Here is a 57,671-nt window from a genome sequence, read left to right as displayed (position 1 = left end):
TTAACGCAGAAAAAGAGCTAGGTGAACTCACCTTACAAAGGCAGCAGCTCCGCAATAGAATTGTGGTTGCACTCGGAATCATGGTGATGATCAGTGCAATATTGTTGCTGATCAGACTTAAAGCTATCCAAAAGAAAAACAAAGAGTTGTTTAAACAGTCGACACGATGTGAATTGACCGGCTTATTTAATCGACGCTATCTCGCGCAGCGTCTAACACAACCTTTGTCTTCGTCTTTGTCGTCCTTTGGCTACTCGCTTGCTATTTTAGATTTAGACCACTTCAAGCACATCAACGATACATATGGGCACGATGTCGGTGACCAAGTGTTGGTAGAAGTCGCGAAGCGAATACAGCAGCATTTATTCTCAAACGATCTAGTGGCTCGTTGGGGAGGGGAAGAGTTTGTCGTTCTGCTTTCTGGGGCGTTGGCACCGGAGCAGCAGTTGGACATTATTCGCTTGGCGGTTGCTCAAGCCCCAATAGAAACGCCATCGGGGCTTTTAGATATCAGTACTTCGATTGGTGCTTCGGTGTGTATTGCACAGGAGCAACTCAATCGTGATACCTACAAAAAGCACCTTAAAGTTGCCGATGACGCCCTCTATCAAGCCAAAGAATCTGGTCGCAACTGTGTGGTTTGCGTAACCAGCTCGTTGTAAGGGAGGGCGCTACAGATCCTTCTGTCTTGCAATATGAACGAGACTGATACCTAGCAAACGCTCGGTTTGCTTCTCTGCTTGCATCCCTACTTGGTAAGTAATCACTGCACTAAGATTGTTCATCAAACGTTGAGAGAAGTGACACGCTTCAGAACGGATGACTGAGTGATGAAATACTAACCTAAGAATAGCTGTGAACTCTTTGCTTTGAAGTGCTTTCTGCCAAGACAGTTCCAACACATCACTTCCTTCATTCATCGTCAGATGATCAACTAAAAGCTTTAAGAATCGTCCTTCTAATGCCATCAGAAAGTCAGTCTTTTTAGGGAAATGATGGCTGATTCCCGTTCTTGAGATTTTGGTTGCCTGGCTTAACGTGGTGTAAGACATGTTTTCGTAACCAACCGTCAATAACTGATGACAGCTGGTATCGAGGATGAGTTGAATAGTGCGACAGGTATCGACCTTACTACGCTTAGCCATCTTCAAGAGCGCCTATATAAAGAAATCAAAGTAAAAGCATACTCTCATATGAAATGCTATTCCATATAATGAGCTGATTAATGAAGGAAAACTTAGATTTATGTTTTGATTCTGGCTTCTTATTTTATATTTATAGCTGAGTTTGATGTTGGGTTTAGTATAAGCTGTTGGCTTTTACAAAATCATTGCTAGCAAGTCGATGAGCTTAAAGAAAAGCCATTCTGACCTCGTTAGATAGAATGGCTTGAATCGGTTTACTGTCGCTAATATTAAAATGTGTTAGAGAGGTAGGGAGTATTAGCGCGTTTAGCTATGTAATTGGTTTATGTTATTTGCCTATACCTTGCAGCATCTCAACCAACTCACCCTCTGTGGTTGGCTCTTTTGCAAGCTCGATGACTGCAGAGGCGCCGCCTTTAAGCATATAGGCTTGAGTGCCACAGTGGTCATAGTGGAACCATTTACCATCTACACATACGTCGGTATAACATCTTGGGTCTTGTTTGAGTTCCATATCAATTTCCTTATTAACATTTGGCTAACGTTTTTTAGGCTAATTGATCACAAAATGCTGGGAATTGATCTAGATCAATGTGATGCTTGAATGGTTGAGCAATGTTCAAATAAGAGAGCTGTGTCGAGGTGCCAAAATTCACTATCAAGCACTTAGCTAACTGATACCTGCTAAAGCACGTGATTATCCTTAACAACTGATTCTCTTTTTCTTGCCTGTTTGTTGTTTTCTACTTACGCTACAAATTCTCTATCTCCCTGAATCCTGACTGTGTTTTACTCATGACCAATATATTTATCGTTGTAGTGGTACTTGTTGTCTTCTTTTACTTCATTCAGAAGTACGTATTCAAACATGACGACACCAAAGACCACGCTTATCAAAAGAGAGGTGCGTTGCTCAACATGCAACAAGCCGCGTTTTACAATGCACTGACTACGGCGGTGGGTACTCACGGTGTCGTGTTTGCCAAAGTAAACATGTCGAATGTGTTGGCACCAGCGAAAACGAATACCAAGAAGAATTGGTTTATCGCGAATAACAAAATCTCTCGTAGCTATTTTGACTTTGTGGTGTGCGACCCAAGAACGCTGGAGCCACGCGTGATCATCGAACTTGATAATGGTAAAGAGCTAAGTAAAGGCAAAGTTGACCGAGAGAAGCTGCTTATCCATGTATGTAAGTCTGCTGGCTTACCGCTTATTGGCGCTTCAGTAAAACACAGTTACCAAGTGAGCCGTTTGAAGAGATTGCTTGCGACACATATCGATCTGATCGAGCCTGACAAAGAGGTTCGATTCTGTAAGAAATGCGGCAGCCCGATGATCATCAAGCTGGCTAGCCAAGGTGACTACAAAGGACGACGTTTCTTCACGTGTAGCCGTCAACCGAACTGTACTTACACCGAAAACTACAACGTTGTTTTCGATGTAGAAGAAGAGTAACAAAGAGTAGGGCACCGGTTCAGTGTGACTTAACTCAAGTTTATTTCGGTTTCACGTCTAAAAAATCAACGTATTGATGCGAATAAGAGCAAACGGTTGATTCAAGTGCAATTTCCACTTGCGCCACAATAAATCAGTCGTTAATATCTTCCTCGTTCTTAAGGAATGGGTCCGTAGCTCAGTTGGTTAGAGTACTACCTTGACATGGTAGGGGTCGGCGATTCGAGTTCGCCCGGACCCACCATTCCTTCTGTTACTTTTTGTCAAAGTAGCGGCTTTTGATTTAGTCACAATCGTCATAAAGAAGATTAAGAACATTGTGCGTCCGTAGCTCAGTTGGTTAGAGTACCGCCTTGACATGGCGGGGGTCGGTGATTCGAGTTCACTCGGACGCACCATTATTCGTTCTTAGGAACAAGCAAAAAAGCCCACCTAGTGTGGGTTTTTTTGTACCTGTAATTCGCAGATTTTACTTGTTCATCGATGTACAGACACTTCACTCTCCTTAGAACCAGCACCTATAGACAACATCCGATGCCATGTGTGACGTTTCTGCTTACAATCCACGTATGCGTTTCTGTTAGGGATAACGTGGCGTGAGAGCTGTATAGAAGCGAGTATTGTCTGTTTCGGGCTATCTAGTACATCGACATGACTCGAACTTACCTTACCGAAATATAATTCATAGCAAGCTCATTACTTAAATACCAGATGTTATTGGTCTTTTCTGGTATGAGCCCTACACACTTTAACTTCAGATTGGTTACTTGCTAAATGATATGCGCCAAGCTCACACGTTTAAGGTATTTATATGACGCATCAAACACATATAAGAAGGTGATATGTAAGGTAGGGCTATAAGTATTGAGATATATAATAAATAAATGATAATTTAATTAATTATGTTTACTGTCTATGTTTTATTGCGGAACTATATCAAGATGTTTGGTTTTGTTAATACCAATTCCGAAGACGTTGAATGTACTAGAACGTAATTACCCGATACAACAGAGCGTTATTGAGCCAAATCAGCAACAAATGTTTGCTGGTAGTTAGTACTAGATTTCAGTTCTTTTTTTATCCATTGATTAAACAAGCTAAAGTCAGAATGTATTTGCCAAAAAAGGGAAGCTATAACTCGTTTACCAAAAAAGTCAGGGTGGTCTGTAATAACCTTAAGTTTATTATCTTTAACATGAGTATCGATCAAAAAACCTGGTAAGAAAGCGATGCCTTTTTGGGCCTTACATAAATCGATAATGGTTCCTAGATCATCTAATCGCCAGAGGTTATATGCGGCGATACTGGACAAGTTAAGTAGTTCTTCGCACCCATCCATCAATAGAACCCGTTGAGACGGTGCATGTGACTTTATTGGCCCTAAATCTTCATGAGCCACCCACCAGCAGTTAACGTGGAACAGCTCCTCTACGTTGAAGTCGTAATTTGACTTGTGGTAAGGGTTACCTAACGCTAAGTCTATCTTTCCTTCATTTATATAGTTACCAAGAACAAAACTAGGCTTAGTGACCACAAGCAAGTCGACATTCGGGAATGCTTCAGAAAAAGCTAAGAGTGTCTTTTTTACGTCTGAATTATATACCAATGGATCAATGCCTACTCGATAGACAATCTGGTCTGATATATTCATTTGTTGAGCGACGGTGACCAAATCTCGATATTTCGATACGACGGGTAAAGATAATTGGAATAGGCGCTCTCCTTTCTCCGTTAGCCAAACTTTTGAATGTTCCCTATTAAATACATTGAAACCCAAGTCTGATTCTAGATTTTGAACAGCAGTGCTAACTGTTGATTGTGATTTCCCAAGTTTGCGAGCCGCAGAGCTAAATGAACCTTCTTCAACTACTGCAATGAACGAAACAATATTTTCGAAATGTAGTTTCATGATTCGACTAACCTTTGACACAAAAAAATTATAATTTTTATTGTTTGTTGATTCGAAGAACAATAGCGTGATGATCCTCGTATTTCAACAATTTTATAATGGATAATAAACGTTGATAAATTATTAATTGGTATATGCCTAAAGGTTATATATGAGGGAAATAATCAAAAGATTGAGCTAGCTCTTACTTTTCAAAGTTTATAAATCAAATTGAATATCACTATTTCAATGCGATTTTCTCTGTAACCTATTGTTAAATATGGTTTTGTTTTCATATATTGGATTTCCCCCTTCTTTATTTTGATCATTTTTTGCTCTGCCTATTGATTAAGTCGATAGGGGGTATTTTCATTCATTTTGGGGCGCTAATTATAATGGCGACGAATTTTCAACAGCCCTTATAGGAATAAACAATGATTACTAAGCTATACGTGAAAACAACCATGTTTTTATCTCAATTTAAGAACGACGAGCGCGGTGTAACTGCGATTGAATATGGTCTGATTGCTGTGGCAATGGCTGTGCTAGTAACTACTGCAGTAGGTGCTGACGGTTTTATTGGTAAGCTAGAAGCAGCTTTCGCTAAAGTAGCAACCGCTATTGAAACTGCAGGAAGCTAATATAAAGCCTCGTAGGCTAATGTAGGTGATATCGAAAGATATTTGTGCCAGACCTATGTTTACATCGGTCTGGCTTAGTTAATTTATGTTGTGAAATAAGATTTAACCTTACCAAATTTAGGCGGTATCCCAATTTTTAGTCATGAATTGTATTTAGTGACTTTGGCAATATTGACTCTATATGTGTCGGCCACTGATTTTCTCTATCGCAAGATACAAAATTACGCCTTGTACATATTACTCGTTGTGCAGTGTTTTTTGTCTCCACTAGATATTCAAATAATGAGCTCCTTATTGATGTTAGTTATCGGGCTTATTCTTTACAAACTGATTTGGATAGGGGCTGGAGATATTAAATACGTCGTTATTTTGTCGCTTACCATTCCAATTAACGACTTATTATTGGCGTATATTCTGACCGCTTTTGCTGGTGGTATTTTAGCTTTGTCTTATCTAGTGAGTAGGAATTTATTTAAAAGAAACCCACATGCAAAAGATGGTATTCCATATGGGATTGCTATCAGCGTCGGGTTTTACTTAGTCATTTTAACTCTATCTACACCACATATATAAACCTCAAAATATGAGCACATTATGAGATCTCGACTGGTATTACTTGTTGCCATCGCAGCCTTAATCGTTGGCGCACTAGGCGTTATCGATATGTTCAAGAGTGAACCTGAACCAATAACAACTGATGAAGTGGTCGCTGAAAAAAGCGAACAGCATGTGGGAGTTTGGATTGCTACCGAAGCCTTTGAAAAGGGGAGTGCAGTTAACTCGCAGGGTGTAGTGAAACAACAATTGCCTCTGAGTGAGGCGCTAGCACTTGGTGTTAGAGAAGATTCGCAAATCAGTTTCTCACCTTCCACTTTGTTAAACCGAAGCCTTAATGCAGGCGACGTCATATTGCCTGAATATCAAGTGAGCCCTGGCAAACCTGGCTACATTGATTTGCTGGTTACAGAAGGTATGACGTTATACCCGCTAAAGGTCAGCGATAAAAATCTGATTAATGATTACATCCGACCGGGTTCGTTCATTGATGTTCTAACGGTAAGTTCTCCGAATGCCAACTTGGCTGGCAACATCGATAAGCCGACGCGTTTTAGAGGAGTGAAGGCGTCGATGTTTTTGAAACACGTTAAGGTCCTCAATATCGGGAATGATGACAGCAGTGACCGCTCTATTACTGCTCGTTCTCCAAGTAAGGAAGATGGACTGACAACCGTTGTCATTGAAGTTAGCCCGGATGAATTACCAAGACTCGCATTAGCACAACGAACGATGCATATCGAAATTTATCGCAGCCAAACTTATATGCAGCCGGAGTTCGCAGAGGTGCGCAACATCATTGATAACTATACAGGTATCGTTGAGTTACGTGGTAACGAGAACAATCCAAGAGAGGCTTTGTGATGACAATTATCCATCGAATCAAACGAGCACTGTTTGGCCCAATTTTGCTAACGTTGATTAGCCTATTTTCTACAACAAACGCTTTTGCTGCAGATCGCTCTATCACGCTCAATGATGGTCAGCACATTCAGCTTAAAAGTCCAATCGGTCAAGTGTTCGTGAACAACCCTAGCATCGTTGATTACAAAATTATTAACGATAACACCCTTGTTGTGTTTGCCAACAGCATTGGTCAATCGCGACTGATTGTTTACGGTATCGATGATCAAGTCCTGCTATCCGACCGCATTATTGTTGACTTTGATTTAACGGACATTAGGCGCCAAATCAAATTCCATTTTCCAGATGCTCAAGTAAAGGTTCAGTCTGTAGGAGAACAAGTCGCAGTGAGCGGCATTGTAGATTCAGAGGCAACACGTGATGACATTTATCGTTTAGTCGCGACTCTGCTAGGGCGAGATAAAACAGAGAAATGGGATAAAACCGAAAAACTAGAATTTAAGTCAGACAGCTCGGACTATGAAGAGCCTGAAAGCATGGTGTTTGCCCGCAATATGACGTGGGAAGGGATCATAGAACGAATTGAAGTCGCCACAACTCAGCAAGTAAACGTAAAAATATCGGTTGCTCAAGTGACAGAATCGTTTGGTCAAACCGTTGGTGTTGATTGGAGTTCTGTGGGTTCAAGTGTCGGTGAGTTTGTTTTTGACCAATTTGATGCTGCTAATCTGAGTACCTTGATCACAGCCTTAGGTAACGATCAAATGGCTGAGGTTCTTGCTGAACCAAACTTGACTGTGTTGTCAGGAGAATCAGCAAGTTTTCTCGTTGGTGGTGAAGTACCAGTCATCGTCTCTACCAGCAGTAACGTAAACATTTCATTTAAAGAGTTTGGTATCAAGCTCGATCTAACCGCCAAAGTGTTAAGCCAAGACAAAATCCGCATGCAACTCGCGCCAGAAGTGAGTGAGGTAGAGGGTTACGTTGAGGCTGCTGGCATTAAGGTTCCCCAGTTGGCTTCTCGACGTGCTTTGACGACCGTAGAGCTTGCCGATGGCGACAGTTTCGTTCTGGGTGGTTTGATGAGCAGCGCAGACTTGGAAAAAATGCAAAAGATTCCATTTGTTGGCGACATTCCAGTACTTGGAGCTGCGTTTAGGAAAGCGACCACCGAAAGAAAACGCACCGAATTGATCATCGTTGCCACCGTTAACTTAGTGGAGCCTATGAAGCCGAAAGACATTCAATTGCCATACATTAAGAAGACCTCGACATTGGCTCGTTGGTTAAACATTAAGTGGGATGGCAAACAAGTGACCTCGTCCGATGCAACGATTCGCCTGCTATCGCAAGGAGGGTTTATCCAATGAAGAAATTAGTATTGATGGCGTTGTTCGCGACCTCACTATTCGGTTGTGCTTCTGAACAATATTTTGTTGGTCAGGGAGCAGAGGCATTGGCGTACAAAGAACATCACAATTTTGAGTTCGAGATTAAAAACCGCGCTAAAACGGCTCAGCAGCTTGATGCCTTGATTCAGGAGATTGAGTCGACGGACAAGGAAGCGACGTATGTGGTGGATTACAAATCAGCCGCTAGCAAGCAGATGTTAAAGGAGATCTTTAAGCAGTATCCATCTCATCTGAACGCCCCCCAAAGAGTGGTTTATCGTAATGCGCAGTTATTACCTAGTGATCTAAATATTCAGGTGACCTTAACGCACCTAAAGACACAAACGTGTAAACCAGCGCAGATACATGTTCGCTTGAGACAGTCTGATTGCTTCGTTGAGTCGATGCGATTGAAGCAAGTGGCGTACAAGTCGAGATTGGTAGGAGAACAATAATGTTTGATCTGACAAAAGCATTAACCACAAAGGCTAAGCCAGCTCAGACTGCGTCGACAGGTGTTGCTGGATGTACGTTGTTTTACCAATCACCAGAGTGCTTAAACCTGGTTCAAGAAGTGTTTCGCTTTGAAGGGTGGAACGATCCTGCTTGTGTGAAGGCGACAGCCGGTTTGACCAAGCTTACTGAGCAACAAAGTAGCCATATCGTCATTTTAGAGCTAAATGAGTCGAGCAATGTGGTGGAAGATGCAAAAGCTTTTGCTAGTAAACTGCCGACCCATAAAGGCGTGGTGGTCATTGGTAAAGAAGACGCTATTTCGACGCTTCGTTCTCTTAAGGAGATGGGCTTTTACTACGTTTTCTGGCCGGTAAATAAGCAAGAATTTGCAGACTTCTTAACTCATGTGAGTAAGAACCTTAAAACGTTTTCTGGTGTTAGCCAGAAACGTAAAGCAAAACGCGTTGCCATTGTTGGTACTAAAGGCGGTGTAGGAGCGTCATTCCTCGCTACCGAGCTCGGCTCACTCTTGTCGACACAAGGTTCAGATACCATCCTTGTCGATCATCAATACGCTGATACAAACATTGATGTCTTACTTGGATTAAAAGACTTTAAACCACGCACCATCGATGAGTTCACGGCGCCGCTGCACGAAATGGATGAAGAGGGCGCATTAAGTTACCTGTCTAACGCTCGTAAAAATCTGCGTTTGTTAGCTATCAATGGTGACATGAGCCAAAACGATGTACTCAATTACAATCAGACCTTATGTGAGCTGTTAGCACGAAACACTAACTTCATCATTGAAGATTTTTCCGGAGCAGTGGATTTCAAAGTTGAACCACAACTCTTGGCAGAAAACTTTGATGTCGTCGTGTTGGTCTTTGACGCGTCAGTATCATCGGTGAGAAGTGCAAAACGACTGTATGAAAAGATAGCGAGCTTGCAACTGACGTTATCGTCACGCACTCGCATCCTCATGGTCGCTAACTATCATCGACCACAAAATGCCTATGTATTGCAAAAGCCTGATCTAGCCAAGTATTTAGGCGCGAACGTTGATCTCGAGGTCGACTACTGTAAGTCATTGGCTCACATTATCATTGATGGAAAGCGAGGTCACAAACACGACCGTCATATCAATCGCTCTATGGAGCAGTTGGTTAAGCTGATTAATGGCCAACCGATTGACCAGAAAACGATGAACTCGTGGTTAAAAAAGGTGCGTGTTAAATGAGTTCCAATAAAGATTTATACCTCGCTTTTCGTGGCCAGATCTTTGAGGCGTTAGACGCTGAAGCGGTTCAGAAAATGAGCCGTAAAGATTTAGAGTCTCAGATACAAGCAGCGGTCGATTTATTAGCGAACAGCTACCAAAGACCTATCACTTCCATGATGAAGTCCGGTTTGGTGAAAAGCTTAATCGACGAGCTATTTGGGCTTGGTCCTTTACAGCCATTGGTCGAAGACCAGTCTATCTCAGACATCATGGTGAATGGGCCCAACAACATCTTCTTCGAACGCCACGGCAAGGTTAAAAAATCCGAAGTTTCGTTTGTGAATGAAGAGCAGTTATTGGCTATTGCTAAGCGTATTGCCTCACGTGTTGGAAGACGCGTCGATGAGCTTTCTCCTACAGTCGATGCAAGGCTAGAAGATGGTAGCCGTGTGAACATCGTGATCCCACCGATTGCATTAGATGGTACCTCAATCTCCATTCGTAAGTTCAGAGAGCAGAATATCGGCTTTGAAGACCTGATTGGATTTGGATCGATGTCTCCTGATATGGCAAGAGTGTTGATGATCGCGTCTCGCTGCCGCATCAACGTTCTGATCTCGGGCGGCACAGGTTCGGGTAAAACCACGCTACTCAACGCACTGTCGCAATATATCGCTGAAGATGAACGTATTGTCACGATAGAAGATGCCGCTGAATTGCGTCTGCAGCAGCCTAACTTAGTTCGACTTGAAACTAGAACCTCAAGCGTAGAGCAAACAGGAGCGGTCACTCAGCGAGACTTGGTAATTAACGCACTGCGTATGCGCCCCGATCGAATCATCCTCGGTGAGTGTCGTGGCTCTGAGGCGTTTGAAATGTTGCAAGCGATGAACACGGGCCACGATGGTTCTATGTCTACGCTCCACGCGAACACCCCAAGAGATGCGATTGCCCGTGTTGAGTCTATGGTGATGATGGCGAACTTAAATCAGCCGCTGGATGCAATTCGAAGAACGATCGTAAGTGCTGTGCAGATGATAGTTCAAGTTAACAGGCTGCGTGATGGCTCTCGTAAGATTACTAGTATCTCTGAAATCGTTGGCTTAGAGGGCGATAGCGTGGTGATGGAAGAGATCTACCGCTTCCGTTACGACGATGCTCACTATGGCGAAAACGTGAAAGGGGAGTTTGTCACCAACGGTATCATGCAACGATCTGAGCTTGTGAAAAAAGCGCAATTCTTCGGGCTCTATGAAGAGCTTATCGCATCCTTTAAGGGGGCATAGCATGCTGTGGATTTCATTGATTCTATTTTCTTTTGTGCTGCTTTTGATAAGGGATTCAAAGGTAAAAAAGGTCAATCAATTCTTCAATATTGAAGAAGCGGAAGCTGAAAACTTTAACGCCATTAACGTGAAGTCATTAGCTCGAAAACAGAGCTGGCACAGGTTTAAAGAGTCGATTTCACCTACCTTGATGGTACTAGGCCCACGTTCGACTTTATACATCGCCTTATACATAACGATTAGCCTTATTGCTTCTTGGTACATCGTGGTTGACCTGTTATCGATGACCAATTTTTGGTGGGTACCAGTATTGGCATTGGTTTTTACCTTTTTTGGTTACCGCTTCTTGGTGACAAGAAGGCGCCGAGATTTCGAGAACACTTTTCCTGATGCGTTGAATATTCTGATGAGTGCGGTAACTGCGGGCGACAGTTTAATGCAAGCCATCAGCTATGTAGGTGAAGTGATGCACAACCCGATCGGTCGCGAATTCAAGCTAATGGGCGACCGACTAAAGCTAGGTGAATCTCCGGAAGTGGTGCTTAAACGATCCTGTAAAAACTACCCATACCCAGAGTTTCTATTTTTTACTGTAACGATTCGAGCAAACATTGCGCGAGGCGGACAGCTTAAAGGCGTGTTGGCCCGATTGATTCGCGTGTTGGTGGATGCTCGAACGCTAGAAAAAAAGAAGATGGCAATGACGTCGGAGGCGAGGATTTCAGCTAAGATCGTAGCGGCTATTCCTTTGGTATTCATGGTCATCCTTAATTATATCAACCCCGATAACGTCAATTATGTCTTGTATGACGAGTCGGGCCGTGTGGTGTTGTTTTACGTTTTGGGCAGTGAGCTTTTTGGCTTATTCATCGTTTGGCTATTAGTGAGAGGTGTGCGGGCATGATGATATTGGCTGCACTTATTGTGCTGTTTTTTTCGCTGCTCTTTTTGATTGTCGAATCGGTGCGTGCCGACCAAAGACAGAAGAAAGTCGCGATGTATATTGGGGGCGATGCGATTAAACCACCTTCTCGTATGAATCGATTTTTCGTTCGATTTGGCAAGGAGCATCGCCATGAACTTGAGCAGAAACTCATAGAGGCTGGCTATTACAACACCGAATGGGCGAAGTTCTATTTTCCCGCCAAGGTACTGGTGCTCGGCCTCATTTCAGGGCTCGTTTTGCTCGGAGATATGACATCGACCAACAAATTGCTGGTGGTGATTGTCTCTCTGATTGTGGTGATTGTGGTGCCAGATACCTTGCTGCAAATGCGCCGTAAAATGCTGATAAGTAAAACCTCGGCACAACTTCCTTACCTTTTGGACATGATGTCGGTATGTGTACAAACCGGTATGACTATCGAGGCGGCTTTAGCGTATTTGGGTAAAGAGCTTGCGGAGTTTGATTCCGACCTTTGTTATCAGATTAAGCGAACCTCAGATTCTGCCAAGATACATGGCGTTGAAAAGGCTTTGAATGATCTCACTGAGCGTATCCCAACTCCCGCAATTCGAAGTTTTGTGCTGACCATTATTCAGAACTTGCAATACGGCACTTCTGTCGCTCAAACACTCAGTGACCTTGCTGAGGATATGCGAAAAGTCCAAATCCTCACGGTTGAGGAGAAGGTTGGTAAGCTCTCTGCCAAGATGAGTGTGCCGTTGATCCTTTTTATCATGTTTCCGATCGTTATCTTGATTCTCGCACCGAGCATCATGCAAATGACATTGAGCATCTAGAGGGCAAACGAATGAATAGAAAACGTATTTTCTTCGTGATGTTAACGATAAGTCTTTTAGCAGGGTGCCAATCGACACCTTCTGAGCAAGACCAAATGCGTGCAGATGTCACCAATATGGAGAAGGTGAAAAACTATGATGGGTTAATTCACCACTATAAAACCGAGCTAGAACAAGGTTCTCAAGATCCTGCAGTAAAGGAAAAACTGGCCTGGGCGTACTTTCATAAAGGTGACATCGAATCGGCAGATTTCTACGTTCAACACCTTCAACAAGAGGGTATCGAAAATCCAAACTTGTACCAATTAGAAGGCCAAGTGTTCGACGCAAAAAACGATATTGAGAGTGCGATTTCTGCCTATGTCGCTTCTATTGAGGCAGGAAATAAAACGGGTCAAATTCATGTATTACTTGGCGTGTCATACACAAAGCTGGGTCAGTATGAGAAAGCGTATCAAGAGCTGAACCTTGCTCGCTTGCGTGGCTATGATGACATTGTGGTGAAGAACAATATCGCGATGATTCAAATGGCCAATGGTGAGTATCAACAAGCGATTGAAACCTTAGCACCAATACTAAAGGAAGACCCTGCTAATAAGATTGTAAAAGCTAACTTAGCGATAGCATTGATGAAGACTCAGCAGGTCGAGTCGGCTCAAAAACTACTCAAAGGTGAATTTTCTGCGCGAGAAATACAAGACATTGCAGCTGAACTCACTCAACCGGGAGTCACTGATGGCGCGTCTTAGTAGGCAGACAGGAGTGACGGCTATCGAGTTTGTGTTTGGGGCGCTGGTTTTGTTCTTCGCTACCTTTGCGATCTTTGAATCGAGCTACCAAATATACGTCGTCAACATGACGGAGTATTCCCTCAGAGAAACCATCAGGAACACCAAGATCTATGAAGGTAAAGGGGTCAATGAGCAGTATGAGAAGAAGTTTAAAGACTTGATTGAAGACGATGACAATCTATGGAGCTTCTTAATTGATGCCTCAAGGTTTTCTATCGAAGGTAAGTATTTCAAAACCTACGATGATTTCGTGGCGAATAGAGGACATTCAAACCAAGACTTGAACTTCAACTATGATCTTGCCGAGATCACTGTGACATACCGATACACTCCGATCATTAAATTGGCCGGTGCTGCTGATAGAGATATTTCACGCACCATGGTTTTGAACTTAGAGCATGAGGGGTGGAAAGATGATGAGCTGTAAACAATACGCCTGTTCTGCGTCTCGTCAACAGGGCTCATTTACCGTTGAATTGCTGTTTATCTTTGTCGCGCTGTGGGGTGTTTATCTTTTTGCTGCTGATTTGAGTTATCAACTGCTCACGCGAGCAAAGCTCGATAGATCAAGCTTTGCTTTGGTGAACGTTATCAAAGAGCGCACTCGTTATTTTGAAGCGGATGTACTCGCGGGACAAAACTTAGCTGTCACTAATCGCGAGTTGCAAGATATGACAAAGGTAGCCAGTCGAATGCTCAACACACCCGTAGACAATGTGGCAATCAAGATAGAGTCACTGACAAATAAAAGTAGTGTTGCTGAGTTTACTAGCAGCAAGTTCAGAAGCTTAAATTGCGACACCGATTCGATTGTTGACCACGCTGAATTAGCACCGGTTGATAAAGGCGTTGTTTATCCCTTGTATCGGGTAAGCCTTTGCGAAGAAGAAAGTTCTTGGTTTAAGCCTTTCTTTAATAGTGGCACCGGTACTTCCATTAAGATCGCTTCGTCTTCAATCATGCCTGGGAGGTAACGAAATGAAAATGCAGCATGCCAGCCTCCGACGCCAAGAGGGGGTAGCAGCAGTATGGATGGGCCTATTACTTGTACCTATTATGGGCGTGACTTTCTGGGCCGTCGAAGGGACTCGTTATGTGCAAGAAACCAGTCGACTCAGAGATTCCGCAGAGGCAGCAGCGATAGCGGTGACCATCGAAGATCAACCCGACTTAGCTCGTAATCTAGCGACTCAATATGTCGAGAACTACGTGAGGGATATTAAGTCCACCAATCTTACTGCTCAAAGATTTCACCAAGCAGAAGATGAAGGGGCCGGCATTCTTGAATATATCCAGTACACGGTTAATGCAAAGACGACTCACGACTCTTGGTTCGCGAGCAGCTTTATTCCCTCGTTTGATGAGCAACAAGATCTCGCGGGCCGCTCATTAGCGCGGAAGTACCCGGTATATCTTGGCGATAACAACATCGATATCGTCTTCGTGTCGGACTTTTCCGGTTCAATGAATGACCGGTGGGGCTCAAGTCGACACATAAAAATAGACGATTTGAAAACAGCTATCGATCAAATATCAAGCAAGATCCTGTGTACCAGAACTAAACAAGACTATGTCGATGGTGAGTGGAAAGAGGTATGTGATGAACCCGGTGAAGACACGACTGGAGACAAGCTGCTTAACCGAGTTGGTTTTGTACCTTTTAACGTGCGTACAAGAGAAATCGTCTCGGGCGGTAGAGCGAATGCAACCAGCCAGCTGAGTTACAAAGATAACTACAAGCCTAATGTGTCACCGTATTCGTACAATGATGTTAACTGGGATTACTGGCGTACTTACTCCCAAAATGAGGTGCTGAACTGCGCTAGCCGTCAGTCACGTTGTCCAAACCCTAAGTCGGACAATCAAAAGTACGCTAAGCGTATCAAGGATGTGATTTATCAGGATAGCTACCGGGTTGCTGACGTCTACAACTATGTAGATTTACCGACATCAGTATCTACCATGTTTACCGACAAGTCGGGATTACAGCCTGATTTCTATGGTGTGAATGGAACGGATCTATTTAATGCGCATGGATCTTCGAATTCCTCTCAGTTCAAAAACATTCGGTTATCGAACAAGCTTTCTGATTTGAACCCTATCAACTCTATGTGGGCAGATGGGGGCACCGCGGCTTTTCAGGGCATATTAAGAGGGGCACAGATTCTCCATGACGGTGACCCAAACAGCTCTGATGATGAAGAACAGCAAGCGTATAACAAGAAAATTAAGATGTTGCTCATTTTGAGTGATGGGCAGGAAAGCCCTAATAACGGCATTCTAAAAGGGCTAGTCGACAGAGGTATGTGTAACAAAGCAAGAGAGGAAATCCCAGGCTTGTACATAGGAGTCATTGGTATCGATTTTCGGGCCTCTCAGCAAAGTGGTTTCCAAGACTGTGTTGTTGATCCGAATGAAGACATTATCGACGTATCTAACCTAGATGAATTGATTGAAAAAATAGAAGAACTCATCCGTAAAGGCTCGAAAACAAGCGGAATCACTAAGTTGTATTAGAGGAAATTATGAAAAAGTTAATGATAGGTTCCATTGTCCTGTCGGCATTGCAATTTAGCTTTACTGCTAATGCGGAACAAGGTTTCAGCGTTTATTGCGACACGGCATTCAGTGAATACCAACATAGCGTTAGGGTTGATGATGTCGTGGGTATTGCCCAGCACAGACAGGGCGTTCTACAGATCGAGCAGCAATCTGATAGTAGTGAATTGAAGCAAGCCTTAGCCAGTCAGTCCAGCATGGGTATGAATCAATCAGGATGTAAGACTTGGATTAGTAACCAAGAGCGTCGCGGGCTATTGGCACGTCTTCACTTTGGGTTTGATCAACACAACTTAACACCAATGGGTAGCAAAGCCTTAACTCAATTAGCTAGCGAATTGCAGGCCAGTGGCAACTCGGTCACGGTTGATGGGCACACAGATAGCACTGGTGATGAAGGTTACAACCAAGCTTTGGGGTTACAAAGAGCACTCACTACTTCGAATGCCTTGGTTGCTGATGGTGTAGAGAAGAATCGCTTGGTTATTCGTTCTTTTGGTGAAAGTAAGCCTATCGCTTCTAATGAAACGAGTGAAGGGCGAGCAAAGAACAGACGAGCCGAGATCTGGACGTCGATGGATGATGCCACAGAACGAGTGAACTAAGAACATATCTTAGCGTTAAACCCAATATAAATAGTTTATGGAGTCAGTGGCTTGTGATGTGGCTAAGAAGAAGTCTTAGCCATCAGTCTGTCGGAACCCCACTCAATATTATCGTGCATAGAATTTTTGTTATAACGGATGCTAATAAATATTCAATCAAAATTAACTATCTGATACTAAAGAATAATTGATGCTATTTGACAGAGTCTCTTCTGAAGGGATGGAACAAAATATCGACGTAGATACTTGGATATCTATATTGGACAACATATGCGACATTATGGACGCATCGAATGCGGGGATCATCACGATCTCCGATTTTACTCGTTTGGGTTTTGAGAGCGTTTTATGTTCTTCAACCAAACTATGCGAGCAGCACAAAAGTAAGATCAGTTGTTTTTGTGAGTATGTATACAAAGAGAACCGCACGGTTTATTTGAGTGGATGTGCTTGTGGTGAGGCAACCGTTGAGAAGGAACCTGACGACTACAAATCATTCTGTGGTATCCCGATTAGCGGCACGGATGGAGAAGTGTTTGCCATCCTGTTCGTGTTTGACTTGAGTCCAACCGAGTATACGGAAAGCCAAGTGAACCTGATTGAGAACATTTCAACCTTGCTACGGTCTGAAATCCTTTTGAAAGAAGAGAGCCGGATTTTATATAAAAACAGCCACTTCGATATCATGACGATGCTTCTCAATCGAAGGGGGTTTTTTCATGAATTCAACAAAGCAAACATTGATGATGGAGAGATCGTTTGTCTCTATTTTGACTTGGATAATTTAAAGTACATCAATGATACTTACGGGCACTTTAAAGGCGATGATTACATTTCTGGCTTTGCTTCGTGCATCAGAAATAACATCAAATACAACACAATACCGGCGAGAGTGGGTGGTGATGAGTTCATTGTTGTTATTCATTCCGAAGATCGCGGATACGCTTGTGAATTGGTTCGTAAAATTCGTGCAGATTTTCATGAGTTCATTGAAGGATTTCGCGGTGATGATGATGTTTCATTAGGGTTTTCCTACGGGTGTGGAACTTCAGATTCTCAAAGTTTGAACATCATCAATTTGATCAAGTCTTCAGACGAAAACATGTATCGCAACAAGAAAAACAAGTTGTAGGTTATACCGCTTTTATATGCCTATAACAGGTACGAAAAAGCCCACCAGTGTGGGCTTTTGGCTTATTTAACTTGTCTAAGCTCGAATGATCATTTGGTCGCGTTCTGGACCAACCGATACCATGACAATTGGCACGCCCATCAGTTCTTCAATGCGAGTAACATAATCCTGCGCAGCTTGAGGAAGGCTTTCAAAAGTGCGACAACCCGTGATGTCCTCATCCCAGCCCGCCATGTCTTCATAAACTGGCTTTAGCTCAGCCGTTTGTGGCCAAATTGGGTTTTCGCTGTGCTCACCTGCGTATGCAGTACAGATCTTCAACTCTGCCAAACCAGATAAGCAATCAATCTTAGTTAGAGCGATTTCTGTCGCTGCTTGCAGTTCAACACCGTTGCGTGTTGCTACAGCATCGAAGTAACCCATATCACGTGGGCGACCTGTAGTAGCACCGTATTCGTTAGAGCTCTCCCGGAAGCTATCTTGTTCTTCCATTGCAGTAACCAGAGTACCTGTACCGACTGATGAGCTGAATGCCTTAGCAACAGCAATAACACGCTCAGGGCGAAGGGCAGGTAAGCCACTACCAATACCCGCATAAGCTGCCGTTACGTTTGATGATGTTGTCCAAGGGTATTCACCGTAAACCAAGTCGCGCCCTGCACCGAGTTGAGCCTCAAACAGTAGGTTTGCGTCTTGTGCTTGAAGGGCTTTAAGAGGCTCGGTTACGTTACAAATGAACGGACGCCAAGCTTTCGTCACTTCAAGTAGCCATTCAGCCATTTCTGAAGCGGTCTGAGTAAAGTCACATTGAGGATAAAGGGCTTTCAGTTGAGGCATCTTCCAATCAAGCATGAATTGAATGCGCTGCTCTAGAACCTCTGGTTGATTTAGCCAACCCACAAGGATGCCTTTTTTCATCACGCGATCGCCGTATGCTGGCGCAATACCTTGGCGAGTTGAGCCGTAAGCGGCATCACCTAAGCGCTCTTCTTCAAGCGTATCTTCCAGCGCATGCAGTGGTAGGCACAGTGTAGCGCGATCAGAAATAGCAAGTTTAACGTCAACATTTGCTGCTTGAACTTCTGCGATCTCTTCGCTTAATGCAGCAGGGCTAATCACCATGCCAGGGCCAAGTACAGCTGTACAGTCAGGGTTAAAAATACCGCTAGGAAGTTGGTGCAGTTTGAATGTACCGAAGTCGTTAACTACGGTATGGCCTGCATTGTTTCCGCCTTGGAAACGAATGCTTGCAGATGCTTCTGCTGCTAAAAAATCGACGATGCGGCCTTTGCCTTCATCACCCCAGTTTGCACCCACAACAACGATAGATGGCATAAGTTTATCTCCTGACTGATTGAGAAATCATGTTAGTGCTGCATTGTAGATAAGAGAAATTAATTATCTTTATTATCTTGATAAGGATTCCATATAGCTCTAAAGTCTTAATCATAAGCGAGATTCCCTATCACGTTCGTTCCTCACTGTAGGGAATGACGAAGTGGGGCCCTTGTATTCAAGAGTGACGCTAACTCGATTTGTTAGCGTCATTCCAGAACCGAGGGACGAGGTATCAGGAATCTTTAACCACAAGCGAGATTTCCTATCACGTTCGTTCCTTACCGTAGAATGACGGAGCAGTGGGACTGTGAAATAGAGAGTGACGCGTTTTTAGTGCCGAACAATTGGAAGTAACACAAGAGAGAAGACGATGCTTGATATCAATTTGTTGAACACGTTTGTGACATTAGCTGAACACAAACATTTCGGTAAGGCGGCTAACGCCCTTCATATGACGCAGCCAAATGTAAGCTTGCATCTAAAGCAACTTGAACAGCTAACACGTATCAAGCTCATAGAAAGAAGCCCATTTCAGCTAACTCAAGCGGGCGAAAGACTATTAGAAACGAGTAAAAGAACCTTGCTTGAGTTACAGGTATGTCAGGCTGATCTTAATGCGATTAATGACCTCAAAATCGGCACGCTAACCATTGCGGTTAGTGACATTATCTCTCGATTTCTATTGATTCGTCCTTTCCAGAAGTTCAAAGCGCAGTACCCGGGCATCGATCTCACCTTGCTTAATACCACCTCATCTCAAGCATCCAGTTTGGTAAAGAATGCCAAGGCAGACCTAGGTTTTGTGATTGCGAAAGAGCAGCATAACGAGTCCCTTTATTTTACCAAGCTGCAAGAGCTTTCATGGTGTGCTCTGGGAGATGGTTTAGAGTCTCAAGGTTCTGATATTTCGAAGGATAATGACACTCAGAATGATGAAGTCGAGCCTGAACTGACCTTAATTCTACTGGGTCACGATACAAGAACTCGAGACTTTATCGACGAAGGACTTCCTAGTCTGAATCTTCCTAACTACAGAGTGATGGAAGTTGGCAGTGTTGACGCACAAATTGACTGGGCTGAAGCGGGATTTGGCGTTGCCATCATTCCTGAATTCGCTATATCAACTAAGCCACACCTAAAGTCGAAAGTTACACCACTACTTAACTTCTCTAGCACCAGTCTTGGTTACATTGTGAGGCAGAATCAAGTGTTGTCGAAAGCCACAAAGCAGCTATTGGGTTGGGTGAATGATGAGATTACATTACTCCAGAAAAGCGTTGATTAGCTTATCAAGATAGCTCGCATAGCATTCTATAGAAGAATCCAAGCCCACTATATGTGGGCTTTTTTGTCGCTGCCATATACGTCACGGGAAATACCGCATTGACAATGTTTGATTATCAAACTAAATTTAGCGATATTAATTTGATGGTCAAACTACTTGTCTGTCAAAGTAGTTTGAATGATCTGTTACATCGACTTTGAGCATAAGACTAAGGACACCATTTTGAGCTTTACAACCCATCACCAACACAACTTCTCTTCGCATAACAGCCAAGGTGAAAAGCGCACTTTCTATGTCCTGCTACTGACTGTCACTACCATGTTTATCGAAATCATTGCAGGTACTGTTTATGGCTCGATGGCATTGCTTGCAGATGGTTGGCACATGGGGACGCACGCAGCAGCGTTTGGCATCACTTTGTTTGCTTATCGCTATGCAAGAAAACATGCTGATAGTGCTCGTTTCTCTTTTGGTACAGGTAAAGTGAGTGTGCTAGGGGGCTACACCAGCGCTATTGCTTTGGGTATTGTGGCTCTGTTGATGCTGGTGGAATCGATACATCGATTGTTCAACCCTCAAGCCATTCAATTTAATGAAGCGATTATCGTCGCTTGTATTGGTCTTATGGTGAATGTCGTAAGCATGTTTTTGTTGGGAGACCACCATCACGACCACCATCACGACCATGATCATGGACACGCTCACGGGCATTCGCATGGTCATTCACATAGTCATGAAGATACTCATCATCATAGTCACACTGGCGACCATCATGATCACAATCTACGCGCTGCATACATGCACGTTTTGGCGGATACGTTAACGTCGTTACTTGCAATTGTGGCACTGCTGTTTGGTAAGTTTTATGGTTGGAACTGGTTAGATGCAGTGATGGGGATGGTAGGCGCGCTGGTTATTGCTAAGTGGACTATGAACCTTATGAAACAGACGAGCCCAATCTTACTCGATGAAAATATCCACCAGGAATACCGTGATTCGGTGATCGAAATGTTATCGCCTTATGCTTCCGTGACAGATTTTCATATGTGGAAGGTGAGTGGTCATCATTATTCAGCAGCGATTACTCTTGAATCAATCAGTGATAAATCCGTTTCTGAATATAAACAAATGCTCGCCAAGTTTGATAAGATAAATCATCTTACTCTTGAAGTGCACTCAAACGGCCATGCAAAACATAGAACAGCTTAACCAAATATTGACTGAGTTCTACGATAAAATGTCTTCGTGGGAGCAATCCGTTGTTAAAGAAACGGGTTACTCGCTTGCGCAGGTCCATACGATTGAAGTGTTGGGCATGCATGGCGCATTGAGAATGAAAGAGCTTGCCGAAAAGCTTGGTATTACAACAGGCACACTTACTGTTCAAATTGAGAAGTTAGTTAAGGCAGAGTTGATTGAACGCCATGAACACCCAACCGATCGCCGAGCAATTGTGGTTGCTTTGACTGATGAAGGGCAAAAGATCCACGTTCACCATAACCAACTTCACCTAAATCTCGTAAACGAGTTAACCCAAGGCATAGAAGAACAAGACAAAGCGGTGCTATTGAAGTGCTTAAGCCAAATGGTGAAAGCTTTTTAACACGCGGCAGGTTACCAGCTCGTATCCAAGGGTGAGGGGGCAATACTTCCTTTCAGACTATGAATGGTTAACACATAAAACGGACCTACTTAATCAGTAGGTCCTTTTTTTTTGCAAATAAATGCGAATGTTTATTTGTTGTTAAGTTACCCTGATTTGTTAACAAATAATTAAACATTCACTTCGATTATCTATATCTCTTAATTTAAGAAACAATAGATCGTTAAATAGGGTCATTGACCACAAAGTAAAATAGATTCTCGATTTTCACGCCTACAATTGAACAGTATTCATAATTTTCTGTATAAATCTTAAATAATCATCCAATTCTAAGTCATTGAGCAACATAGCTATTCAGTGATAGATAGCGAAATAATAAAGAAGAATATTATTTTCTAATCACTGGTTATCTAGTTTGAACATGATGTTTCTTATTTGAATCTATCAGTCTTACAAATGAGAATGGTTGAATTATGTTCGTATTTATTCTTTACACAAATATGACTTTGTCAGATTATCGTTAGCAATTGAACGGTGTTTTATTGTTGGTGTGCACGACTTGGTATTGCATGCTGGCGGTCGAAGACTTGTCCGAAGGACCTATAAATTCTAAGAAGAAATATAACCATTACTCTCGTCATGGCTCGATTTTTTACGATTAAGGAAAAGTAAATATGAATTTTATGCAAGCGACATCATTACTAGTCATGGGTTTATCTGTAACTGCCTGTGGGGGTGGTGGGGGATCATCTAGCCCAAGTACTGCGGGGTCTTCACCGTCAACAGTTACCGTTACACCAAAGCCGAAAACAGTAGTGACATCGACAGCCAATGGCGCTTCAAAGGCGGCTGTTCCAGCGTTAGTCGGACAAACCGCAGATATTATTCCAATGAATAATAATATGATTCATGTTGTTTACTCGTTGTTACGCGTTCAAGATCTTCAAAGAGGAAATCAAATAGGCGATAATACAAAGGCTTATATCGATAATTCCACAACTCTTGATTTGACAGGATTGGATATTCCACTAGTAAATATAGATATGCCGAGTCCAACCCTAATTGAGCTTCCTGCTTTTCACTGCTATGAAACCAATAACCTAGCCGTAAAAAAAGAAGGTAGAGAATTGTATATCGATGGTGTGATATCAGAATATGAAGCTTTAATAAAAAATGGAGCGGGAAATAACGTCACAGCATCATGTACTAATAACAAATTGAATGAGTACTCTTTCAAAAATACGGTGGTTAACGAAGATTTAATTGTTGAGTCAATCGACTCGGTATCTTATGAAGACTCGGTGACTTCAAATACAGTTTTTCTGCCGACATACCAATTCTCTGCTCTTGTGTATGAACAGCGACTAAAAAGCAATTTTGGTAACGCTTGGGCGTTTATGCAAAACGAGCACATTAATAGCGCAGCCAAAGAATTGGGTAACCATTTATTCGTATCGAGCTTAAGAACGATCGACTTGGATATTAGCGGTCTAACGAGTGAAGCATTAATCGATTTCGAAAGTTTAGATAAAGTGCAGCTACTTAACGGTGCAATTTGGGGCATGCCAGGGCAGGGTGTTGCTGACCAACGCTGGTGTAAGATCGTTAACTTACCAGCTAACTCTAATGCAGATACACTTAAATACCAGGCGGTAATTGCGACCAATTGTGCACGCTCAACAAAACGTTGGTGTAATACATTGAATCCTAGCGACATTGCATTCAATGCCGCACCACCGGTTGCTTGGAGTGATTCAACTGCTGCTGCAGCGCAACTCACGGCTGACGCAGAGAAAATACAGTTCGTAAACTCTGGTTCGAAATATCAATCTTTACTTTCCAATGTATCTAGCGTGGCTTCATACTCTGCTATAACACCTCTATTTGGTTATGGCGATCCTGTAGACACAAACGCATATGGTCAAAGCAACAATGCAGGTTTAAGTTCACAAGCAGGTCGTACTGCATCGTGCCAAGCAATGATGAACCCAAGCCACACCGAGATGGGTTTAGGTTATGCTCATCACTTAATACTGAACTCAAACTATTCGCTACACAGCTTTTGGACTCAAACGTTTAACTAAATGCGCTAGTGGACATTGAGAGGCGCATGAGCCCTTGAATCAGAATACTTAGGGCCAGCAGACCTTAATTACAAAGCCGACAGTTGATGTCGGCTTTTTGCGATTTGGTGAGTGGTTACGACGCTCATTGATTAGTGACTTATTTATTTAAATGAAGCACTTACCACTTGGAACTCATCTAAACAAAAGGGTCGATTAGAAAATCTACAGACCCCTTTATTTTAAAGGTGTCAGGGCTGTTTTTAACGTTTGTATCAAACATGAGAAACCTTTGTATCCCAATTTTATAATCTTGCTAATGTACATCGTACCAATTTGTGTTATTGATAATTTTAACTTTAGTGAGCGCTCTCATTTGCATTTTCAATGAGAGATATAGAGGCAAAACAGCCTCTGTAAAGCGCCCATTATTGGTAAAAAGATAAAAATAACGAAATAGCATGGGCGAGATAACACAGTCAAACGCCCAGCCTTAGATACCTAAATTTAGTAAAGACGAGTCACATCTATGGATATAAAGAAAAAGCTCTATTCATTGGGAATGTTTTCCATTTTCGGCATGATTTCATTGCTGTTTACCACCTCGCAATTCGCAGATACAACTGCTCAAATGAGCGAAGCCAAACAAATCACTAAAGAGCTGGAAGTTCGCCTGCTTAATCTTCGCCGTAATGAGAAAGACTTCTTGTTGCGAAATGATATGAAATATCTTGATAAGTTCGACGTAAACTACAATAAATTTTTGGCTTCCGAATCACAACTCAATGTGGTTCTGAACGATTTGGGTTTAGTTAACAGCACACACTTACGTGAAGACATCGAAGCTTACCACACGAGTTTTGTAGAGTTGGTCAAGGCGACGGAAGTCTATGGACTGGCGAGAGACAAAGGCTTATTAGGGCAGTTTCATGAAGTGTTAGACCGTATGAGTGTAGCCGCAAGTCCAGAGCAAAAAGTTGAGCTTTATCTTTTTAACGACCTGATTGAAAAGGGCACCTTTGATCCGAGCATGCTGTCATCAAGTTCCAGTGCTTTGTTACAAACAGCAAAGCAAGTGGTCGAGCAAAAACGACTGATTGGCTTGAAGCACAATGAAGGCCTGCTTGGTCAAGCGCGTGCGGGTTCTCACGTGATTGAAACTCAGTTTAAAGAGTTTTCAGCCGTACTGGACCAAGAAACTCAAAAGGAGATGGACAAACTATCGCTGATCAACAACATCCTTTGCGTCACATTACTTGTGTCAATTATTTTATTCAGCTGGTTAATTGTTCGCTCTATCATTGGCAAAATTGAATCACTGCTTTCGGTGATCCGTAATATTGTCGATTCCAACGATGTGTCGATTCGTTCGCATCTTGATGGTAAAGACGAGTTGAGCACACTAGGCCAATACTTCAATCAGTTGCTCGACCAACTTGAAGGCCTGATTTCTGCCTCTCAATCTAAGTCTCTACAACTGACTCAAAGTACCTCTAACATGCACGACGAGCTTGAGTCGGTAATCAAACAGTTTGAAGTTCAAGCCAACCACACTTCAACCATGACAACATCCGTTCAAGAGATGGTATTAACGATTGGTGAAATTTCAGAAAGCACTTCGGTTGCTGCAGAAGGCGTTCAACAAGCGAAAGTGAATGCAGACAAAGGGCGTGAAGTGGTGGTCGATACCATCAACAACATTACTCAGTTGTCAGAACGTCTATCAAGCAGCCAAGATTCAATCAGCTCACTGAACCATCATGTTGATCAAATCGGTGACGCGGTCAACATCATCCAAGGTATTGCTGAACAAACCAACCTACTAGCATTGAACGCTGCAATTGAAGCAGCACGTGCCGGTGAGCAAGGGCGTGGCTTCGCCGTTGTTGCGGATGAAGTACGCGCACTAGCAAGCAGAACACATCAGTCGACGACAGAGATAACCTCGGTGGTAAGTGCGATTCAAAGCCAGATGCAAGCATCGATGACTGAAATTGGCGAGTGTAACCAACAAGGCCAGCTCACGCTTAAAGATTCAGAAGAGCTCGATGCTAGCCTACAGCTTATTTTAAGCGACATGCAGAGCATTCAAGGTAACTCTGAACGCATTGCGTCTGCAATAGAAGAGCAGGGTGCTGTGATGGCACAAGTGAGTGATTCCATCACGGAACTCAATGCCATCTCACACGATAACAATGCCTCAGCACAGCATTGTTTAGTTGAAGTAGACAAAGTAGCAGAGCAAGCCCATGAAATGGATAAAGCAGTCGCACAGTTCAAAACGTCCTAATTAAGCACCAAAATAACTAAAACCAAAGGCGCAGATTGTCTGCGCCTTTTTTGTATTTGAAAGGTATGGACAAATGCGAAGATAGAGGGTTAAGAATAAGGCATTCCAAATCGGACTTAAGTATCTATGAAATAAGGTTAAAATAAACATCGTCTATTAAGCTAAGTTATACCTTCACGATACAAGCTATACACATTGCTTTATCGTGGATGGCTGAATCTCACGGGAAGAGGAACAAAATGCATTACGACGTATTCAACGGAGATGCAGATGGCATCATCGCATTGCTTCAACTGCGCCTACATGAGCCTAAAGAGAGCACTTTAATCACGGGGGTGAAACGCGATATCAAGCTGGTCTCGCAGGTTGTTACCCAACTAACGGAACATAATCCCCAAAGTGATGTTACATCGGTGACTGTTTTAGATGTGTCGATGGAGAAAAATCTACCCGCATTACAATCACTGCTTGCTGATGAGATTACTGTCTTTTACTGCGATCATCACCGTACAGGGGACATCCCAAAGTCTGATTACCTTGAGACTCTCATTAATACAGCGCCGGAATGTTGCACAAGTCTTTTGATCAACCAAAAACTCAAGGGAGAATATGTAGCGTGGGCAATAGCAGCTGCGTTTGGTGATAATTTAAAAGCGGTGGCTGCACGATTAGCGCTAACAAATGGGTTTGACCAACCTCAAACTGACTTTTTGGAAGAACTAGGCACGCTAATCAACTATAACGGCTATGGCGCGTCACTGAGTGATCTGCACTTTTCACCAACTGAGCTTTACCAAGCGCTTTATCAATATTCGAACCCATTCGATCTCTTGGATGATAAAGATTCCGTGTTTTATCAACTTCGTGCCGCTTATAAAACGGACAACCAACAATTATCAAACCTTACTCCGATCTATGAGAGCGAAGTCGCGCGCGTGTTCGAATTGCCTGCAGAGACTTGGGCTAGACGAATCAGTGGCGTGTTTAGCAATGAAATAGTGAATCAAGACCCAGCTCGAGCACAAGCGGTGTTAACAAAAAACACTGATGCTCAGTCTTATACTGTGAGCCTAAGAGCGCCTTTATCAAACAGAGTTGGCGCAGATGAAATTTGTTCGAGTTTTGATACTGGGGGCGGAAGGAAAGCCGCTGCAGGAATAAATTCGCTGAAAGAAGTGGATAAGTTGAGCCTTATTGAACGAATAGAGAGCTATTATTCAGGCCATTCAAAATAATTGTGATGTTATATTTTTGTTGATTTATTAGTGTAGAAATTTATATGTGGGGTTTAATTGGGCTTGTACGTCCAATTAAGCCACTTACAGATTTTGGTGACATCACTCGCAAAATAAAAAAGCCTTAAATATCATGATCTTTAGAGCTTTTATTCAGTTCTGTCAACGATGTTTATCCGTATGTAATGCTTAATTTTACTCGTGAATTAACGGTGTTTAATATATTTGCATGGTCAATATAAACTAATAAAAAAGAGCGTATTTCGCATTTTAATTTGAATGAAAAGTCAAAATCATATTGATTCTAATATTCAATCTGTGACTTAAAATCACAAGTTAAATCAAAGGTCGTTATTTCCTATAAATTCCATTACTTCTCTATAAATATTCATGATTAAAATGAATTGGTTCGGTTGTGATTGGCACAGCTGTTAAGTAAGGAAGTGGGACTAATGTTAAAACGTAAAGCTCTACAATTAGCAGTATCAGTCGGCATGGCGGCCATGTCGGGAGCGGTTTATGCAAATGGATCTGACATGACGAATCCAGATTCAGGAGTCGTGGTAGGTTATTGGCACAATTGGTGTGATGGCGGAGGTTATCAAGGTGGTAATGCACCTTGCGTGACATTGGATGAAGTGAACCCGATGTACAACATCGTGAATGTATCATTCATGAAAGTGTACGATGTAGCGGATGGTCGAATCCCAACTTTTAAACTGGACCCAACGGTTGGGCTTTCAGAAGAACAATTTATTGACCAAATCTCAGAACTCAACAAGCAAGGACGCTCTGTACTGTTGGCTTTGGGTGGTGCAGATGCACACGTAGAGTTAGAAACAGGTGATGAAAGAGCCTTTGCTGATGAGATCATTCGTCTCACGGAGCGCTATGGCTTTGATGGTCTAGACATCGACCTTGAACAAGCGGCCGTCACTGCTGCAAACAACCAAACCGTTATTCCAGATGCGCTGAAGCTCGTGAAAGATCACTACCGCGCAGAAGGCAAAAACTTCCTTATTACTATGGCGCCAGAGTTCCCGTACCTAACGACGGGTGGTAAGTATGTTCCTTACATCGATAACTTGGAAGGTTACTACGATTGGATCAACCCGCAGTTTTATAACCAAGGTGGCGACGGCATCTGGGTTGACGGTGTAGGCTGGATTGCTCAAAACAACGATGAGCTAAAAGAAGAGTTCATTTACTACATCTCTGACTCTCTAATCAACGGTACCCGTGGTTTCCACAAGATCCCACACGATAAGCTTGTGTTTGGTATCCCTTCGAGCATTGATGCTGCGGCAACCGGTTTTGTGAAAGAGCCACAAGACCTATATGACGCGTTCGATAGTTTAACTGCTCAAGGTCAGCCTTTACGCGGTGTAATGACATGGTCTATCAACTGGGATATGGGCACCAACAAAGCTGGACAAGCATACAACGAACAATTCATTAAAGACTACGGTCCATTTGTTCACGGCCAAGTGACACCGCCACCGGTTGAAGGTGAGCCTGTGTTGAAAGGTGTTGAGAATACACGTGTTCTTCACGGCTCTGTTTTTGACCCGATGGAAGGCGTGACAGCAACAGATAAAGAAGATGGCGATTTAACCTCATCAATTGATGTTGAAGGTTATGTCGAGACCAGTGTTATTGGAACTTATGTGCTGACTTACCGCGTAAAAGACAGCGACAACAATGAAACAACCAAGGCAAGAACGGTAGAAGTTTACAGCCAAAAACCTGTTTTCGATGGCGTGTCGGATACTACTGTAGTGCTTGGCAATGCATTCGACCCAATGGCGGGTGTAACAGCGAATGATGCTGAAGACGGTGACCTAACAAGTTCAATTACACACACTGGTAGTGTTGATGTGAATGAGATAGGTAACTACACGCTTGTTTACCGAGTAACAGATAGTGCAAATCAAACCGTTACAGCTGAACGTAAAGTGACTGTGACCGACGGTTCAAACTGCGCAGCAGCATGGGATGCGAATACAGTTTATGTCGAAGGTGACCAAGTATCTCATGATGGAGCAACTTGGGTGGCGGGTTGGTACACTCGTGGTGAAGAGCCGGGAACAACAGGTGAGTGGGGCGTTTGGAAGAAAGCTTCAGACAGTTCATGTGGTGGTAACCCAGGTCCAGGTGGTGACGTAGAACTGAGCGTCTCTGGTCTGCAGTCTGAATACATTTTGGATAATGGCGATGTACGTATCCAGTTCACATTGGAGTCGAATGAAGCGCTTGATGTAATCGCAAAGGTGATTAATAGCACGGGCTCTGTGGTTGAACAGACCAACGTCAACCTAACTGATAGCCGCACGGTTACGATGGACCTGTATGATATTACAGAAGGTCAGTACAAGCTTGAAGTGGTTGGAACTGCGACAGATGGCGAAGTGGTGATGGTGGATAACTCGTTCTCAGTAAAAGAAGAGGGTGGAACAACACCTCCTCCGGGTAACTACCCTCCGTATGCAGCTGGTACTAACTACGAAGCAGGCGACATCGTGGTAGGTAGCGACAATGGTTTGTACGAATGTAAACCTTGGCCTTACACGGCGTGGTGTGCAAGTGCTTCGTATGCACCTGGCGATAGCCAATACTGGCAAGATGCGTGGATTAAACTTTAATCCTATAAAGAAAATGGGCTACGAAACGTAGTTTTAAAGTGAATGAAGGGAGAGGCTATATGCCTCTCTTTTTTATTGATGATACAGAACGACTATTCGTTCAAGCTCGATCGATATTACTTACGTAGCTAAAGACGTCAGTTAATTTTGCTTAAGATCAAAATAAGAGTGATTATCAATTGTATTACTTAGCGTGTAATAGCACTATTCGACTTCTGAATTTTCAAATTTGTGAATATTTAAATAATGAATCTTGCGCAAGTCGATCTCAACCTATTAGTTATCCTCAAACACCTTCTCGAAGAAAAGCATGTCTCAAACACAGCCTTAGCGTTGGACATGAGTCAACCTACGGTCAGTCGCTCGCTTCAAAAACTACGAACCGTGTTTAATGATGATCTGTTAGTAAGGGCGGCTTATGGCTACGAGCTAACACCAAAAGCAGAAGCCATTAAGCAAGATCTAAACTCAGTGCTTACTCGTTTAGAGAAGTTAGTTCATGGTGATGTTTTTGAACCACAAACGAGTGATAGCACTGTACGTTTCTTCGGTTTGGTGCCACAGGTTTCGCATTTATTACCTAAAGTAGTCGCAGAGATCCGCAAACAAGCACCAAATATGGTCGTTGATATCGATTCTATTCCTAAGCGTCATTTCGAGCCCTTGCTGTCCGGTGACGCGCACTTTGTGTTATCGACTCATGAGCCGCTAAGTTCAGAGCAAAACCTGTATCGAATGTTCGTGATTAGCCGTGATTATCGTTTGTTAATGAGCAAGGACCATCCGTTGGCTGATAAAGAGATCACGGTCGATGACTTGTTGAATAGCCAGCTCGGGCAGATTTCACTCCAAGGCGATAAGAAGCTTTCGATTGAAAATCGATTCAAAGATCTCGGTTTAATTGATAAGCAGCGTCAGCTATCGATTCCGATTCAATTGTCTAATTTCAATATTGCAGCGGATATAGCAGAGACGACAGACATCATTTTTCACCTACCGACGCCTTTCGCGTCTCAAGCTGCAAAACAGCGTAACTTGGTCTGTAAAAGGGTACCTAAGGCAATAAGAAGTGCGTCTGAAGATGTGTATTTGTATTGGCATAAACGTTTTCATAATGATCCAATGTGTCGTTGGATACGCGAATTGTTCAAAGAGTTGTACACCTAATGCATTGAGGTTGTGAATGTATGTGCGAGCTCCTCGTCAAAATGAATATAGATTTAATCCTTATGTGAATGTTGAATAGCGATAATCAGTTTTTGGTATGAAACTTTCGTTGATTAGAGTGGTGATTGGCTATTTAATGCAAACCATTATCATTACCAATCACATATAAGAATGAATATCATGTCTGAGAGCTCCCTTTTTATTCGTAAGCCTTTATCGATCGCAGTCGCTGTTATTTGTACGTCACTTCCAGCTAGTGTTTTGGCTGAAGAAGAAACGCAGGCAACCGATGAGCAAATGGTTGTTACCGCCACTCGTACAGAGATGGCGCTGAAACAAGCTCCAGCGTCTATGTCTGTTATTACTGCTCAAGATATTGAAGACAGCCCGGGCATCACTTTGGCTGACATAGTTGCCGATTCGACGAGTGTTGAGTCTGACTTTGATAGCACACGAGCAGGGCGCCAAATGATCTCTATTCGTGGTATGGATTCTGACTACACGCTTATCATGGTGAATGGTCGTCGCTTAAGTTCGGCAAGTGCCATCATCCGCGGTAACGACTTCGACCTTTCTACTATCCCTGTTGAGTCAATCGAACGTGTTGAAATCATCCGTGGCCCAATGTCAGCACTTTACGGCTCAGATGGTATGGGCGGCACCATCAACATCATCACCAAGGCTCCAGTCAATGAGTGGAGCTCGACATTGAGCATGGATACCTCATCACCAATGGATGGCAATGGCGGGCAGGAGCAATCTGTAGGTCTAACGACTTCAGGTGCTTTGATTGAAGATGAGTTGTTTGCCCGCTTTTCTATTAACCAAACCAGTCGTGATGCATGGCAGCCATACTCAGGCATTCATTCTTCAGGTCACGACAGAGAGGACGTTACGGCACTAGAAGGTCGTGATACTTTGAGCCTATTAGGCACATTGACTTGGCATGCAACAGATAATCAAACTTTAGATTTAGATTTTGGTTACAGCGACGACCAACGTGATGGTTTGGCTGAATATGCCACAGGTGCAAATCCAATTGATAGTAAGGTTGTGCGTAACAGCCAAGCGATAACACACAGTGGCTTTTGGAGCTGGGGTGATACACAAGTTCGCTACTCGCGTGAAAATGTAACAGACAGTGACGCGGCTGATTTAGGCAATAACTACAGCAGTGATGTCGAAGAGTTGACCCAAATTGTCGAAGCTTCGGCTACGACTTATCTGGGTGAAAATCACACAGTCACGTTTGGTATGGATTACCAGTTAAGTGAGCTCACAAACAAAGAAAACTTAGCTAACGGCACGTCGGAGGCTTACCAAGGTGCATTGTTTATTCAAGATCAATGGCTGATGACGGATCAACTAACAGCGACAATTGGTGGCCGTCTAGATAAACACGAACTATACGGCGAAGAGTTTAGCCCTCGTGTGTACCTAGTTCACCAAACAACGAATGACTTAATCATCAAAGGTGGTGTGGGTAAGGCGTTCAAAGCACCAACATTAACTCAAAATCAGGCCGACTACACAGTTAACAGCTGTAAAGGCGTATGTGATTTACATGGTAATGAAGATCTTAAACCAGAAACCAGTTTGAACTATGAGATCGCTGCAATTTACAGTCAGCCTCGTTGGAATGTTGAAGGTGCCTTGTTCCGTAATGAAATCAATGACCTAATTGAGCGTGATGAAACCTACTGTGAGAACGGTGGAATGTTTGAGTCTGGTAAAGGATGTGCTGATAGTTCAAGCTCAACGGGTTATGTAAATGGTAAGCGTACTTACACAAACGTGTCAGAGGCTGTAGTTCAAGGTGCAGAGCTTACTGGTCAATTCCAGATCACGGACGAGTGGGGCATTTCTGGTAACTACACCTTCCTAGACACAGAAGACAAATCAACGGGTGAAGAGTTGCTAGAGCGCTACAAGCATTCAGGTTTGGTTAAACTTAGCTGGAATCCAACCTACGATCTGAATACCTTTATTAGTGCACGTTACCGTGGTGAACGTAATATCGAAACGGACCTAACACAAGACGCGTACACAACGTTGAACATCGGTACGGTTTACAACGTGAATGATTCGGTGCGACTACGAGCAGGTATCACAAACTTGACTGACGAAGCGGTATCTCAAGAGCTTGAAAATATGGGCTATGTTGAAGAACCACGTACTTACTACGTAGGCATGACGGCTGACTTCTAATCAATCTGATTTGATAAGTAAATCACCATAAAGTAAAGAACCCACATGACGTAACGTTTGTGGGTTCTTTTGATCTAGGCACTTTGTCGTGAGCGCTAACGTTGTACGAGAAGTAAACTAGCTTTTCACACACGCAATGAGTGCATTACCTGAATGTGTATCCCAAGGTAAAAGCTTGTCATAGTCAAGTTCAAAGATATGAACCTCAAAGTAGGTTTTCAATATCTCAATCAACTCTCTAAATGAGAACGCCACCATAGGGTGTTCGTCATTCCAGACCTGAGTCTCACCAGCCGTAGTTTTCTCGATGCTGAGCTTCAATGCCTGCTTGTCGCCTTCACCCGAGTAATACCAGCCTGAACGGAAGGTAAAATCGTCCTGTTCTTGATTGGTAGTATGACGAACAAACAGATCATTACTGATCTTATCTTTGTCGACCACGTTAAAGCAGAACACGCCACCTTGATTTAAGGCTTTGTGAACGCTTGCGATGCACTCTTTTAACTTCTCGATACCATCGTTGTAGTGGATCGAATACAAAAAACAAGTGATGAGGTCGAACGGTTCTGACACTTCGAAATTACTCATGTTTTGTACAGAAAAGTTAGCTTCAGGACAGCGAACTTGAGCAATGTCTAGCATGGGTTGGTTCAGGTCAAGCCCGTTACTTTGATAGCCATAATCGATAAAGTGACGAACGTGTGGACCAGTACCACACCCAAGATCTAGGTGAGTTTTTCCTTCATTTCCAAAAATCTGATGTAGCCTACGAACGCAGTGACTCTGCGCTTTGTAGTCAATATCAACACACATTAAATCATAGTAACCGGATAGGTCGGTATAGAGCGCGTTGGCGGACATGTTTGCCTGCAGCATTTGCTGAAAAAATTGGGGTGGCGCATAGTAAACTAGAACTTGAAAATAACAAGAAAATCTTAATTAAATTTATCTATTTATACTGTCTAGATTCTTCGGGTAAGAGTGGAAGTCTGAAGTGGGGCGTTCTAGATCATTAGCTAGGTTCTACACAAGCGCCTTCAGGGTTTAATGACACTCTGTCTTTACCATTAGCTTTCGCTTTATAAAGCGCTTCATCCGTTACTCTGATGAGCGTGTTGAGGGAGCGAGTGGTACGAACGACACAGCTGTCGGTAATACCAATACTGACGCTTGTTTTGAATTTTTTCCGGTTAAAACCGATAAACTGATGGTTTCGAAATTCTTCACAGATACGTTCACCTACAATTCTTGCTTGAGACTCTGCCGTAGACAGTGCGGTTGCGTGGCATGTAACAGATTTTGGGAAGAACACGATAAACTCTTCACCACCCCAGCGGCCAACAACGCCATTTAGAGCTTTGACATGCTTCTTGATGATGGCTGCGAGTGTTCGAATGACAGTGTCACCGACGCTATGTCCAAATTGGTCGTTCACGTTTTTGAAGTCATCAATATCGAGTAGCAAGCAAGACATATTAGTTTGGGCGTTGGTCGGTTTTTTTAGCCAGTCATAAACCGCCTGACGAGTTAATACCTGCGTAAGGTCATCGTGAAGTGCACGATGAATTAACTCTTTTTCTAGTGCGACTTTACTAGTGACATCTTCGACCACTACTTGAATTGCTTTTTCACCTTCCCAATAGATGATGTTGTCGTAAATATTGAAGTATTTTTTGCTTCCATCAAGGCAACGGTTTTTGACCACTGAACTAAAACTCGGAGTGTGACCGGCCATAATACTCTGGCTACGTTTTAGCGCGCTGACTCGATTGTCGGGCGGGATGATTGAGATAACAGAGTCCATAGCTAGCACTTGCTCTATTGAATCAGCTCCCTGCATTTCGACCCAAGCCTGGTTAACCATTAGTGGTTTGAAGTTCTGATGAATGAGTACACCTTGTTTCGAACTCTTCAGTAGAGTGCGATACATGTGGTCTTTCTCTTGGTGTTTACGTTCAGAGGCAACTACAGATGTGATATCGATGATCATGACTCGAAGAGCAGGGCGGTCATTGAGTTTAATAACGTGCGCTAGGCTAAATAGGGATAGAGTACGCCCATTGATAGGTACGTCCTTATACAGTTTGCCTTTCTGAAGCTGGCCTTTAATGGCTGTGAGGTAACGTTCACGAAGAGCGCCATGGTAACTCTCTGGTACCATGGAATAAACGAAATCGACATTCTTTAATAGCGACTCTCGGTCATCGTAACCAAATAGGGTCGCTATATTATCGTCGACATCAATGACCTGATGATCCTGGAGGGTAATGTAGCCTTGGGCAGAATCGAAGTTCTGGCAAGGTAAGGCTGTCGTTAAGTCTAATTGGATACTCATATCGGTCTGATCAATTAATCTCTACCGTAAAATGGTGCTTTGCATTAATTTGGGTATATCGCTGATAGACACGGTAAATACAGCGAGACTCTATATGCAAAGTATGATATTCATCATTTAACTACACTAGCGTAATTTTACTGAATGGAAAACGGATTAAAATTTTATTAAGGATAATTAAAGCGTTATGAAAATAAAAATTGATGATTTGTCAGGCGGAGAGGTAATTCGGCTATTAGAAGAGCACTTAGCGGACATGTATGCAACGTCGCCACCAGAAAGCGTGCATGCACTCGATCTTGATGCTTTGAGATCACCAGAGATTACGTTTTTCAGTGCATGGAAAGACAGTCAATTATTGGGTTGTGTGGCTATTAAAGAGTTGGATGCCCAAAATGCCGAGCTTAAATCGATGCGAACTTCTCAGTTTGCTCGTAATACCGGAGTGGCGAGCAAACTCTTGCAGCACGTTCTGGATACTGCTTCTAACCGCCAATATCAAAGAATAAGCTTGGAAACAGGTTCTGAGGAATACTTCAAGCCTGCGCGCAATCTATACGAGAAGTTTGGCTTTGGATACTGTGAACCCTTTGCGGATTATGAATTAGATCCTTACAGCCAGTTTATGAGTATCGAATTGCGCTAAATATGGCCTAGTAGAATTACACCGTATAAAGAGATTCCCTATCACGTTCGTCCCTCACTGTAGGGAATGACGAATAAAACATTCACGTTATTTCCTCTCGTTATTCCAGAACCGAGGGGCGAAGTGTCTTGAATCTCTTACCGCAAAGCGAGATTCCCTATCACGTTCGTCCCTCACTGTAGGGAATGACGAATAAAGCATTCGTGTTATTTCCTCGCGTCATGCCAAAATAGAGGAGCGAGGTGTCTGGAATCTTTTATTGCACAGTGAGGTTCCTTATCTCGTTCGTTCCTCACCATAGGGAATGACGAATACAACACTCTTACTATTTCTTGTCGTCATTCCAGAACCGAGGAACGAGGTAACTGGAATCTGTTACCACAAAGCTAGACTCCTTGTTACGTTCGTTCCTCACTGTAGGGAACGACGAATACAACCCCTTACTATTTCTTGTCGTCATTCCAGAGCTGAGGAGCGAGGTATCCGGAATCTTTTATCGCACAGTGAGGCTCCTTATCACGTTTGTTCCTCACTATAGGGAATGACGAATACAAAATTCACGCTATTTCCTCCCGTCATTCCAGAATCGAGGAACGAGGTATCTGGAATCTCTTTTGCTGCACTAAAAAACAAAAAGGTTGCTCTGAGCAACCTTTCTTCTTAATGAATCAATAGATAGGATAGCGTTAGCGTGTTTCTAACTCTGTGAATATCGCTTCAGCGTCAACCACGCTTCCGGAAATCGATAGGGTGGTGAAAGGCACTAAATCTGTCGGGCTAGAAGGCTTTTTAACAAGCAATTCTGGATAGGCTTTTGATTCGTTCATTAATAGCGATTTCAGCTCTTTCACTGTTAGATCAGGGTAACGAGACCATACTAATGCCGCGATACCCGAAACTACAGGTGCTGCCATGCTAGTGCCACTTTTCGAACCGTAAGTGTTACCCGGTGTTGTTGATAATATGCGATATCCAGGAGCAAATACATCGACTGACTCTTGACCGAAGTTACTGAAGCTTGCGACTAAACTTTGATCTGCGTATTTTGCAGATGCACCTACATCTAACCATGTTGAGATAGGCTTTGAACGGTAGTGCTTAGCATAGCGGTTAGGAAAGCTTGGTTTGATGTCGTTGTCGTTACGGCTATTACCCGCAGAGTGAACAATCAGCACACCTTTATGAGCGGCATAGCGGAATGCATGGTCAACGATGTACTTGCGAGGTGAGTAGCTTTTACCAAAACTCATGTTAATGATCTTTGCGCCATTATCGACAGCGTAACGAACAGCGTTGGCAATGTCTTTGTCTCGCTCATCCCCATTTGGCACCATACGCACTGCCATTATCTGAGCATGGTCCGCAACACCATCGATACCAATAAAGTTGCCGCGTTCAGCAGCGATGATACCAGCTACGTGAGTGCCGTGAGAGCCAACAGGCCCCTTAACATCGTTGTTACCGTAGCCTTTTTCCCAAGGGTTATTGATGTCATCTAGAACAATGTCGCGACGAGTATCGAGATCAAGATTTAAATGGAAGTCTAAAGAGTCTTGATAGCGGCTACGGCGAGATTCCAAATATTCAAATGAGTACCAAGATTCAAATAGGTTAAGAAGACCTTGCGCCGCTGCAACAACGCTAGCGTTTTCGTTATCTAATAGCGTTTTTAAACCATTAGTCGAAAAGTCTTTCTGATCAACGTATTGTAGAATCTCTTCTTTGTATTCGTTGGCTTGGTCAATCGCTGTAGTGACACGATTTAACACATCTTGGTCGTCTTTTAAAGAGGAGAGGTAGTCAGACTCTACGCCTTCATAGTACTTACGCTTTTTACGCGGAATCCAATGTCCATTTTCTTTAAGTTTCAGGTATTTCTTGTATTCTCGTGTGACCTCTAATGTATCTTGATCAACGTTAATTCCTAAAGAGTTTCCGAGAAAGTTCCATCCGTGAATATCATCGATGTAACCATTGCCGTCATCATCAATACCGTTATCTGGGATCTCGCCTTTGTTCGTCCAAAGTTTGTTTTTGAGGTCTTCATGTTCCACATCAACGCCCGAATCAAGCACAGCCACGATCACTGGCTCTGGCTTTAGTGGTGGCATAAGGTAGTCATATACCACGTCAGAACCTACGCCTTGAAGCCTTGTGTAGCTCGCAGATAGATTGAACCAATCGCCGCGCTGTGAATCAGCAGAGCTCATCATTCTCATTGAGAACAAAGATGGTTGAATGGTTTGCTTAGAGTAATCTTCAACAATCGTACCTTTTACGTCTTGTATGAAAGGTGAATTGACAATCTGCGGTGTAACGCCGTCTTCTTTAACTGTTGAAGCGGTGGCGTGTGCGGAAGCTATGATAGCTAAAGCGAGAGTAGTAAGTCGGTATCCGTGTTTCATCTGTGTTGCGTCCTTATAGTTATGTGACTAACTGGCTTGTATAAGGCTATGTCTAAGCACATAAAGCCAGTCGATAGAGCGGGAAAAGCCCGTTCAAAAAACTGTCAAAAGGTAATATGCAATTAGATTTCTATCATTCGCTTGGTCAATGAAATGGTATTGAGATCTCACTGTGATCGATTTTTAAGGTTGAAAGTTTGAGCTAAATTCTATTAATAAAAACAATATTTATAAAATGAATTTGGTGGATAAATTTACTTTAAAATCAATTGATTATTTTGTTATTTATTAAGCTAGAGCTTAGATGATGAAGTCAGAAAGGCAGGGGTATGACTCAATGCATCCCCCCTCGGCTATTGGGCTGCTTGTTAACAAGACGCATAAATCAGATAATATTTACACGAACGACTTTAGCTATTAACTAGAAATAACCACTTATCATGACGACTTATTTTGCCGGTTTCTCCCTTGGACTTTCGCTGATACTTGCGATAGGTTCTCAAAATGCTTTTGTACTCAAGCAAGGCTTAAAGAACCAACATGTTTTGGTCATTTGTACTGTGTGTGCTGTCTCTGATGCGTTGCTGATTAGTTTTGGCGTCACAGGCTTCGGAGCTATTGTTCAGCAGTTTCCTCAAATCGAACTGATTGCTCGTTATGGTGGGGCAATGTTTTTGGGCGTGTATTCATTTTTAAGTTTCCGCTCGGCATTCACTGAAAATCATGCGCTAGAGGCGACTGCGCAAGCCAATGATTCACTAATCAAAGCTGCAGCCATGTGCTTAGCTTTTACTTGGTTAAACCCACACGTCTATCTAGACACCGTGGTGCTATTAGGCTCCATCTCCACGCAATATCAACCTAATCAGATGTTATTTGGAGCCGGAGCGGTATCGGCTTCTTTTGTGTTCTTCTTTTCTCTTGGCTTTGGTGCGCGTTTCTTGGCTCCGATGTTTAAGAACCCGCGAGCCTGGAAGGTATTGGAATTTGTTGTGGGTGTAATAATGGCATCTATAGCAATTTCTTTAATCGTTTAAGTGGCTACATTTCTTAATTTTTAGAAAAATAGAATTAGACTTCGTCTTTTGTTGATGACGCTCGTCTTAGGGATGTAAATACAAATTAATGACCTGATACGGAGTCAACAATGATTAAACTGATTAGCTTTAAAAACTGCCCATTCGTTCAACGTGTAATGGGGGCTCTAGTTATGAAAAAAGTGCCGTTTGAAATCGAATACATAGAGCTTAACAACAAGCCACAGTGGTTTTTGGATATTTCTCCAAATGGTCAAGTGCCTGTGCTAGTGACTGAAGATGACACCGTATTATTTGAATCTGATGCGATTGTTGAATACCTTGACGATAAATACGCACCTATTGAAGAGGTAACAGCCGAGCAAAAAGCATTGGACCGAGCATGGTCATATCAAGCGAGCAAACATTACATGCCACAATGCGGAACGATGGGAAGTAAAGACAAAGATACGTTTGATAAGCGTTTGGCAAATCTTCAAAAAGCGTTTCTTAAAGCTGAAAATAAATTAGGCGATACACAGTTCTTTAAAGGTAATTACATTTCAAATGTCGATATCGCTTGGCTACCACTATTACACCGTGCATCGGTGATAAAAGAACGTTCAGGTTTTGATATGTTAGAAGGTTTTCCTAAAGTGCAAGCGTGGCAGAGCGCTTTGATTAAGTCGGGCTTAACGGAGAAAACGGTACCTCAAGATTTTGTGGAAAAGTTTAGTGGCTTCTATTTAACGAATACCTATTTGGCAAGCCTTGCTGAAGCTCATTAATATTACATTCACTATTTTAAATATATTTTAATAGTGTTTCGTTCTGAATAATTTGAAAGGATAAATTAAAGCTCACTCTATTAAAAAATAGCGTGAGCTTTTTTGTTTTCCAGAAAGGGGAGTATTAAGTAATAGCTAGAATATACAAACCACTCTATATGATTGAATTTTCTATAAATAACTGATTTATATTTGTTTTATGATAATTGATACAATGCTAATACTATGAATTTTACTCATCTTTAAGGTTTTGATCTATTTTGTCTCATAAATAAGACTCTATAAAATTTATGAATTATTCGCTTGGTGAATGAAAATTGTCGTGATAATTTCCCAATCACTTCGCAAATGAACAGTGTTTTATTGTTTATTAGAAGTCGCTTGAATAATTTATTTTAAACAGTATCGCAACCGTTGGAATAGTGTCGGAAACCTATTAATAGTTGATGAACGGTGCTGTGGGACAAACTAAAAAGGGTATTTTCATGCTTAAATCAACATTTCTATTAGGCCTAGTTGGCTTGGTTTCACTTCCTACTTTTGCTGCTGGTATTGAGGGCGGTCCATACATTGGTGCTGGCCTTGGTGTATATCAAGATTCAGACACGGACGGTGGCGCTAATTTAGATTCTGACGGCATGGGTTACAACCTTTACGGCGGTTATCAGTTCAACCGTATTGTCGGTATCGAACTAGGCTATACGGACTACGCTGATTATGAGTTATTTGGTCAAAAGAAGCTTTCACCAACGTCTCTCTCAGTAGCTGCGAATGTTGGTTACACTTTCGATAACTCAATCCGTCCATTTGTACTAGCGGGTTTAAGCTACGTAGATTTGAACTCGAGCAACAGTGCTTTCTATGGTGATGACTCCGGCGCAGGCTTCCACTTCGGTGTTGGTGTTGAATACACGCCAGTAGAGAACCTAACACTTCGTCTGATCTCCCAAGCTGACGCCGTGAACGTTGAAAACTTCGCTTATATTAACGGTAATAAAGTACGTCTAAGCAGCCGAGACGTAGCATTTAGCACAGTAACACTGGGTGCTTCTTACAATTTCTAACGCCTGTTGAGATCTGAAATTGTTTATAGTTGATACGAAAGCCGCTCTGATTATGAGCGGCTTTTTTGTAGCTATAACCCATGATGCGTTCATGTGTAAAATTAGTTGCTTTTCACAAGCTTATAAAAGGGAATTGTATGGGCGATTTTGGTAGATTATAGGTATTACCGACTTCCAGTGAGCAGCAATGAAGATTCTTCACACGTCCGATTGGCATCTTGGCCAAAACTTCTACAACAAAAGCCGTAAGAATGAACATGAACGTTTCTTACAATGGTTACTTGAGCAAGTTACTGAACATGACATCGATGCGATCATCGTTGCTGGTGACATTTTCGATACCAGTACGCCACCAAGTTACGCTCGTGAGATGTATAACAAGTTTGTCGTCGATTCGAACAAGATTGGCTGTCAATTGATACTGCTAGGCGGAAACCACGATTCCGTTTCGGTTCTCAAAGAGACACAACAGCTGCTCAAATACATGGGGGCTGACGTCATCCCAAATACCAACGAAGATCATGCGACTCAGGTTGTTGAACTCAAGGGTAAAAAGGGCGATGTAGAAGCGCTGGTGTGTGCCATTCCTTTTATCCGCCCACGTGATGTGTTGACCAGTCAAGCCGGTGTTTCTGGCGTAGAGCGTCAAAAACAGCTTGGCGATGCCATCAAGCAGCACTACCAAAGTGTTTATGAAGCGGCGGTCGCTAAGCGCGCTAACTATGAAAACAATGAACACATGCCGATTATTGCTACGGGACACCTTACTGCGATGGGCGTTCAACAGTCAGATTCTGTACGTGATATTTACGTTGGTAACCTAGATGGCTTTGCTGCGGATGGTTTCCCAGATGCTGACTACATTGCTCTTGGTCATATTCATCGTCCTCAAGTGGTGGCTAAGCGTGAATACATTCGTTATTCCGGTTCTCCAATCCCACTGAGCTTTGATGAGCTTAAATCTCAGAAGCAGGTGTGCGTGGTTGAGTTTTCTGAAGGCAAACGAACGATTTCTCAATTAGCCGTTCCAACTTTCCAACCGTTGGCGGAAATTAAAGGCGACTTGAGCGAGATAGAATCTCAACTGAATCAATATATTGGTTTGGTTGACGAACAAAGCGTGTGGTTGTCGATAGAGGTTCAGGCTCAAGATTACCTATCTGATCTACAAGAACGTATGCGTGCATTGACTGAAGGCTTGAATGTGGAAGTACTTCAACTGCGCCGTGCAAGAGAGCGTCGCAACCAAGCGTTGGAGCAAGAATCAGCAGAAACTCTGTCTGAACTTAGCCCAATGGACGTGTTTACCAAGCGTATTGCCTTAGAAGAGTTCGAAACTGAATCTGAAAAAGCGCGTTTAGAGCGAATGACGGTGAAGTTTAAGCAAGTCATGGTCGAAGTGTCTGAAAGCGCTCAAGCAACAAACAAAGTAGAAGAGTAACGAGTATGAAGATTTTAAGCCTAGAATTTGAAAACCTGAACTCTTTGAAAGGGCGTTGGAAGCTCGATTTCACCCAATCACCGTTTGCAGAAAACGGCCTATTTGCAATAACGGGCCCAACGGGTGCGGGTAAAACGACTATTCTGGATGCAATTTGTTTAGCGCTATTCCACCGCACGCCTCGTTTGAAAAGCATAGCTAAAGGCAATAACGAGCTGATGACTCGCGGTACAGGTGAGTGCTTCGCAGAACTTGAATTTGAAGTACAGGGAAAAACTTATCGTTCTAACTTCCACCAAAAGCGAGCTCGCGGCAAGCACGATGGTGCACTGCAAACGCCAACATGTGAATTTGCAGATGCAGACACTGATAAAGTCTTAGAAACCATGCTAACCAAGAAGACCAAGTTGGTTGAGCAGGTGACAGGTCTCGACTTCTCTCGCTTTACTAAGTCGATCATGCTTTCTCAAGGCGAATTTGCTGCCTTCTTAAATGCTAACGCGAATGATCGTGCCGAATTGTTGGAAGAACTTACTGGTACTGAAGTCTATAGCCTGATTTCAGAACGTATTTACGATCACTTTAAATCGAGTGAAGAGTCGCTTAATCACCTGAAAGCAAAAGCTGAGGGTGTGAGTTTACTTTCTGATGAGCAAATTCAAGAGCTGATAACAGAGCGTGAGACGTTAGAAGCTGAACAGAAACGTTTAGCAGAACAACTAAAAGAGTGGCAAGCTCACCTTAGCTGGTGGAAAGACGTGACCAAAGCGCAGCATACTGTTGCGACCAGTGAACAAGACCTAAAAACAGCGCAAAGCGATTTAGAGCAAAACCAACCATCTTTGTTACGTTTGGCAAACAGCGAGCCGGCTGAGAAATTGCGACCTCTGCACAAAGACTTAAAACGCTGTGAACATGAGCTCAACCTTACGCAAATTAACCTAGGTAACAGTTCTAAGTTGCTCGCGGTGCGCGAGACCGAGAAGTTAGACGCCCAAGCCAAGCTGACTAAAAGTAGCGAATCGGTTGAAAAAGTTAAAGCCGAGCAACAGGATCAAGAAAAGATCATTGAGCAAGTCCGCCCACTCGACAACCAAATATCGGTACTCAAAGACAAGCAAACCTCGGCGGTTAACGCCGCAAATACGTTGAATGAACAACACGCACAGCAACGTAATCAACAGCTTATGTTGGTGCAACAGATTGACGAGTTGAAACAGCAAGAAAAGCTAAGTGCTGACTATCTAGAGGCGCATCAGGCGGACCAACACCTCGAAAAGCACTTAGGTCAGTGGCAAGCCAAAGTTGAGCAAGTGCGTACGTTAGAGTCGCAGCATTCGCAACAACTCAATCTAGCGAAGCAAACCTATACAGCGCTAGAAGCTCAACAAGCTGTGATTAAAAACGCACAACAAACCAAAGCATCGCAAGATCAAGCTCTGGCTGAATTGGTGCTGGCCGAGAACAATACCAAGCAGCAATGGGAAGCGCTACACGCGAACACCGGTGAAACAGCATTACTTGCTCAAAAAGAGTTGTTGGAGTTTTGGAATCGCAACACCCACTCGTTGTTTGAAATCAATCGTGGCTTTTTAAACGCACAGCAACAGCTCGGTGTTAAGACACAAGCACACCAAACTAACGTTCAGCAGGCTGACAAGCTATCGAAAGAGCGTGAAGTACTGGTAGAGAGATACAAAGAGAAAGAGACATCACTTGAGCGCTTAACCTTGTTAATCGCGCAAGAGGGGGAGTTAGCTAAGTACCGTGCGAAGTTGGAGTCTGGCTCTGAATGTCCGCTGTGTGGTTCTACTGAACATACGGTTGAGCAGTCGCAAGATATTGCGAACTTGATTGCTCAGCAAGAGCGAGAAAAACATGAGTTAGCGGTCATTAAGAAAGATGGTCAAGAGCATCGTCAACAGTTGGATTCACTTGCTCCTATGATCACAGCACTAAGCGATGATATTCAACGTGCACAAGCGGATATTCAGCAAGCGCAACTTCACTGGCAATCTGTAATAGGTAAGCTTCAACAGAGTTTGTCTGACTTTCCAGCTGTGACGCTGGAGTTAACACCGCTTTCTGTGACTGACCTTGTGAATGAAACGACGGTGACGGCATTTGTTGAACAATGCGAGCTTCACTTAAATCAAACCCAGCAGCAGCTAAAAGTCTTAGTAGATGCAAAAAACAGCTACGCCGAGGCGGAGAAACAACGTTTATCTGTGAGTGTCATGGCTGATAAAGCGCAAGCTAATCTTGTGTTAGCGGAGGAGCGTCTCAACGACCTCAATAAGCAAAACCAAGCTGCGAATGAACAAGCAGGCCAAACCGCGCAAGCCAAAGAGCAACAATGGCACTCACTCAAAGAGAGTATTGTTGAAACCTCTATCGAAGCTCCTGAACTTGAGCACATTGACGCTTGGTTCGCTGAAAAACTTCAAGCCTCAAATACATGGTTGCAAACCAAACAGCAACAGGCTGAGCTAGAGAAGCGTTTGATTACCCAATGTGCTGAACAAAAAACACTGGATGACAAACTCAGCAGTGCACAAAAAGAGCTGGATGCGTTAAGCAAAGAAAGCGAATTGTTAACAGCGGAGTTGGCTCGTATTGGTGGTGAAAGAGCGCAGTTGTTTGGTGAGCAAGACATTCAAGTAGCAAGCCAAGCAATGAAGCAAAAGGTAACAGATGCAGTTGCAGCGTTTGACGCGGCTCAGTTGGTACTTAATCGCTGTGAATTGGAACATCGAACCGAACAAACGAAACATACCGGTTTTTCTGATGAATTAACCACGAAGCAAACAAGCCAGACGCAAGCGACCAATGTTTGGGTTGAAGCTTTGCAAGCGAGCCCATTTGAAGGGGACGCTGATTTTGAAGCGGCACTGCTCGATGAAGAGGTGCGCACTCAATTACAAAATCTTAAGAAGTCTCTGGATGAAGCGATAGTCAGTGCTCAAGCAAGGCTGAATACGGTAAAAGCAGCGCAAGTGGAGCTACAAAACCACGAAAATGCGCAAACATGGCAAGAACAAGATCAACAGCAAGTGGAGCGGGCGACAGCTGATTGCCAAGAAGCTCAACAAAGCCATGCAAGCAAGATTGGCGCAATTTCTGCCAACCTTGAAACGGATCGTCAGAACCGAAGTAACCAGCAAGATTTATTTAAGCAGATCTCTGAACAACAAGTTGAGTTCGATGATATCTCGCGCTTGAACTCGCTGATTGGCTCTAAGAATGGAGACAAGTTCCGTAAGTTTGCACAAGGGCTAACACTGGAAAACTTGGTGTACTTGGCAAACAAGCAATTACAGCGTTTGCATGGTCGCTATGAATTAAAACGCAAAGCCGACGATGGCTTAGAGCTACAGGTACTCGACACCTGGCAGGGCGACGTAATGCGCGATACCAAAACTCTGTCTGGTGGTGAAAGCTTCCTGGTGAGTTTGGCGTTGGCACTCGCGTTATCTGATCTTGTTAGCTACAAAACCAGTATTGATTCTCTGTTCTTAGATGAAGGCTTTGGCACGCTTGATAGTGACACGCTAGACATCGCATTGAACGCACTCGATAACTTGAATGCATCAGGCAAAATGATTGGTGTCATTAGCCACGTTGAAGCTTTGAAAGAGCGTGTGCCTGTCCAATTGAAGGTGACGAAACACGCAGGCCTTGGCGTCAGTGAGATGGAAAAACAGTACAAAGTGGTTGCTTAATATCTCGAGATTGGTCGTCTGACATCAAAAGCCCAGCGTGTTGTGTTGAAATGGTTTCAGCTTCAACAAAAGCAGATCCCCAACTAAGTCGTTCCTCCTTCTTGGGGATGACGGAGTGGGGCTTTCAGTTGTATACCAATGTCTGGAAGAGGCGGTCAGACGATAGAGAGTTCCGGGCATTATTTGAAGTGAGGTAAGCGAGTCAGGGTATGACAATTACCGTCACTACCTAAAGCAAGAAAGAATGCAATAGGGAATCTCTCTGTTAGAACTTCAATGAATAGACCAAGATACAAGGAACATTCATGCACAAAAAGCCACACTTACCTACAAAGACATGCCCTGTGTGTCAAAAGCCATTCGCATGGCGCAAGAAGTGGGAGCGCTGTTGGGATGAAGTCGTTTATTGTTCTGAGCGTTGTCGCCGGAACAAACCTAAGTAAAGCTAGACTGTAGCAACGCTAGATTTTTCTGGCGAAGACTTCGTCATTCCATACAGCGAGGAGCGAGCGTGACTGGGAATCTTACTAACGTTTTGCGAATGTCTTAATGAGATTCCCGACTCAGTCGTTCCTCCCTCTCGGGAATGACGGTGAGGGTTATGAGTTACTCGTTGAATGAATACTGATTCCCCCCAGTAGGTTGCGAGTGAGGCTCATATTCTGAATAAAGGTAATGGTAACTTTGTTGGCGTAACCTTTGTCATTTCCTAAAGCGAGGTACGAGCGTGATAGGGAGTCTCACTAACGTTTAGCGCATGTCTTAATGAGATTAGCAACTCAGTCGTTCTTCCTTCTCGGGAATGACGGTGAGGGTTATGAGTTACTCATTGAGTGGATACTGATTCCCCACAGTAGGTTGCGAGTGAGGCTCATATTCTGAATAAAGGTAATGGTAACTTTGTTTGCGTAACCTTTGTCATTCCTTAAAGCGATGTACGAGCGTTATAGGGAGTGTCACTAACGTTTAGCGAATGTCTTAATGAGATTCCCGACTCAGTCGTTCCTCCTTTTCGGGAATGACGAGGAAGTTTATGGATTGGACTATTGCGTACACTTCCTACTTGTACAGTACTTACTAATCGTTAAGTTTATGTATTCGGATGTTCCGCGTGAGTGTAACTGACTTTAGATGCTCAACTGCCTTTTGGTTATTTATGAAAGGCATCCATATAGTTATAGCTTCGTCATTCCCTACAGCGAGGGACGAGCGTGATAGGGAATCTCAGTGAGGTTCCGATAATTCCCTATCTTTAACGTCTACTTTACCAAGGTAACTGTTCGCCGTTATATGCGTAGAAATGTCCACTTTGCTCTGGTGTGGCAGTGCGAATAATGTCGACTAGTTGATGTGCCACGTAAGCTGAATCAAATAGTTTGCCTTCCGGTACATTTGCTTGAAAGGGTTTCGACAACGCAGTATCCGTCGTACCTGGGTGCAGTGCCAATATGGTGCCTTTCTTGATGGTGCGGCCCCATTCTATCGACATGGTTTTAATGAACATGTTTAGTGCCGCTTTTGATGATCGATAGCTATACCAGCCACCTAATCTGTTATCTGAAATACTGCCAACCTTGGCAGACACCACCGCAAACTTGGGGTTGTCACTCCCTTTAAGAAGTGGAGTGAAGTGCTTAGCGAGCAACAAGCTTGGTAGGGTATTCACAGACATGTTTTTGAGGAAGAATTCCGGGTCGATGGACGACAGATTCTTTTCAGGCCCCAGTTCTGGCGTATGTAACATCCCAACGCAGTTAATCAGCCAATCGAGTTGATCAAATTGAGATCGTAATTCGGCGATATCGGATTCTTGAGTCACGTCAACTTGGTGCCAAGTAAGGCGTTTATCATCAATCTCAGGCTTTCGGGAATGGTAAGTCGCTGCAACATGAATATCGAGAAAATCAAAGCGAGACAGCTCAGACAGCAGGTGCTTAACCATGGCGAGACCAATGCCGCCACTACCACCGATAACCAATATGTGTAATCTGAGTTGCTCCACCATTATAAGTTCTCCAAATTCATCAGTCGTTGTTCAGCGGTATCGAGTATCGCTTGTTGTTCTTGTTCATCCATGTTGTCCCAAGAACGATAAAGCATACCCATGCGAGGGTTTCGGTTTAGGGCCTCGCGGTGTTCATTCATAAAGCGCCAGTACAAACTGTTAAAGGGGCATGAGGACTCACCACTGCGCTCCTTAATTTTATAATGACAGCCTTTGCAGTAGTCACTCATGCGATTTATGTAAGAACCGCTGGCAGAGTATGGTTTGGTTCCTACGATCCCGCCATCCGAAAACAGTGCCATACCTCGCGTATTTGGCATTTCAACCCATTCAATTGCATCAACATAAATGCCGAGGTACCAACTGTCGACTTGGTCTGGTGCAATGCCTGTGATTAAGCAAAAGTTGCCCGTTACCATGAGCCTTTGAATATGGTGGGCATAAGCATACTCTAGTGATTGATCAATCGCGTGCTTCATGCAATTCATCTTAGTTTGGCCATCCCAAAAGTAGTGTGGCAATGCTCGATCTGCTGAGTAGTGGTTCTTGGTAGCGTAAGCTGGCATGTTCGCCCAATACACTGCGCGTATATACTCACGCCAACCCAATATCTGACGAATGAACCCTTCGACCTGCGCAATATCGATAGTGGGTGCATTTTGCTTAGAAGAAGCGAGGTAAGCAGAAAGAGCTGCATCAATAACTTCGCTAGGGCTAAGAAGCTTGCTGTTTAACGAGAACGAGAGTCGGCTGTGATACAAGCTCCACTTTGAGTCGTGTTCCACTGTCATTGCATCTTGAAAATGACCAAACAGCGGCAGACAAACTTGGCAGAAGTGGGCGAGCAAAGACAAACTTTGCGCTCGATTCACAGGCCAAAGCAGTTGGTCACCAACTTGTCCTATGGTTACTACTTGATGTCGTTCAATGCGCTCTAGGATGGATGAGATATCGTTGGCAAACATCAAGGGTTGTGGCAGGTTTTCGATGTCCTGTTTCTTGAGTTTTTTACGGTTGTTCGCATCATAATTCCATTTACCGCCGACTGGCTTGCCGTCGTCTAAGAGAATGTCGAAACGCTTCCTCATTCGACGATAGAAGTGCTCCATCATGATGTGTTTATCCTTCGGGAACTGTTCTTCGATTTCGGAAAAAGGAAACATGAAGTGCTCGGAGTCGCAGCTCCCTTTAACAGTGTTAGGTAATTTGAGCCTGTTAAGTTGTTCTAATAGACGATATTCGTCTGGTCTCTGGTATTCAAATTTCTCGGCGTTAAACTCGTTTGTGTAGTGCTGAAGAACGGCATCGAGATCTTTAAACTGTGCCGTATCATCCAAGGTCAAATGCAACACTTGGTGTCCACGTTGTGTGAGCTCTTCAGCGAAATAACCCATAGCAGAGAAGAATGCCGCCACTTTTTGGATGTGCGAGGCAACATAGTCGGTTTCCTGCTTGAGTTCGGCGATGATGTAGATCACTTCATCACTGACGTGATCGAACCAAGAGTGCTCAATATTGAGCTGGTCACCTAAAATTAGGCGTACAGTTTTGTATTTCATATTACGTCCTGATATCGAGTTGACGCTGAAGCTTTATCGTCCTGGTGCCATTTGTTGATAAAGGCGTGCTCTGGGTCATACATTTCTGTTTGCTTAACAAGATCGAAATGACGGGATTTAGATTGTGATTGATTGGCAGCATTTTGTTTGTTGGTGTTTTGCGTAGCCTGTGGATTTAAAGCTCCGGCGATATAAGCCCAATTACACCAATTCGACGAGACATCGTAATCAATGAGTTGGCTTTCGAAGTAGGCGGCACCGTGGCGCCAATCAATACCAAGCTCGTGAATCAAGCAGCTCGCGACTAGCTGTCTGCCTCTGTTAGACATATAACCCGTTGCGTTAAGCTGGCGCATGCAGGCATCAACGATGGAATAGTTTGTGTTACCGCTTTTCCATTTAGCAAAGCTCGCTCCCGCAGTGGTATCAAGCAATTGTTCATTGGGCAGATCACTAGATTTTCGACCAAACAGTGACGTCCCGAGCGTTAGACACTTCCAGTAGAAATACTCACGCCACAACAACTCAAAATAAATCCAGTAGGTAGAATCGTTCGCGCCACGATGCGCTTCGAATTGCTTTAAGTGGCGGTAAATGGTTTTTGGCGATACACACCCTAATGCTAGCCATGGCGAAAACTTGGTTGAGTTCTCGATGCTATCTAATGCGTTTCGCGTCTGTTTGTAGGTACCAGCATAGTCATTTGAAAAGTAGTTTTCTAAGTGGGTTAACCCTGCCGTTTCGCCGCCTGCGTAGCCGCCTGTATCTGAGGCTTCCGATTCAAGTAGCGGTTCTCTGTAAGGGTCAGTAGCGGTTTGAGGTACTGGTGGCAGGTAAGCTATTACACTCTCTTCAGTCTTAATCTCTAAATGTTCAACTTGAAGACGGAACTTGGTGAACGAGCGAGGCAGCTTGGTAAGTTCAAAGGGAAACGTATCACTCTCGAACAGAGTAGTGTGATGCTGTTGAGATATGAGCAAATCAGGGCACTGCGTTAGCGTATCAATTACTAACTGTCGTTCGTCATGGGCACAATGCGAACTGGCAAAAAAGTGTGTCACTTGCTGAGATTTGACGAGTTGAACTAAGCCCTCACTCGTATTTCGCTCTAACACAAAAAGGCGTTGTCCAAGACGCGCCAAACTCAAGGCTAAATCGTCTAAAGCTTGCTTAATGAAGAGGTGACGATGTGCTCCATTATGTGGTTCTTGTGAGAGCCAAACTGAATAGGAAGAAAGCCTAGGTTCGATCGCGACACATAGTAGCTCGTCGACGCTCTGCGACGCTTGATAAAGTAGTGTGTTGTCGTTGATTCTTAAGTCATTTGTAAAAAGATAGAGACCAATCTTTTTCATGCTTACACTCGTGAATTGTTAATTATTAGACGCTTACGAGTTGATACGCTGACAAGATCACAAATGATGTTGGGAAATCGGTAGTACTTAGCCAGAGGAAAGGGACGAGCAGAGAAGGGTATTCAGCCAACCGAAGTATGCCAACCAATAATACCGATAGAGGTTGGCAATGCTGAACGTTTTAACCGTTTAACAGAAAGCTGCTATTCCATCGGAACGACCAAGATATCAATCGGAGATGTATCGATTATCTGTTTCGAGTGGGAAATAAGCTTATGCCAAAAATCATGGTGATGGCCGCACATCAATAGGTCAACGTTATTTGCTGAGATCGTGTTCTTGAGCTTATCGTTCAAATCGCCCGTACCTACAAAAATATGCTTAATAGGGTGCTTTGCGTAAGCCTCGAATTCCTTCAAGTGGTTAACGGCATCTTGATTGATGGGTAAATCACCGTCATTTGCTTGAATATCAACTAGCTCAGGGTAGATTTCTCCATGCGTACCATCGATGTAGACAAACGAAATATCCGCATCGAGTTTATCTGCGAAGAAAGTCGCTCTATCAATCAGTACTTTGGTGTCGTCAGACAATTCAACGGCGACTAGAATATGTCGGTATTCCATAATTTAAGCCTTTTGTTGTGGGTTATGTAACAAGCATAGTTTTTGTTGGCGCAAATGATATCGAAGAGGTCTCATATTAAGGAAAATCATCATTCAAAGATCTTATAAAGGCTATCTTGTATATAGCGCTTTGATTGATAAGAAATTTACAAAAGGTTGATATAGTGGATGAAGCGCTAGCTTATGCTGTTATATAGGCTTGAAAGATCAATGCGCCACCAATTAAGAGGCATCAATGACAGCATTACTCACCATTCCCACCCGAACACTTGGCTTTGATTACGATATCGAGATTCGTGATTGGTCACAAAAATTGGTTGGCTTCCATGTGTTTGAAGACGGACGACGTCCACTCGATGGTGGTATTGGGTTAAGCCTTAACCTGATAGAGCAATTTGATGTTAACGGGCGATGGTTAGAAACTCTGCCAGCACGTTACCGTGAAATCACAGACAACTTTCCAGAGTATCAGTACCAAATGCTATGGTTGGCGGCGAACACCTATGAAGCGGCACAACGGTTGGAATTACGGCCAGTGATTTTGGCGCTGATTTGCATGAAATACAGTGTTGATAACCAGAAGGCTCTGGAACTAAGCCGTTTAGGGCAAAAGAAGATCCTGGCTAAGCTTGGTTTAGACAGTAGCAAAGCGACGTTAAAATTTATCGATAAGCTTGAGTTGCACTATAACGTTGGTGATGAACTCGATCATATCGTGCGAATTTTAGAGCCGCTGCAAAGACGTGTTCTTAAGTTTAAGCACTACTCGAAGGTTGGCTACACGGCACTGCGTTTGGATCAGGTACACCCATTTTTAACCGGAAGTCGATTGGGCATTGCAATGGTTGAAGAAGGTAGACTCAATTCTCCGTCAAAGATGGCGATGTTCCAAGATGCGATATTGTTGGGGCAGGATTTAGAAATTGATGATCCTTTACGTTCAATAACCAGTCAGAACTCGTTCGCAATGTTCGAACAACTCCACGACCGTTGGACTGAGCAGCGTCAATTGCGACGTTTAGAAGGCAGTCGCCCAATGGACATGGATATCCCGTATCCGGTCCCTTTGCTGGGGAATGAAAACATTCACCCAATTACGGATTACTTTGATCTTGAGAAAGAGGGCATTGAACAAAAGCACTGTATCGGCGTGTATCATAATCGCATTATGAGTGATCGCTATGTGGTGTTTCGAATGATGAAACCACAGCGCTTAACCATAGGTTTACGTCGTGTTCCAAGTAAAACGTTTCCTTTCGAGATTGACCAAATCTGCGGAAAAAGAAACGCGCCACCGACTGAGGCAGCTCGTCAAGTGATCCACGATTGGTTGGAAGAGAGCAAGCAAACATACCCTAACCAACATTGGTTAAAGTAGACTGGGTAAAGTAGAAGGGAAGCTATATGTATCAACAAGGCGATTTGTGCCCACATTGTGGTTTGATTATTGCGATGCCCACGGACTTACAAGCGGAATGCTTAGGTTGTGGAGAAGAGATCAATCAAGACGCAGACTATGATCATTATGAGGAAGAAGAGTAGCGTAACACTGCTTTATGTGAGTTGTTTAATTCACTGGTTCTCATTTCTATCGTTCGTATTTAAAAAGGAAGTTTAAATGCAAAAAGTCGTTTTTAGACAATGTGTCCAGCACTCTCGACATTGGCAAGAGCTTGAACGCCTTTTTCAAAGTGAATGGGCGGACTTTGAGTTTAGATCAGCCTATCCAGAACAATCGGACCCAACCAATACTCGTCTACCGCCAGTGATCGTGGTCATTCGCGACAATGTTGTCATTGGTGGCTTAGCGTATTCCCACTTTCAAGAACCTCATCAAGTAAGGGATGTTGTTTGGATTAATGCTGTTTATGTTGATGAGAAATGGCGAGGCCAAGGCATTGCGAGTGATTTGATTAAGCGAGCGGTTGAACAGATGCCAGCCTTCTACCAATCGAAAGCCGAGGAAGTTTCTGCATCTCAGCTTTACGCCTATACCAATATACCGTCCTTGTACCTATCTCTCGGTTGGTCGAGCGTCAATATTGATACCGACCCAGACCATCATGTGATGTGCGTTTCTTTTTGAGTGAAGGTATCGGCTTACGATGTTAAAAGTGTTTAGTTTTTTGTAAGAAACAGGGCAAATATCGCCAATAAATCAAACAACTAGGCGCTGATTAAAGCTATCAATACGATTTATTACGGCAGTTGTTGAGCACAAAGCCTATATTGACTAGAATGACGCACTTTTTTTATTTACGTACATACAGGTAATGAACATGAGCGATACTAATTCAAGACCAGCTTTACCAGATCATCTTGCAGGCAACCCACGCAGCCCACACCACGTGGCTGAGTGTTTCGAATACCCAATCGGTATCCGTCTAAATGGTAAAGAGCGTACTGATGTTGAAGAATACTGCATCAGCGAAGGTTGGGTGAAGATTCCTTCTCCTAAAGCACTTGATCGTTTCGGTCAGCCAATGCTTATTACTCTTAAAGGCACTGTAGAAGCTTACTACATCGAAGAATAATAGATTGTTGTAGCTGACTCAGCTGCGGAATACTGTTTATAGAAGGGTCTAGAGAAATCTAGGCCCTTTTTGTATGGATCGTTTGGATTGGCAATGTTTACCAAGCAATACCTGCACCGATGGAAAATTCTAAATCTTCTCCTTCGGCCTTATCAAAACCTGCGGTCACAACGAAGCCGGTGTCCGTAATATAGGTTGCATCTAAGCCACCCACTTGTTTTGTTGCGCTATCAGAAAGCTCGTGTCCTTCAAAAGTAATATCCGTGTGTGTTCGTTTTATTCCGTAGCCGGGAGTGATATACAAGTTGTCGGTAATACCGATCGGTGCATGGAACTGATATTCGTTGTCGCGTTGTTTGTACTCGTAAGCTCCGTCATCCTCGTTATATGCCGAGCGTGTAAACTCAACACCATAACCAACTGTTCCCGGACCACGATATTTCACATAAGAAGCAGACCAATCTCTCCAGCCTCTTTCAGCTGATAGGCCAAACGTAACGGCTGTTTCTTCTTGAGTCTGTTCGAAAGCGTTAACATGAGATGTAGAGAACAAAAGAAGAGAAGCTAAAACTGTAAGGGGAAGGGCTTTGATAGTCATTGGATCGCTCGCTTATGTGTACTTAATAGAGGCGCATATCGGTGATATGGAACGCCAGTAAATGAGTAACCTAGTCGGGATCGTCCTTGAGTTGTTTTTGTTATCTGTTTCCGTTGTTCTTGTTCTGAGCAGGCACTCTCCAGTTGAAAGAATGCCTGCACAATGGGGTGTCATTATTGTGAGGAGTTGAAGTGGACTATTTTAAAGTGCGTAGTTTGTTTACCTGCATCTTGGTACGTACTTTTGTCACTTCAGCATGAGTAGGCAGTTTGTCTTTAACTTTGTTCTTGATATCGGCAACTGGGATAAAGTTCCACTTACCATCATGATATTTAACAACAAATGTTTGACGTTCTATTTCTTCACGGAAAATCCAAACACCATCGTCTACACGTTTAAAGTCTCCAATCACGTTACCGTTGGTGTCTCTAACTGTCCAAAATGTGTATTCAGTGTCTTGGTAATTTTTCTTACTCGCGTTAATTTCTTTATCGCCTGCGGTTACTTTAACATGACCATCGTGAACTAATATTTCACCGACACGTCGCTCGCCAACGTAGATGCTGTATAACGTTTCGCCATCATGGTCTCGTTCCTTCACCGCACTGATGTTTGCTTCATCGTTACCTTTATTGAAGAAAGGGATATCGCCTAGCTCTGGGATGTGTATAAAACCAAGGTCGGCTTGAGCGATTTTATCTTTTAAGGTCGGGGCTTCGGCACCGTAACCTGGATCTGATTCAGGATTCTCGTATCCGCCATCAACATCTTTGTCCCCAAAGCCTGGGTCGATATTTTCATAGCCATGATCCCCATCGAATTGCGGTTGAGCCGGGTCTGAGGTTCCGCCAGATGAGCAACCCGCAAGAACGGCAGTAAGGACAAGCGCGATAAGTGATTTGTTCATGATGTTTCCTATCGTTGGGTTTGTTCTAAACAGTTGATGCACAGAAAGTGTTTCTCGAACGCCAATAACTTTGACTTACTTGATCTGCTACATCGCTTGAAGTGAACGATACGCAAACATGAATGCTCAATAAATAAACTGGATCATAGTTGTCACATCACGATTGGTTATGTTTTGGGTGTGCAAAAGAACGTTGGTGGGGATGAGTTGTACGTGGAGGGTAGGAAGCTGCGATCGGTTGTTCGCGGTAATAACTCATAAACGCAGTATTTAATATGCAGCTAGGACAATAATACGACGTAGTGTGCTTGCTTAGTGCTCGATTGCTCACTGCTGGCTAGTGCTTGCTCGATTTACAATTGGTTGAATAATCAACGAATGGTCAAAAATATGAAGCATGATCTAATTAAATGAAACTAATTTGCTGTATTTAAACAAATTTATTGTTAATAGCTATATGCATCACAGAAATTATTCCTGAAGCACATACAATCCCTCCTGTTTTCGAATGAGCGTTAATTTTTTCGTTCGAGCATTTTATTCTTCCTTCGCCCAATAACATGAGGTTCCTATGTTTGGAATATTCAAACCTATGGCGCATATCGATCGTTTGTCATCAGATAAGATCGATAGCACTTACACACGATTACGATGGCAACTGTTCATCGGTATTTTTGTTGGCTACGCGGGTTACTACCTAGTCCGTAAAAACTTCAGTTTGGCAATGCCTTACTTGATTGAACAGGGTTTCAGCCGTGGTGAGCTGGGTGTGGCATTAGCAGCCGTATCTATTGCTTACGGTTTATCTAAATTCTTAATGGGTAGCGTTTCTGACCGTTCTAACCCTCGTTATTTCCTCAGTGGTGGCTTGTTAATGTCGGCACTGGTTATGTTCTGCTTTGGTTTCATGCCTTGGGCAACCGGCAGCATCACCGCAATGTTTATTCTTCTATTCCTGAACGGTTGGTTCCAAGGTATGGGCTGGCCAGCGTGTGGACGAACCATGGTGCACTGGTGGTCACGTAAAGAGCGTGGCGAGATCGTGTCAGTATGGAACGTTGCCCACAACGTGGGTGGTGGATTGATTGGTCCAATGTTCTTAT

The 57,671-nt window shown here is 43.3% G+C and carries 51 protein-coding genes and 2 tRNA genes (2 of these 53 cut by a window edge); 40 read left to right on the top strand and 13 right to left on the bottom strand.

Annotated elements, in window-relative coordinates:
- Nucleotides 1-662: the final stretch of a diguanylate cyclase gene (locus L0991_06445; GenBank protein XGB63704.1), read on the top strand. The gene continues 1,309 nt to the left of window position 1, outside the view; only the last 662 of its 1,971 coding nucleotides appear in the window; its start codon lies beyond the left edge, outside the window; it ends in the stop codon at nt 660-662.
- A gap of 9 nt (nt 663-671) precedes the next feature.
- Here L0991_06445 and L0991_06440 read toward each other — a convergent pair whose 3' ends face one another.
- Together L0991_06440 and L0991_06435 are read right to left on the bottom strand one after the other, a co-directional pair.
- Nucleotides 672-1,145 (bottom strand): TetR family transcriptional regulator, encoded by a 474-nt coding sequence (locus L0991_06440; protein ID XGB63703.1) that lies wholly within the window; start codon nt 1,143-1,145, stop codon nt 672-674.
- A gap of 328 nt (nt 1,146-1,473) precedes the next feature.
- Entirely contained in the window at nt 1,474-1,659 is a 186-nt protein-coding gene (locus L0991_06435) for a hypothetical protein (GenBank protein XGB63702.1), read from the bottom strand.
- Nucleotides 1,660-1,940: 281 nt separating this feature from the next.
- On the opposite strand from L0991_06435, the gene L0991_06430 reads away from it, so the two are divergent.
- The 3 genes from L0991_06430 to L0991_06420 all read left to right on the top strand — a co-directional run bounded on the left by L0991_06430 (nt 1,941) and on the right by L0991_06420 (nt 3,001).
- Nucleotides 1,941-2,603: a DUF2726 domain-containing protein gene (locus L0991_06430; GenBank protein ID XGB63701.1), complete on the top strand. Its 663-nt coding sequence runs from the start codon at nt 1,941-1,943 to the stop codon at nt 2,601-2,603.
- A gap of 167 nt (nt 2,604-2,770) precedes the next feature.
- Nucleotides 2,771-2,847: transfer RNA gene (locus L0991_06425), tRNA-Val, on the top strand.
- Between the two features lie 77 nt (nt 2,848-2,924).
- Nucleotides 2,925-3,001: transfer RNA gene (locus L0991_06420), tRNA-Val, on the top strand.
- A gap of 617 nt (nt 3,002-3,618) precedes the next feature.
- On the opposite strand, the gene L0991_06415 is transcribed toward L0991_06420, so the two are convergent.
- Nucleotides 3,619-4,512, bottom strand: a complete 894-nt coding sequence (locus L0991_06415) for a LysR family transcriptional regulator (GenBank protein ID XGB63700.1) — start codon at nt 4,510-4,512, stop codon at nt 3,619-3,621.
- 413 nt (nt 4,513-4,925) lie between these two features.
- On the opposite strand from L0991_06415, the gene L0991_06410 reads away from it, so the two are divergent.
- The 15 genes from L0991_06410 to L0991_06340 all read left to right on the top strand — a co-directional run bounded on the left by L0991_06410 (nt 4,926) and on the right by L0991_06340 (nt 17,736).
- A complete protein-coding gene (locus L0991_06410) occupies nt 4,926-5,132 on the top strand; it encodes a Flp family type IVb pilin (GenBank protein XGB63699.1) in 207 nt (68 codons plus the stop codon).
- Between the two features lie 147 nt (nt 5,133-5,279).
- Nucleotides 5,280-5,705 carry a prepilin peptidase gene (locus tag L0991_06405; protein XGB63698.1) on the top strand — a complete coding sequence of 142 codons (426 nt, stop codon included), beginning with the start codon at nt 5,280-5,282 and terminating at the stop codon, nt 5,703-5,705.
- Between the two features lie 21 nt (nt 5,706-5,726).
- The gene (gene cpaB, locus L0991_06400) at nt 5,727-6,551 is read left to right on the top strand and encodes a Flp pilus assembly protein CpaB (GenBank protein XGB63697.1); all 825 of its coding nucleotides are present in this window, start codon (nt 5,727-5,729) and stop codon (nt 6,549-6,551) included.
- Nucleotides 6,551-7,921 (top strand): pilus assembly protein N-terminal domain-containing protein, encoded by a 1,371-nt coding sequence (locus L0991_06395; GenBank protein ID XGB63861.1) that lies wholly within the window; start codon nt 6,551-6,553, stop codon nt 7,919-7,921. Before cpaB ends, L0991_06395 begins: the two co-directional genes overlap by 1 nt.
- Nucleotides 7,918-8,397, top strand: a complete 480-nt coding sequence (locus L0991_06390) for a hypothetical protein (GenBank protein XGB63696.1) — start codon at nt 7,918-7,920, stop codon at nt 8,395-8,397. Before L0991_06395 ends, L0991_06390 begins: the two co-directional genes overlap by 4 nt.
- Nucleotides 8,397-9,638 (top strand): ParA family protein, encoded by a 1,242-nt coding sequence (locus L0991_06385; GenBank protein XGB63695.1) that lies wholly within the window; start codon nt 8,397-8,399, stop codon nt 9,636-9,638. Before L0991_06390 ends, L0991_06385 begins: the two co-directional genes overlap by 1 nt.
- Complete coding sequence (locus tag L0991_06380; protein XGB63694.1) at nt 9,635-10,906, top strand: CpaF family protein; 1,272 nt, start codon at nt 9,635-9,637, stop codon at nt 10,904-10,906. Before L0991_06385 ends, L0991_06380 begins: the two co-directional genes overlap by 4 nt.
- Before the next feature lies 1 nt (nt 10,907).
- On the top strand, nt 10,908-11,810 hold the full coding sequence (locus L0991_06375) for a type II secretion system F family protein (GenBank protein ID XGB63693.1): 903 nt from the start codon (nt 10,908-10,910) through the stop codon (nt 11,808-11,810).
- Nucleotides 11,807-12,649, top strand: a complete 843-nt coding sequence (locus L0991_06370) for a type II secretion system F family protein (protein XGB63692.1) — start codon at nt 11,807-11,809, stop codon at nt 12,647-12,649. Before L0991_06375 ends, L0991_06370 begins: the two co-directional genes overlap by 4 nt.
- Before the next feature lie 11 nt (nt 12,650-12,660).
- Nucleotides 12,661-13,398: a tetratricopeptide repeat protein gene (locus tag L0991_06365; protein ID XGB63691.1), complete on the top strand. Its 738-nt coding sequence runs from the start codon at nt 12,661-12,663 to the stop codon at nt 13,396-13,398.
- The gene (locus L0991_06360; GenBank protein ID XGB63690.1) at nt 13,385-13,867 is read left to right on the top strand and encodes a pilus assembly protein; all 483 of its coding nucleotides are present in this window, start codon (nt 13,385-13,387) and stop codon (nt 13,865-13,867) included. Before L0991_06365 ends, L0991_06360 begins: the two co-directional genes overlap by 14 nt.
- Complete coding sequence (locus L0991_06355) at nt 13,857-14,414, top strand: membrane associated secretion system protein (protein XGB63860.1); 558 nt, start codon at nt 13,857-13,859, stop codon at nt 14,412-14,414. The genes L0991_06360 and L0991_06355 overlap by 11 nt, the downstream gene beginning before the upstream one ends.
- Before the next feature lie 4 nt (nt 14,415-14,418).
- Nucleotides 14,419-15,957, top strand: coding sequence for a pilus assembly protein (locus L0991_06350; protein ID XGB63689.1), 1,539 nt, complete (start codon nt 14,419-14,421; stop codon nt 15,955-15,957).
- 8 nt (nt 15,958-15,965) lie between these two features.
- Nucleotides 15,966-16,604: an OmpA family protein gene (locus tag L0991_06345; protein XGB63688.1), complete on the top strand. Its 639-nt coding sequence runs from the start codon at nt 15,966-15,968 to the stop codon at nt 16,602-16,604.
- 280 nt (nt 16,605-16,884) lie between these two features.
- The gene (locus L0991_06340; GenBank protein XGB63687.1) at nt 16,885-17,736 is read left to right on the top strand and encodes a sensor domain-containing diguanylate cyclase; all 852 of its coding nucleotides are present in this window, start codon (nt 16,885-16,887) and stop codon (nt 17,734-17,736) included.
- A gap of 75 nt (nt 17,737-17,811) precedes the next feature.
- Here the strand turns inward: L0991_06340 and L0991_06335 are convergent, their stop codons facing one another.
- Complete coding sequence (locus L0991_06335) at nt 17,812-19,071, bottom strand: adenylosuccinate synthase (GenBank protein XGB63686.1); 1,260 nt, start codon at nt 19,069-19,071, stop codon at nt 17,812-17,814.
- Between the two features lie 373 nt (nt 19,072-19,444).
- Here L0991_06335 and L0991_06330 point away from each other — a divergent pair, with 373 nt between their 5' ends.
- The 9 genes from L0991_06330 to L0991_06290 all read left to right on the top strand — a co-directional run bounded on the left by L0991_06330 (nt 19,445) and on the right by L0991_06290 (nt 33,567).
- A complete protein-coding gene (locus L0991_06330; protein ID XGB63685.1) occupies nt 19,445-20,359 on the top strand; it encodes a LysR family transcriptional regulator in 915 nt (304 codons plus the stop codon).
- Nucleotides 20,360-20,581: 222 nt separating this feature from the next.
- Nucleotides 20,582-21,568, top strand: a complete 987-nt coding sequence (gene dmeF, locus L0991_06325; protein XGB63684.1) for a CDF family Co(II)/Ni(II) efflux transporter DmeF — start codon at nt 20,582-20,584, stop codon at nt 21,566-21,568.
- Entirely contained in the window at nt 21,546-21,962 is a 417-nt protein-coding gene (locus tag L0991_06320; protein ID XGB63683.1) for a MarR family transcriptional regulator, read from the top strand. Before dmeF ends, L0991_06320 begins: the two co-directional genes overlap by 23 nt.
- 674 nt (nt 21,963-22,636) lie before the next feature.
- Nucleotides 22,637-24,046, top strand: coding sequence for a hypothetical protein (locus L0991_06315; protein ID XGB63682.1), 1,410 nt, complete (start codon nt 22,637-22,639; stop codon nt 24,044-24,046).
- A gap of 559 nt (nt 24,047-24,605) precedes the next feature.
- Nucleotides 24,606-26,315 (top strand): methyl-accepting chemotaxis protein, encoded by a 1,710-nt coding sequence (locus L0991_06310; protein XGB63859.1) that lies wholly within the window; start codon nt 24,606-24,608, stop codon nt 26,313-26,315.
- 239 nt (nt 26,316-26,554) lie between these two features.
- The gene (locus L0991_06305) at nt 26,555-27,550 is read left to right on the top strand and encodes a DHH family phosphoesterase (protein ID XGB63681.1); all 996 of its coding nucleotides are present in this window, start codon (nt 26,555-26,557) and stop codon (nt 27,548-27,550) included.
- 452 nt (nt 27,551-28,002) lie between these two features.
- The gene (locus L0991_06300; GenBank protein XGB63680.1) at nt 28,003-30,192 is read left to right on the top strand and encodes a glycosyl hydrolase family 18 protein; all 2,190 of its coding nucleotides are present in this window, start codon (nt 28,003-28,005) and stop codon (nt 30,190-30,192) included.
- A gap of 246 nt (nt 30,193-30,438) precedes the next feature.
- Nucleotides 30,439-31,359 carry a LysR family transcriptional regulator gene (locus tag L0991_06295; protein XGB63679.1) on the top strand — a complete coding sequence of 307 codons (921 nt, stop codon included), beginning with the start codon at nt 30,439-30,441 and terminating at the stop codon, nt 31,357-31,359.
- Between the two features lie 180 nt (nt 31,360-31,539).
- Nucleotides 31,540-33,567, top strand: a complete 2,028-nt coding sequence (locus L0991_06290; protein XGB63678.1) for a TonB-dependent receptor — start codon at nt 31,540-31,542, stop codon at nt 33,565-33,567.
- A gap of 117 nt (nt 33,568-33,684) precedes the next feature.
- On the opposite strand, the gene L0991_06285 is transcribed toward L0991_06290, so the two are convergent.
- Nucleotides 33,685-34,428, bottom strand: a complete 744-nt coding sequence (locus tag L0991_06285; protein ID XGB63677.1) for a class I SAM-dependent methyltransferase — start codon at nt 34,426-34,428, stop codon at nt 33,685-33,687.
- Between the two features lie 151 nt (nt 34,429-34,579).
- Entirely contained in the window at nt 34,580-35,902 is a 1,323-nt protein-coding gene (locus L0991_06280) for a sensor domain-containing diguanylate cyclase (protein XGB63676.1), read from the bottom strand.
- A gap of 187 nt (nt 35,903-36,089) precedes the next feature.
- Here L0991_06280 and L0991_06275 point away from each other — a divergent pair, with 187 nt between their 5' ends.
- Nucleotides 36,090-36,548 carry a GNAT family N-acetyltransferase gene (locus tag L0991_06275; protein ID XGB63675.1) on the top strand — a complete coding sequence of 153 codons (459 nt, stop codon included), beginning with the start codon at nt 36,090-36,092 and terminating at the stop codon, nt 36,546-36,548.
- A gap of 686 nt (nt 36,549-37,234) precedes the next feature.
- On the opposite strand, the gene L0991_06270 is transcribed toward L0991_06275, so the two are convergent.
- On the bottom strand, nt 37,235-38,953 hold the full coding sequence (locus L0991_06270) for a S8 family peptidase (GenBank protein ID XGB63674.1): 1,719 nt from the start codon (nt 38,951-38,953) through the stop codon (nt 37,235-37,237).
- Nucleotides 38,954-39,393: 440 nt separating this feature from the next.
- On the opposite strand from L0991_06270, the gene L0991_06265 reads away from it, so the two are divergent.
- The 6 genes from L0991_06265 to L0991_06240 all read left to right on the top strand — a co-directional run bounded on the left by L0991_06265 (nt 39,394) and on the right by L0991_06240 (nt 47,427).
- Nucleotides 39,394-39,990 (top strand): LysE/ArgO family amino acid transporter, encoded by a 597-nt coding sequence (locus L0991_06265; GenBank protein ID XGB63673.1) that lies wholly within the window; start codon nt 39,394-39,396, stop codon nt 39,988-39,990.
- Between the two features lie 110 nt (nt 39,991-40,100).
- Nucleotides 40,101-40,757 carry a glutathione S-transferase family protein gene (locus L0991_06260; GenBank protein ID XGB63672.1) on the top strand — a complete coding sequence of 219 codons (657 nt, stop codon included), beginning with the start codon at nt 40,101-40,103 and terminating at the stop codon, nt 40,755-40,757.
- A gap of 485 nt (nt 40,758-41,242) precedes the next feature.
- Entirely contained in the window at nt 41,243-41,821 is a 579-nt protein-coding gene (locus L0991_06255) for a porin family protein (GenBank protein ID XGB63671.1), read from the top strand.
- Between the two features lie 187 nt (nt 41,822-42,008).
- Nucleotides 42,009-43,262, top strand: coding sequence for an exonuclease subunit SbcD (sbcD, locus tag L0991_06250; GenBank protein XGB63670.1), 1,254 nt, complete (start codon nt 42,009-42,011; stop codon nt 43,260-43,262).
- 5 nt (nt 43,263-43,267) lie between these two features.
- Entirely contained in the window at nt 43,268-46,984 is a 3,717-nt protein-coding gene (locus L0991_06245) for an AAA family ATPase (protein XGB63669.1), read from the top strand.
- A 305-nt stretch (nt 46,985-47,289) separates the two neighbouring features.
- Nucleotides 47,290-47,427 carry a DUF2256 domain-containing protein gene (locus tag L0991_06240; GenBank protein ID XGB63668.1) on the top strand — a complete coding sequence of 46 codons (138 nt, stop codon included), beginning with the start codon at nt 47,290-47,292 and terminating at the stop codon, nt 47,425-47,427.
- A gap of 821 nt (nt 47,428-48,248) precedes the next feature.
- On the opposite strand, the gene L0991_06235 is transcribed toward L0991_06240, so the two are convergent.
- The 4 genes from L0991_06235 to L0991_06220 all read right to left on the bottom strand — a co-directional run bounded on the left by L0991_06235 (nt 48,249) and on the right by L0991_06220 (nt 52,529).
- The gene (locus L0991_06235; protein XGB63667.1) at nt 48,249-48,989 is read right to left on the bottom strand and encodes an SDR family oxidoreductase; all 741 of its coding nucleotides are present in this window, start codon (nt 48,987-48,989) and stop codon (nt 48,249-48,251) included.
- On the bottom strand, nt 48,989-50,548 hold the full coding sequence (locus tag L0991_06230) for a cryptochrome/photolyase family protein (GenBank protein ID XGB63666.1): 1,560 nt from the start codon (nt 50,546-50,548) through the stop codon (nt 48,989-48,991). The genes L0991_06235 and L0991_06230 overlap by 1 nt, the downstream gene beginning before the upstream one ends.
- Nucleotides 50,545-51,903, bottom strand: coding sequence for a DASH family cryptochrome (locus L0991_06225; GenBank protein XGB63665.1), 1,359 nt, complete (start codon nt 51,901-51,903; stop codon nt 50,545-50,547). The genes L0991_06230 and L0991_06225 overlap by 4 nt, the downstream gene beginning before the upstream one ends.
- Nucleotides 51,904-52,106: 203 nt before the next feature.
- Nucleotides 52,107-52,529: a universal stress protein gene (locus L0991_06220; protein XGB63664.1), complete on the bottom strand. Its 423-nt coding sequence runs from the start codon at nt 52,527-52,529 to the stop codon at nt 52,107-52,109.
- 235 nt (nt 52,530-52,764) lie between these two features.
- Here L0991_06220 and L0991_06215 point away from each other — a divergent pair, with 235 nt between their 5' ends.
- The 4 genes from L0991_06215 to L0991_06200 all read left to right on the top strand — a co-directional run bounded on the left by L0991_06215 (nt 52,765) and on the right by L0991_06200 (nt 55,063).
- A complete protein-coding gene (locus tag L0991_06215; GenBank protein ID XGB63663.1) occupies nt 52,765-53,907 on the top strand; it encodes a PcfJ domain-containing protein in 1,143 nt (380 codons plus the stop codon).
- 26 nt (nt 53,908-53,933) lie between these two features.
- Entirely contained in the window at nt 53,934-54,071 is a 138-nt protein-coding gene (locus L0991_06210; GenBank protein ID XGB63662.1) for a hypothetical protein, read from the top strand.
- Between the two features lie 76 nt (nt 54,072-54,147).
- Nucleotides 54,148-54,615: a GNAT family N-acetyltransferase gene (locus tag L0991_06205; GenBank protein XGB63661.1), complete on the top strand. Its 468-nt coding sequence runs from the start codon at nt 54,148-54,150 to the stop codon at nt 54,613-54,615.
- Between the two features lie 193 nt (nt 54,616-54,808).
- A complete protein-coding gene (locus L0991_06200) occupies nt 54,809-55,063 on the top strand; it encodes a DUF3297 family protein (protein ID XGB63660.1) in 255 nt (84 codons plus the stop codon).
- 97 nt (nt 55,064-55,160) lie between these two features.
- Here L0991_06200 and L0991_06195 read toward each other — a convergent pair whose 3' ends face one another.
- The gene (locus tag L0991_06195; protein XGB63659.1) at nt 55,161-55,661 is read right to left on the bottom strand and encodes a hypothetical protein; all 501 of its coding nucleotides are present in this window, start codon (nt 55,659-55,661) and stop codon (nt 55,161-55,163) included.
- A 196-nt stretch (nt 55,662-55,857) separates the two neighbouring features.
- Entirely contained in the window at nt 55,858-56,568 is a 711-nt protein-coding gene (locus tag L0991_06190) for a membrane lipoprotein lipid attachment site-containing protein (GenBank protein XGB63658.1), read from the bottom strand.
- 571 nt (nt 56,569-57,139) lie between these two features.
- Here L0991_06190 and glpT point away from each other — a divergent pair.
- On the top strand, nt 57,140-57,671 hold the 5' portion of the coding sequence (gene glpT / locus L0991_06185) for a glycerol-3-phosphate transporter (GenBank protein XGB63657.1). It continues 839 nt past the right edge of the window; the window shows 532 of its 1,371 coding nt (coding positions 1-532); the start codon lies at nt 57,140-57,142; its stop codon lies off the right edge, out of view.

This window comes from Vibrio chagasii, from assembly GCA_041879415.1.
Classification (GTDB): Bacteria; Pseudomonadota; Gammaproteobacteria; order Enterobacterales; family Vibrionaceae; genus Vibrio.
The sequence above is the reverse complement of the archived record's forward strand: the minus strand, read 5'-3'. Positions and strand labels throughout refer to the sequence as shown.

Bases quoted from the DNA above. Each gene is read 5' to 3' on its own strand.
- L0991_06340 (XGB63687.1), top strand. From the start codon at position 16,885: ATGGACGCATCGAATGCGGGGATCATCACGATCTCCGATTTTACTCGT.
- L0991_06260 (XGB63672.1), top strand. From the start codon at position 40,101: ATGATTAAACTGATTAGCTTTAAAAACTGCCCATTCGTTCAACGTGTA.
- L0991_06390 (XGB63696.1), top strand. From the start codon at position 7,918: ATGAAGAAATTAGTATTGATGGCGTTGTTCGCGACCTCACTATTCGGT.
- L0991_06280 (XGB63676.1), bottom strand. From the start codon at position 35,902: ATGAGTATCCAATTAGACTTAACGACAGCCTTACCTTGCCAGAACTTC.
- L0991_06270 (XGB63674.1), bottom strand. From the start codon at position 38,953: ATGAAACACGGATACCGACTTACTACTCTCGCTTTAGCTATCATAGCT.
- L0991_06320 (XGB63683.1), top strand. From the start codon at position 21,546: ATGCAAAACATAGAACAGCTTAACCAAATATTGACTGAGTTCTACGAT.
- L0991_06215 (XGB63663.1), top strand. From the start codon at position 52,765: ATGACAGCATTACTCACCATTCCCACCCGAACACTTGGCTTTGATTAC.
- L0991_06410 (XGB63699.1), top strand. From the start codon at position 4,926: ATGATTACTAAGCTATACGTGAAAACAACCATGTTTTTATCTCAATTT.
- L0991_06230 (XGB63666.1), bottom strand. From the start codon at position 50,548: ATGAAATACAAAACTGTACGCCTAATTTTAGGTGACCAGCTCAATATT.
- L0991_06220 (XGB63664.1), bottom strand. From the start codon at position 52,529: ATGGAATACCGACATATTCTAGTCGCCGTTGAATTGTCTGACGACACC.
- L0991_06355 (XGB63860.1), top strand. From the start codon at position 13,857: ATGAGCTGTAAACAATACGCCTGTTCTGCGTCTCGTCAACAGGGCTCA.
- L0991_06415 (XGB63700.1), bottom strand. From the start codon at position 4,512: ATGAAACTACATTTCGAAAATATTGTTTCGTTCATTGCAGTAGTTGAA.
- L0991_06305 (XGB63681.1), top strand. From the start codon at position 26,555: ATGCATTACGACGTATTCAACGGAGATGCAGATGGCATCATCGCATTG.
- L0991_06300 (XGB63680.1), top strand. From the start codon at position 28,003: ATGTTAAAACGTAAAGCTCTACAATTAGCAGTATCAGTCGGCATGGCG.
- L0991_06315 (XGB63682.1), top strand. From the start codon at position 22,637: ATGAATTTTATGCAAGCGACATCATTACTAGTCATGGGTTTATCTGTA.
- L0991_06385 (XGB63695.1), top strand. From the start codon at position 8,397: ATGTTTGATCTGACAAAAGCATTAACCACAAAGGCTAAGCCAGCTCAG.
- L0991_06335 (XGB63686.1), bottom strand. From the start codon at position 19,071: ATGCCATCTATCGTTGTTGTGGGTGCAAACTGGGGTGATGAAGGCAAA.
- L0991_06245 (XGB63669.1), top strand. From the start codon at position 43,268: ATGAAGATTTTAAGCCTAGAATTTGAAAACCTGAACTCTTTGAAAGGG.
- L0991_06205 (XGB63661.1), top strand. From the start codon at position 54,148: ATGCAAAAAGTCGTTTTTAGACAATGTGTCCAGCACTCTCGACATTGG.
- L0991_06285 (XGB63677.1), bottom strand. From the start codon at position 34,428: ATGTCCGCCAACGCGCTCTATACCGACCTATCCGGTTACTATGATTTA.
- L0991_06210 (XGB63662.1), top strand. From the start codon at position 53,934: ATGTATCAACAAGGCGATTTGTGCCCACATTGTGGTTTGATTATTGCG.
- L0991_06190 (XGB63658.1), bottom strand. From the start codon at position 56,568: ATGAACAAATCACTTATCGCGCTTGTCCTTACTGCCGTTCTTGCGGGT.
- L0991_06310 (XGB63859.1), top strand. From the start codon at position 24,606: ATGATTTCATTGCTGTTTACCACCTCGCAATTCGCAGATACAACTGCT.
- L0991_06290 (XGB63678.1), top strand. From the start codon at position 31,540: ATGTCTGAGAGCTCCCTTTTTATTCGTAAGCCTTTATCGATCGCAGTC.
- L0991_06275 (XGB63675.1), top strand. From the start codon at position 36,090: ATGAAAATAAAAATTGATGATTTGTCAGGCGGAGAGGTAATTCGGCTA.
- L0991_06240 (XGB63668.1), top strand. From the start codon at position 47,290: ATGCACAAAAAGCCACACTTACCTACAAAGACATGCCCTGTGTGTCAA.
- L0991_06370 (XGB63692.1), top strand. From the start codon at position 11,807: ATGATGATATTGGCTGCACTTATTGTGCTGTTTTTTTCGCTGCTCTTT.
- L0991_06380 (XGB63694.1), top strand. From the start codon at position 9,635: ATGAGTTCCAATAAAGATTTATACCTCGCTTTTCGTGGCCAGATCTTT.
- L0991_06350 (XGB63689.1), top strand. From the start codon at position 14,419: ATGAAAATGCAGCATGCCAGCCTCCGACGCCAAGAGGGGGTAGCAGCA.
- L0991_06200 (XGB63660.1), top strand. From the start codon at position 54,809: ATGAGCGATACTAATTCAAGACCAGCTTTACCAGATCATCTTGCAGGC.
- cpaB (XGB63697.1), top strand. From the start codon at position 5,727: ATGAGATCTCGACTGGTATTACTTGTTGCCATCGCAGCCTTAATCGTT.
- L0991_06225 (XGB63665.1), bottom strand. From the start codon at position 51,903: ATGAAAAAGATTGGTCTCTATCTTTTTACAAATGACTTAAGAATCAAC.
- sbcD (XGB63670.1), top strand. From the start codon at position 42,009: ATGAAGATTCTTCACACGTCCGATTGGCATCTTGGCCAAAACTTCTAC.
- L0991_06435 (XGB63702.1), bottom strand. From the start codon at position 1,659: ATGGAACTCAAACAAGACCCAAGATGTTATACCGACGTATGTGTAGAT.
- L0991_06195 (XGB63659.1), bottom strand. From the start codon at position 55,661: ATGACTATCAAAGCCCTTCCCCTTACAGTTTTAGCTTCTCTTCTTTTG.
- L0991_06395 (XGB63861.1), top strand. From the start codon at position 6,551: ATGACAATTATCCATCGAATCAAACGAGCACTGTTTGGCCCAATTTTG.
- L0991_06255 (XGB63671.1), top strand. From the start codon at position 41,243: ATGCTTAAATCAACATTTCTATTAGGCCTAGTTGGCTTGGTTTCACTT.
- L0991_06265 (XGB63673.1), top strand. From the start codon at position 39,394: ATGACGACTTATTTTGCCGGTTTCTCCCTTGGACTTTCGCTGATACTT.
- L0991_06440 (XGB63703.1), bottom strand. From the start codon at position 1,145: ATGGCTAAGCGTAGTAAGGTCGATACCTGTCGCACTATTCAACTCATC.
- L0991_06430 (XGB63701.1), top strand. From the start codon at position 1,941: ATGACCAATATATTTATCGTTGTAGTGGTACTTGTTGTCTTCTTTTAC.
- L0991_06365 (XGB63691.1), top strand. From the start codon at position 12,661: ATGAATAGAAAACGTATTTTCTTCGTGATGTTAACGATAAGTCTTTTA.
- L0991_06330 (XGB63685.1), top strand. From the start codon at position 19,445: ATGCTTGATATCAATTTGTTGAACACGTTTGTGACATTAGCTGAACAC.
- L0991_06295 (XGB63679.1), top strand. From the start codon at position 30,439: ATGAATCTTGCGCAAGTCGATCTCAACCTATTAGTTATCCTCAAACAC.
- L0991_06235 (XGB63667.1), bottom strand. From the start codon at position 48,989: ATGGTGGAGCAACTCAGATTACACATATTGGTTATCGGTGGTAGTGGC.
- L0991_06345 (XGB63688.1), top strand. From the start codon at position 15,966: ATGAAAAAGTTAATGATAGGTTCCATTGTCCTGTCGGCATTGCAATTT.
- L0991_06360 (XGB63690.1), top strand. From the start codon at position 13,385: ATGGCGCGTCTTAGTAGGCAGACAGGAGTGACGGCTATCGAGTTTGTG.
- L0991_06375 (XGB63693.1), top strand. From the start codon at position 10,908: ATGCTGTGGATTTCATTGATTCTATTTTCTTTTGTGCTGCTTTTGATA.